Annotated in this window: 53 protein-coding genes, 1 pseudogene and 1 riboswitch; of the genes and pseudogenes, 39 read left to right on the forward strand and 15 right to left on the reverse strand. The window is 39.1% G+C overall.

The window, feature by feature from the left end; all coding sequences use genetic code 11:
• Positions 1–2,191, forward strand: a 2,191-nt coding sequence (locus tag HMPREF2802_RS08345; protein ID WP_141746388.1) for an Ig-like domain-containing protein, incomplete at its 5' end; no start/stop codon positions are given.
• A gap of 197 nt (positions 2,192–2,388) precedes the next feature.
• Here HMPREF2802_RS08345 and panC read toward each other — a convergent pair.
• A complete protein-coding gene (gene panC / locus HMPREF2802_RS08350) occupies positions 2,389–3,231 on the reverse strand; it encodes a pantoate--beta-alanine ligase (RefSeq protein ID WP_070503597.1) in 843 nt (280 codons plus the stop codon).
• Complete coding sequence (gene panB, locus HMPREF2802_RS08355) at positions 3,224–4,042, reverse strand: 3-methyl-2-oxobutanoate hydroxymethyltransferase (protein ID WP_070503599.1); 819 nt, start codon at positions 4,040–4,042, stop codon at positions 3,224–3,226. The genes panC and panB overlap by 8 nt, the downstream gene beginning before the upstream one ends.
• A 70-nt stretch (positions 4,043–4,112) precedes the next feature.
• On the opposite strand from panB, the gene HMPREF2802_RS08360 reads away from it, so the two are divergent.
• The 14 genes from HMPREF2802_RS08360 (at position 4,113) to pcp (ending at position 17,338) form a co-directional block, all read left to right on the forward strand.
• On the forward strand, positions 4,113–4,967 hold the full coding sequence (locus HMPREF2802_RS08360; RefSeq protein ID WP_070503601.1) for an oxidoreductase: 855 nt from the start codon (positions 4,113–4,115) through the stop codon (positions 4,965–4,967).
• Positions 4,968–5,105: 138 nt separating this feature from the next.
• Positions 5,106–5,675, forward strand: coding sequence for a DUF4064 domain-containing protein (locus HMPREF2802_RS08365; protein WP_070503602.1), 570 nt, complete (start codon positions 5,106–5,108; stop codon positions 5,673–5,675).
• 283 nt (positions 5,676–5,958) lie between these two features.
• Complete coding sequence (locus HMPREF2802_RS08370; protein WP_002472657.1) at positions 5,959–6,684, forward strand: phosphoadenylyl-sulfate reductase; 726 nt, start codon at positions 5,959–5,961, stop codon at positions 6,682–6,684.
• Between the two features lie 149 nt (positions 6,685–6,833).
• On the forward strand, positions 6,834–8,693 hold the full coding sequence (locus HMPREF2802_RS08375; protein WP_070503604.1) for an assimilatory sulfite reductase (NADPH) flavoprotein subunit: 1,860 nt from the start codon (positions 6,834–6,836) through the stop codon (positions 8,691–8,693).
• Between the two features lie 17 nt (positions 8,694–8,710).
• On the forward strand, positions 8,711–10,447 hold the full coding sequence (locus HMPREF2802_RS08380) for an NADPH-dependent assimilatory sulfite reductase hemoprotein subunit (protein WP_070503606.1): 1,737 nt from the start codon (positions 8,711–8,713) through the stop codon (positions 10,445–10,447).
• 15 nt (positions 10,448–10,462) lie between these two features.
• On the forward strand, positions 10,463–11,236 hold the full coding sequence (gene cobA, locus HMPREF2802_RS08385) for a uroporphyrinogen-III C-methyltransferase (protein WP_070503608.1): 774 nt from the start codon (positions 10,463–10,465) through the stop codon (positions 11,234–11,236).
• Positions 11,237–11,294: 58 nt separating this feature from the next.
• Positions 11,295–11,909: an NAD(P)-binding protein gene (locus tag HMPREF2802_RS08390; protein ID WP_070503610.1), complete on the forward strand. Its 615-nt coding sequence runs from the start codon at positions 11,295–11,297 to the stop codon at positions 11,907–11,909.
• Positions 11,910–11,933: 24 nt separating this feature from the next.
• A complete protein-coding gene (locus HMPREF2802_RS08395) occupies positions 11,934–12,830 on the forward strand; it encodes a sulfite exporter TauE/SafE family protein (RefSeq protein WP_002472641.1) in 897 nt (298 codons plus the stop codon).
• Between the two features lie 4 nt (positions 12,831–12,834).
• A complete protein-coding gene (gene sat, locus HMPREF2802_RS08400) occupies positions 12,835–14,013 on the forward strand; it encodes a sulfate adenylyltransferase (RefSeq protein WP_002472678.1) in 1,179 nt (392 codons plus the stop codon).
• An 18-nt stretch (positions 14,014–14,031) separates the two neighbouring features.
• Positions 14,032–14,631 carry an adenylyl-sulfate kinase gene (gene cysC / locus HMPREF2802_RS08405; protein WP_049408279.1) on the forward strand — a complete coding sequence of 200 codons (600 nt, stop codon included), beginning with the start codon at positions 14,032–14,034 and terminating at the stop codon, positions 14,629–14,631.
• A 27-nt stretch (positions 14,632–14,658) separates the two neighbouring features.
• Positions 14,659–14,856 (forward strand): hypothetical protein, encoded by a 198-nt coding sequence (locus HMPREF2802_RS08410; protein ID WP_070503612.1) that lies wholly within the window; start codon positions 14,659–14,661, stop codon positions 14,854–14,856.
• Between the two features lie 185 nt (positions 14,857–15,041).
• Entirely contained in the window at positions 15,042–15,752 is a 711-nt protein-coding gene (locus HMPREF2802_RS08415; protein WP_070503614.1) for a DUF969 domain-containing protein, read from the forward strand.
• Complete coding sequence (locus tag HMPREF2802_RS08420) at positions 15,745–16,671, forward strand: DUF979 domain-containing protein (protein WP_070503616.1); 927 nt, start codon at positions 15,745–15,747, stop codon at positions 16,669–16,671. Before HMPREF2802_RS08415 ends, HMPREF2802_RS08420 begins: the two co-directional genes overlap by 8 nt.
• Before the next feature lie 31 nt (positions 16,672–16,702).
• Positions 16,703–17,338 (forward strand): pyroglutamyl-peptidase I, encoded by a 636-nt coding sequence (pcp, locus tag HMPREF2802_RS08425; protein ID WP_070503618.1) that lies wholly within the window; start codon positions 16,703–16,705, stop codon positions 17,336–17,338.
• 274 nt (positions 17,339–17,612) lie between these two features.
• Here the strand turns inward: pcp and HMPREF2802_RS08430 are convergent, their stop codons facing one another.
• Complete coding sequence (locus tag HMPREF2802_RS08430; RefSeq protein ID WP_070503725.1) at positions 17,613–18,566, reverse strand: oxygen-dependent tRNA uridine(34) hydroxylase TrhO; 954 nt, start codon at positions 18,564–18,566, stop codon at positions 17,613–17,615.
• Positions 18,567–19,025: 459 nt separating this feature from the next.
• Between HMPREF2802_RS08430 and xylB the strand changes: the two genes are divergently transcribed.
• From xylB to HMPREF2802_RS08460, 6 genes are all read left to right on the forward strand, one after another.
• Entirely contained in the window at positions 19,026–20,519 is a 1,494-nt protein-coding gene (gene xylB, locus HMPREF2802_RS08435; RefSeq protein ID WP_070503620.1) for a xylulokinase, read from the forward strand.
• Positions 20,520–20,609: 90 nt separating this feature from the next.
• Positions 20,610–20,719, forward strand: a riboswitch (TPP riboswitch).
• A 73-nt stretch (positions 20,720–20,792) separates the two neighbouring features.
• Entirely contained in the window at positions 20,793–21,377 is a 585-nt protein-coding gene (locus tag HMPREF2802_RS08440; RefSeq protein ID WP_070503622.1) for a thiamine phosphate synthase, read from the forward strand.
• Positions 21,370–22,488, forward strand: coding sequence for a glycine oxidase ThiO (gene thiO, locus HMPREF2802_RS08445; RefSeq protein WP_070503624.1), 1,119 nt, complete (start codon positions 21,370–21,372; stop codon positions 22,486–22,488). Before HMPREF2802_RS08440 ends, thiO begins: the two co-directional genes overlap by 8 nt.
• Positions 22,472–22,672 (forward strand): sulfur carrier protein ThiS, encoded by a 201-nt coding sequence (thiS, locus tag HMPREF2802_RS08450; RefSeq protein ID WP_002472636.1) that lies wholly within the window; start codon positions 22,472–22,474, stop codon positions 22,670–22,672. Before thiO ends, thiS begins: the two co-directional genes overlap by 17 nt.
• A 1-nt stretch (position 22,673) precedes the next feature.
• Positions 22,674–23,441 (forward strand): thiazole synthase, encoded by a 768-nt coding sequence (locus HMPREF2802_RS08455; RefSeq protein WP_070503626.1) that lies wholly within the window; start codon positions 22,674–22,676, stop codon positions 23,439–23,441.
• Positions 23,441–24,439 carry a ThiF family adenylyltransferase gene (locus HMPREF2802_RS08460; protein WP_070503628.1) on the forward strand — a complete coding sequence of 333 codons (999 nt, stop codon included), beginning with the start codon at positions 23,441–23,443 and terminating at the stop codon, positions 24,437–24,439. The genes HMPREF2802_RS08455 and HMPREF2802_RS08460 overlap by 1 nt, the downstream gene beginning before the upstream one ends.
• A gap of 388 nt (positions 24,440–24,827) precedes the next feature.
• Here the strand turns inward: HMPREF2802_RS08460 and HMPREF2802_RS08465 are convergent.
• Positions 24,828–25,550, reverse strand: a pseudogene (locus HMPREF2802_RS08465) (M20/M25/M40 family metallo-hydrolase); the annotation flags it as partial.
• A 348-nt stretch (positions 25,551–25,898) separates the two neighbouring features.
• Here HMPREF2802_RS08465 and HMPREF2802_RS08470 point away from each other — a divergent pair.
• From HMPREF2802_RS08470 to HMPREF2802_RS08500, 7 genes are all read left to right on the forward strand, one after another.
• On the forward strand, positions 25,899–27,281 hold the full coding sequence (locus tag HMPREF2802_RS08470; RefSeq protein WP_070503629.1) for a YfcC family protein: 1,383 nt from the start codon (positions 25,899–25,901) through the stop codon (positions 27,279–27,281).
• A gap of 27 nt (positions 27,282–27,308) precedes the next feature.
• Positions 27,309–28,184, forward strand: coding sequence for a succinylglutamate desuccinylase/aspartoacylase family protein (locus HMPREF2802_RS08475; protein ID WP_070503631.1), 876 nt, complete (start codon positions 27,309–27,311; stop codon positions 28,182–28,184).
• Positions 28,185–28,196: 12 nt separating this feature from the next.
• On the forward strand, positions 28,197–29,018 hold the full coding sequence (locus tag HMPREF2802_RS08480; protein ID WP_070503633.1) for a MurR/RpiR family transcriptional regulator: 822 nt from the start codon (positions 28,197–28,199) through the stop codon (positions 29,016–29,018).
• Positions 29,019–29,030: 12 nt separating this feature from the next.
• Positions 29,031–30,158 (forward strand): M20 family metallopeptidase, encoded by a 1,128-nt coding sequence (locus HMPREF2802_RS08485; RefSeq protein ID WP_070503635.1) that lies wholly within the window; start codon positions 29,031–29,033, stop codon positions 30,156–30,158.
• A 464-nt stretch (positions 30,159–30,622) separates the two neighbouring features.
• Positions 30,623–32,230 carry an FMN-binding glutamate synthase family protein gene (locus tag HMPREF2802_RS08490; RefSeq protein WP_070503637.1) on the forward strand — a complete coding sequence of 536 codons (1,608 nt, stop codon included), beginning with the start codon at positions 30,623–30,625 and terminating at the stop codon, positions 32,228–32,230.
• Between the two features lie 66 nt (positions 32,231–32,296).
• Positions 32,297–32,965 carry an MgtC/SapB family protein gene (locus HMPREF2802_RS08495; RefSeq protein ID WP_002472642.1) on the forward strand — a complete coding sequence of 223 codons (669 nt, stop codon included), beginning with the start codon at positions 32,297–32,299 and terminating at the stop codon, positions 32,963–32,965.
• A gap of 271 nt (positions 32,966–33,236) precedes the next feature.
• On the forward strand, positions 33,237–33,599 hold the full coding sequence (locus HMPREF2802_RS08500; RefSeq protein WP_070503639.1) for a YdgA family protein: 363 nt from the start codon (positions 33,237–33,239) through the stop codon (positions 33,597–33,599).
• Between the two features lie 118 nt (positions 33,600–33,717).
• On the opposite strand, the gene HMPREF2802_RS08505 is transcribed toward HMPREF2802_RS08500, so the two are convergent.
• Together HMPREF2802_RS08505 and HMPREF2802_RS08510 are read right to left on the reverse strand one after the other, a co-directional pair.
• A complete protein-coding gene (locus HMPREF2802_RS08505; protein WP_070503640.1) occupies positions 33,718–34,923 on the reverse strand; it encodes a macrolide family glycosyltransferase in 1,206 nt (401 codons plus the stop codon).
• Positions 34,924–35,108: 185 nt separating this feature from the next.
• Positions 35,109–35,339, reverse strand: coding sequence for a hypothetical protein (locus HMPREF2802_RS08510; protein WP_002472653.1), 231 nt, complete (start codon positions 35,337–35,339; stop codon positions 35,109–35,111).
• Between the two features lie 790 nt (positions 35,340–36,129).
• Between HMPREF2802_RS08510 and fmdA the strand changes: the two genes are divergently transcribed.
• Positions 36,130–37,323, forward strand: a complete 1,194-nt coding sequence (gene fmdA / locus HMPREF2802_RS08515) for a formamidase (protein WP_002472640.1) — start codon at positions 36,130–36,132, stop codon at positions 37,321–37,323.
• Positions 37,323–37,589, forward strand: a complete 267-nt coding sequence (locus HMPREF2802_RS08520) for an FmdB family zinc ribbon protein (RefSeq protein ID WP_070503642.1) — start codon at positions 37,323–37,325, stop codon at positions 37,587–37,589. Before fmdA ends, HMPREF2802_RS08520 begins: the two co-directional genes overlap by 1 nt.
• A gap of 139 nt (positions 37,590–37,728) precedes the next feature.
• Here HMPREF2802_RS08520 and HMPREF2802_RS08525 read toward each other — a convergent pair whose 3' ends face one another.
• Complete coding sequence (locus HMPREF2802_RS08525; protein ID WP_002472637.1) at positions 37,729–38,154, reverse strand: pyridoxamine 5'-phosphate oxidase family protein; 426 nt, start codon at positions 38,152–38,154, stop codon at positions 37,729–37,731.
• Positions 38,155–38,282: 128 nt separating this feature from the next.
• Between HMPREF2802_RS08525 and HMPREF2802_RS08530 the strand changes: the two genes are divergently transcribed.
• From HMPREF2802_RS08530 to HMPREF2802_RS12410, 4 genes are all read left to right on the forward strand, one after another.
• On the forward strand, positions 38,283–38,651 hold the full coding sequence (locus HMPREF2802_RS08530) for a YbgA family protein (protein ID WP_040806846.1): 369 nt from the start codon (positions 38,283–38,285) through the stop codon (positions 38,649–38,651).
• 25 nt (positions 38,652–38,676) lie between these two features.
• Positions 38,677–39,726 (forward strand): ABC transporter permease, encoded by a 1,050-nt coding sequence (locus HMPREF2802_RS08535; protein WP_070503644.1) that lies wholly within the window; start codon positions 38,677–38,679, stop codon positions 39,724–39,726.
• Positions 39,727–39,738: 12 nt separating this feature from the next.
• Entirely contained in the window at positions 39,739–40,404 is a 666-nt protein-coding gene (locus HMPREF2802_RS08540; RefSeq protein ID WP_070503645.1) for an ABC transporter ATP-binding protein, read from the forward strand.
• Between the two features lie 222 nt (positions 40,405–40,626).
• Entirely contained in the window at positions 40,627–41,997 is a 1,371-nt protein-coding gene (locus HMPREF2802_RS12410) for a peptidoglycan DD-metalloendopeptidase family protein (protein ID WP_070503647.1), read from the forward strand.
• A gap of 148 nt (positions 41,998–42,145) precedes the next feature.
• On the opposite strand, the gene HMPREF2802_RS08550 is transcribed toward HMPREF2802_RS12410, so the two are convergent.
• From HMPREF2802_RS08550 to HMPREF2802_RS08575, 6 genes are all read right to left on the reverse strand, one after another.
• Positions 42,146–42,430 carry a hypothetical protein gene (locus tag HMPREF2802_RS08550; protein ID WP_070503648.1) on the reverse strand — a complete coding sequence of 95 codons (285 nt, stop codon included), beginning with the start codon at positions 42,428–42,430 and terminating at the stop codon, positions 42,146–42,148.
• Between the two features lie 170 nt (positions 42,431–42,600).
• Positions 42,601–42,897, reverse strand: coding sequence for a hypothetical protein (locus HMPREF2802_RS08555; RefSeq protein ID WP_070503650.1), 297 nt, complete (start codon positions 42,895–42,897; stop codon positions 42,601–42,603).
• 37 nt (positions 42,898–42,934) lie between these two features.
• Positions 42,935–43,672, reverse strand: coding sequence for a hypothetical protein (locus HMPREF2802_RS08560; RefSeq protein WP_070503652.1), 738 nt, complete (start codon positions 43,670–43,672; stop codon positions 42,935–42,937).
• A gap of 19 nt (positions 43,673–43,691) precedes the next feature.
• Positions 43,692–44,663 carry a hypothetical protein gene (locus HMPREF2802_RS08565; RefSeq protein WP_070503655.1) on the reverse strand — a complete coding sequence of 324 codons (972 nt, stop codon included), beginning with the start codon at positions 44,661–44,663 and terminating at the stop codon, positions 43,692–43,694.
• 106 nt (positions 44,664–44,769) lie between these two features.
• Positions 44,770–45,270: an HTH domain-containing protein gene (locus tag HMPREF2802_RS08570; protein ID WP_083307615.1), complete on the reverse strand. Its 501-nt coding sequence runs from the start codon at positions 45,268–45,270 to the stop codon at positions 44,770–44,772.
• A 155-nt stretch (positions 45,271–45,425) separates the two neighbouring features.
• Positions 45,426–45,674: a hypothetical protein gene (locus HMPREF2802_RS08575; protein WP_070503657.1), complete on the reverse strand. Its 249-nt coding sequence runs from the start codon at positions 45,672–45,674 to the stop codon at positions 45,426–45,428.
• Positions 45,675–46,427: 753 nt separating this feature from the next.
• Between HMPREF2802_RS08575 and HMPREF2802_RS08580 the strand changes: the two genes are divergently transcribed.
• On the forward strand, positions 46,428–46,640 hold the full coding sequence (locus HMPREF2802_RS08580; protein WP_049411512.1) for a YozE family protein: 213 nt from the start codon (positions 46,428–46,430) through the stop codon (positions 46,638–46,640).
• A 26-nt stretch (positions 46,641–46,666) separates the two neighbouring features.
• On the opposite strand, the gene HMPREF2802_RS08585 is transcribed toward HMPREF2802_RS08580, so the two are convergent.
• Positions 46,667–46,930 (reverse strand): hypothetical protein, encoded by a 264-nt coding sequence (locus tag HMPREF2802_RS08585; RefSeq protein ID WP_049411509.1) that lies wholly within the window; start codon positions 46,928–46,930, stop codon positions 46,667–46,669.
• Between the two features lie 406 nt (positions 46,931–47,336).
• On the opposite strand from HMPREF2802_RS08585, the gene HMPREF2802_RS08590 reads away from it, so the two are divergent.
• Positions 47,337–48,539, forward strand: coding sequence for an MFS transporter (locus HMPREF2802_RS08590; RefSeq protein ID WP_049411506.1), 1,203 nt, complete (start codon positions 47,337–47,339; stop codon positions 48,537–48,539).
• Positions 48,540–48,721: 182 nt separating this feature from the next.
• Here the strand turns inward: HMPREF2802_RS08590 and HMPREF2802_RS08595 are convergent, their stop codons facing one another.
• Positions 48,722–48,988, reverse strand: coding sequence for a hypothetical protein (locus tag HMPREF2802_RS08595; RefSeq protein WP_070503659.1), 267 nt, complete (start codon positions 48,986–48,988; stop codon positions 48,722–48,724).
• A gap of 247 nt (positions 48,989–49,235) precedes the next feature.
• On the opposite strand from HMPREF2802_RS08595, the gene HMPREF2802_RS08600 reads away from it, so the two are divergent.
• The 3 genes from HMPREF2802_RS08600 to HMPREF2802_RS12480 all read left to right on the forward strand — a co-directional run bounded on the left by HMPREF2802_RS08600 (position 49,236) and on the right by HMPREF2802_RS12480 (position 57,630).
• On the forward strand, positions 49,236–49,709 hold the full coding sequence (locus tag HMPREF2802_RS08600) for a peptide-methionine (S)-S-oxide reductase (RefSeq protein WP_070503661.1): 474 nt from the start codon (positions 49,236–49,238) through the stop codon (positions 49,707–49,709).
• A gap of 95 nt (positions 49,710–49,804) precedes the next feature.
• The gene (locus HMPREF2802_RS08605) at positions 49,805–50,506 is read left to right on the forward strand and encodes a DUF4064 domain-containing protein (protein WP_070503664.1); all 702 of its coding nucleotides are present in this window, start codon (positions 49,805–49,807) and stop codon (positions 50,504–50,506) included.
• 548 nt (positions 50,507–51,054) lie between these two features.
• On the forward strand, positions 51,055–57,630 hold the full coding sequence (locus HMPREF2802_RS12480) for a YPDG domain-containing protein (protein WP_070503667.1): 6,576 nt from the start codon (positions 51,055–51,057) through the stop codon (positions 57,628–57,630).
• Positions 57,631–57,671 lie beyond the last annotated feature (41 nt).

Genomic DNA, 57,671 nt, shown 5'->3' on the forward strand with positions numbered 1-57,671 from the left:
TGGAGAAGAACTTGAAGTAACTGCGACAGACAAAGCAGGCAATACTTCAGATAAAGCAACAACAACTGTAGCTGACAAGACAGCACCAGACGCACCAACAGCTGAAGACGTAAATAGTGAAGATGACGCTATTAAAGGTAAAGCAGAACCTGGCTCAGAAGTCACTGTAAACATTCCAGGTCATGATCCAATCACAGGTAAAGCTGATGATGATGGTAATTACAGCATCGACTTACCGAAAGACTTAGAAGGTGGCGAAGAAATTACTGTTACAGCTAAAGACAAAGACGGCAACGTTTCAGGAGAAACTAAGAAAACAGTAACTGACGCGACAGCACCAAACAAACCATCAGTTAAAGGTGTAAACAGCACAGATAAAGAAGTTACAGGTACAGCCGAACCAGGTTCAACAGTTACAGTTAAATTCCCGGACGGCACAACATCAACAGGAACAGCGGACGACGACGGAAACTACATTGTTAAAATTCCTGACGATGTCGACCTTCAAGGTGGAGAAGAACTCGAAGTAACTGCGAAAGACAAAGCAGGTAATACTTCAGACAAAGCGACAACAACAGTATCAGACAAGACAGCACCAGACGCGCCAACAGCTGATGAGATTACAAGCGAAAGCCCATCAGTTAAAGGTAAGGCAGAACCAGGCTCAACGATTACTGTAAACATTCCAGGTCACGACCCAATCACAGGAACAGCAGACGACAATGGTAATTACGAAATCGACTTACCAAAAGATTTACAGGGCGGCGAAGAAGTAACAATTACAGCTACTGACAAAGATGGCAACGTCTCAGGAGAAACTAAACAAACTGTTAAAGATACAACAGCACCTGACACGCCAACAATTAATGATGTAACTAGTAGCGATAATTCAGTATCTGGTACAGCGGAACCAGGCTCAACAGTGACGGTAACGTTACCTGATGGTACAAAAGTTACAGGAACAGCAGACGACAATGGTAATTACACTATCGAATTACCTCAGACACTTAATGGGGGCGAAGAACTTGAAGTTACTGCAACAGATAAAGCAGGCAACACTTCAGATGCAGCCACAACGACTGTAACTGATACAACAGCACCTACTGAGCCTACGGTTAATGGAGTGAACAGTACTGATAAAGCAATCACAGGAAATGCCGAACCAGGTTCAACAGTCACAGTGACGTTCCCAGACGGCACAACAGCTACTGGAACAGCCGATGATGATGGTAATTACACAATTGAAATTCCAGATAACGTTAAACTTAACGGTGGCGAAACAGTATCAGTGACTGCGACAGATAAAGATGGAAACACTTCTAACCCAACGTCTGTAACCGTTGCAGATACAACAGCACCAACAACTCCGACTATTAATGACATCCATCATGGCGATACACAAATTTCTGGCCATGCAGAACCGGGCTCAACAGTGACTGTGACATTCCCAGATGGCACAACAGCTACTGGTACTGCAGATGATCAAGGAAACTATATTATTGATGTTCCAAGCAATGTGAACTTGAAGCCAGGAGATACAGTAACTGTTACAGCGACAGACAAAGACGGTAACACATCAGATTTAGCTGAAGTAACAGTTCAAGAAGGTAACAATATGGATCCAGGCAATAGTGGCTCAGGTGACCAACCTGCAGATCCATCAACGAATAACGGTGGTAACAATAATGGTTCTAATAACGGCAACCCTTCAGCTGGTAACAATACAGGTCAACCAGCCCATCATAACAACACTGGTTCTAACTCAACGAACGCTAACCAACCAGCAGCACCTGCAGTTAATCCAATAGGTCAACATGATCACGGTATTTCTGGTCAGAATGCTACGCCAGGTAATACAATCATTGCGACGTTCCCAGACGGTTCAACTGCTACGACAACAGTGAATAATGATGGAACTTGGAATATCACTGTACCAGCAAACACGCATTTTAATAACGGTGACACTGTACAAGTGGTTGAACAAGATGCAAGTGGTCATACTTCAAATACAACATCAGTAGTTGTGGGAGATAACCACGTAGCTCAAAGTGACAATCAAGATGAAGTTGATTTACCAGATACAGGTAACAGCGAATCTAACAAAGGTACAATCTTTGGTACATTATTCGCAGCACTTGGCGCGATCTTCTTATTCGGTAGACGTCGTAAAGATAAGAAAGATGAAGAATAAGCCAGAGAGATAATTAAATATCTTACTTGAATTTTTATAACTGTCAGCAGGTCTTCAAAGCTTGCTGGCAGTTTTTTGTTATTTTTAAAATGGCTAAACTAAGGACAGTGAGAAATACTAAAAAGGATTGCAAAGTGATACATAAAGATAGAAAAAATTTCGGCAGAATTCCGAAGCATGGAACCCTGCCTATAGTACTAAATTATAATATTGTCTATTAAGCGGGCTTTCGAGAATTTCACAGCAAGTGAGATAAAGATTTGTCCATTGATTACTTCTTGTTCCTCTAATTCTGGATAACTATAAACGGCCACTTCTTGAACTTCGCCACTTGTATGATCGTGGAGATAATCTGTTACAGCTTTGATGATATGAGCACTTTGTCTTTCGCCATCATCATACATTTCTTTGGCGAGTGCTAGACTTTTGGACAGATGAACAGCTTCTTGACGTTCGTGTTCAGTTAGATAGACGTTTCGAGAACTTTTAGCTAAACCATCGTCTTCACGAACGATATCAATGCCACGAATTTCAATAGGATGATTAAAGTCTTGAACCATCTTCTCTACAATCGCAAGTTGTTGCGCATCCTTTTTGCCGAAATAAGCGTGGTCAGGTTGAATAATATTAAAAAGTTTATTAACAACCGTCACTACACCTTCGAAGTGACCCGGACGTTGTGCACCCTCAAGTACTTCAGCCATGCGACCGACTTTCAAAGTAATTCCTAACGTGTTGGGGTACATTTCGTCGACACTTGGAGCAAAAACGTAATCGACACCGGCGCTACTTGCAGCTTGTGTGTCTTGCTCTATCTGTCTCGGATAAGCTTCGTAATCTTCGTTGGGGCCAAATTGAAGCGGGTTAACGAAGACGCTAATAATTGAGATATCGTTTTCGGCGCTAGAGTGACGCATCATTGTGAGGTGCCCATCATGGAGCGCACCCATAGTAGGAACGAAACCAATAGATTGACCCTCACGTTTAAATTGGGAGGTTAACGACTGCATTTCTTTAACTGTAGTAATACATTTAGTCATGATCTTCTACCTCGCTCATAATTTGTTTCTTATACGTATGCTCATCAGAAGGAAACGCTTGAGATTTCACTTCTTCGCGGTATTGTGTAAGTGCCGGCACACCGATAGAGAAGTCGGCATACGGTTTCACAAATTTAGGTTTGTAATCTGTACCATATTGTAAGATATCGTGATAGACCAACACTTGACCATCAGTATGACGACCAGCACCAATACCTATCACTGGAATGGTTACTGTTTCGCTAATCACTTTAGCCAGATCACTAGGGATTGCTTCAAGTACCAGCATGATTGCACCAGCTTGTTCTACTGCTTGAGTATCTTTAATCAGTTGTTGCGCTGCCTCTTTTGTACCAGCTTGAAGTTTATATCCCGTAACACCGACACTTTGTGGTGTTAAACCGAGATGAGAAACGACAGGAATACCCATACGCGTTACATTTTTAATAAAATCAGTAAGATGTGCACCTTCAGCTTTAATCGCATTGGCATCAGTTTCTCTATATAACTTCACTGCTTGTTGAATATCATAAGATTCACTTACGCCAACTTCTCCAAATGGAATATCGACGACCATAAATGTGTTGGGTGCACCGCGTCGTACGGCACGTGCATGGTGAATCATGTCGGCAAGTGTCACTTGAACCGTACTTTCATATCCTAGAACAGTCATGCCGAGAGAATCACCGACTAATATGGTATCTAACCCAGCTTCTTCTGCTTGTTTCGCACTAGGATAGTCATAGGCCGTAACCATGGTGATTTTCTCTTTTTCTTCTTTCATAGTCATTAAATCTTTTAATCGTTTCAATTTAAGCCCTCCCCATATTTGCTATACTTACCATTAGTATAGGTAATTTTATAAGGAAAGGAAAGTTGAGATGACTCGATACGGAGTAGTAGGACCAGGTGCGGTAGGGACAACAATTGCGTATGAGCTTGCCCAGGCTGATAACGAGGTTCAGTTGCTTGGCCGTTCAGATAAAAGTGTTGAATATGACCCAGGGAATAATCAGCCATGTACTTCACTTGAAGTAACGGATATTAAGAAAGTAGAAGCTCCCTTTGATGTGCTGTTTGTCACAGTAAAAGCGCATCAATTGGATGCTGTAATGCCTGATCTTGCACAACTAATAGATGACAATAGCATCGTTATCTTAGCACAGAACGGTTACCGAGATTTGAATCGTTTACCAATCAAGCATATCTATCAAGCAGTGGTGTATATCAGTGGACAGAAAGATGGTAATACAGTCACGCATTTCCGAGACGAAATACTACATCTACAAAGAGATAAGTCCACCCAACAGTTGAAACGTGAGCTTGATGGAAGTGGATTGCATATAGAACTTGAAGACAATATTGAAACGACTATTTGGTATAAATTATTGGTAAATCTAGGCATCAATTCAGTAACTGCTTTAGGTCACGATACGGCGCGCGTGTTAAAAGTAAATGGGATGCGTGAATTAGTTAGAAATTTAATTAACGATGGTCTTCAAGTTGCACAAGCAGAAGGCATTCAATTTGAAACAACGTTCATTGATGACATAATGCATATTTACGATGGCTATCCTGACGAAATGGGGACAAGCATGTACTACGACATCAAGGATAGAAAGACGCTCGAAGTCGATTACATTCAGGGTTATATCTATGAAAAGGCGCGGGTGCATAACCTCAATACACCGTACTTAGATACGATTTATACATTGTTATTAGCACATCAGGTTTAATGCTAGCATGCTTATGATGTATGCCAGTTATCAAAAAAACTATCAACAAGTATAAAATTCTAAAAGTAATTATTTATAATATTGAAATGGTAATTTTTTATTATAATCTAAGTATGACAGAGTAAAGGAGTGAACGAGATGAATCGGACAACTGTTAGAACTTTAGCATGGATTGGAAATGGTCTGAAAATATTAGCGCTTATTCTTTTGATACTCTTTTGGATATTTATTAATGTCACTTCAATGTATAATGCAAGTGTAATGGATGATGAAGATGCTGCAGGTTTATTAGTTTTTAATTTCTTTTTAGGCATTGGATTTGTCTTCTTTATTATAAGTTTAGTCGTTAGTATGCTTGCTACAGCGTGGATAGGTAAGAAAGATAAGCCAGCTGGAATAATGCTTATTGTTATTGGTGGTTTGGGTTTATTGAGTTCAGCTGTTATTACCGGAGCGCTTTGGCTTATATCAGGTATTCTACTACTTGTTACGATTAACGATGAAAAGAATAATTTATATAACGAACGAACTCAACAGTCGTATGCTGACTCTCAGTATTCAAATACTGTACATGAAAATAGTACTACAAATGAAAAGCAAACGCCTCAATCTAATCAAAATGAAGAAGAAAGTGAAAGTACTTCGACTTTTTCTCCTAAGAAAAGTGAAGAAGATAATCAACAAGAAGATCAACCTTATAAGTTTTAAACTGAATTATATAATAGGTAAGTCTGCGGGTAGTCTAACTCGCAGGCTTTTATATTGAGTAGAAAAAACAACTCGCTTTTATAGGTGTAAAATTCTACAAATTATTTTGAACGGCGATATCGCAATGATTAGAGAAAATAAAAAGACGCTATCTATTAGTAATATTCAGAAAAAAGCTTGACTTACTATTAAAAAATGGTTACCTTATTAACATATAATTCCGACAAAGTTGATAAGAGTTGGATGGAATAGGTCTCGTAATGTTAGGGGGTAACATTATAATATGAGTGAAGAAGTAATTACTTATGATAACTTCACATCTGACCCGTTCAAAGATTTCGAGCCAGATGACGAGACGAAAGGTGCATACCATGTGTTGAAATGGGCATATGACACTTATGGTAATGACATCGTTTATTCATGCAGTTTCGGTGCCGAAAGCATGGTGCTTATAGATTTAATTTACAAAGTTAAACCTAATGCACAAATCGTCTTTCTAGATACAGATTTACACTTTCAAGAAACGTACGATTTAATCGACCGTGTTCAAGAGAAATATCCAGAGTTACGTATCAAGATGAAGAAACCAGAACTCACACTCGAACAACAATCTGAAGAATATGGCGCTGCATTATGGAAGAAAGATCCTAACCAATGTTGCTATATCCGTAAGATTAAGCCACTCGAAGAAGAACTTTCAGGTGCAGTAGCATGGATTTCTGGTTTGCGTCGTGCGCAATCACCTACACGTGCAAATACTGACTTCGTAAATAAAGATGAACGTTTTAAATCTATCAAAGTGTGCCCATTGATTTATTGGGAAGAAGACGAAGTGTGGGATTATATTAAATCGAAAGATCTTCCTTACAATGAGCTACATGATCATAATTATCCAAGTATTGGCTGCATACCTTGTACGTCTCAAGTATTTAATTCTGACGACCCACGTGCAGGTAGATGGTCCAACTTTGGTAAGACAGAATGTGGTTTACACACAACCAAACCTTAATAGGGTAAGATTTTTTAACCACAATCCCTAGTTTAGCGATAGGAATATATTGCTTTCTAGAAATGGAAGGCAGTATTCCTATCCTACATAAATTACGAACTTAAATTGTAATAATTTTACTACAAATAGCAGATAAGAGGTGTCATTGAGTGAACTTAAATGTGACGAACAGTCCGTTAACTGAAGAACAAGCAGCGAAAGCCAATGAATTACTTGCATCTTTAACACCAGAACAGAAGATGTGGTTCAGCGGGTACATTACTGCAACGCAACACATAAGCGGATCAACGACTGGTGAAGCGATGGATGGTGCTACATCAAATGACAGCGCCGCAAATCTTCCATCAGGCTCAGCGCAAAGTAATGTTGCGCAACCGAAAGCACGAGATATCACTGTTCTCTATGGTTCAGAGACAGGAAACGCGCAAGGTGTAGCTGAAATGTTTGGCGAACGTCTACAAGGGCTAGGTCATACCGTGGAAGTCAAAGGTATGGATGAAATCAAGCCACGTAATATTAAAAAGGTTGAAGACTTATTTATTGTGACAGCTACACATGGTGAAGGGGATCCACCAGACAATGCGATTGAACTTCATGAATTCTTACATGGACGCAAAGCGCCGAAACTCGAAGGTGTAAGATTCTCAGTGCTTGCGTTAGGGGATCAATCGTACGATCATTTCTGTCAAACTGGTAAAGACTTCGATGCGAAACTTGAAGAATTAGGTGCAGAAAGACTTTATGAACGTATCGACTGTGACGTTGATTATGACGAAGATGCTGAGAAATGGATTGCGAAAGTTATAGACGCGCTAAACGAAGAAACGGGGAGCACGGCTCAAGCTGAAGAAGTCGTGAGTGAAACTATTCAATCTGAGAAGCAACAAAAACATTCTAAAGCCAATCCTTTCTATGCAGAAGTATTAGAGAATATTAATCTCAATGGACGCGGTTCAGCGAAAGAAACAAGACATATTGAATTATTGTTAGAAGATTTCAACGAAGAATACGAACCAGGCGATTGCTTAGTCGTACTTCCTGAGAATGATCCTAAACTCGTTAAGCAACTCATTGAAACGCTAGAATGGGATCCAGAACAAGACATCGTGATTAATGAAGACGAAGATAAGATGACATTACAAGATGCTTTAACACGTCATTTCGAAATCACAAGATTAACTAAACCGTTAGTTCAGAAAGCAGCTACACTCTTCAATAACGATGAACTTGCCAAGAAAGAGACAGACTCTGACTGGATTAAATCTTATATTGATGGTCGAGATTTAATCGATTTAATTCAAGACTTTAAACCTGACGGACTCAAGCCAGATGATTTATATGGTATGTTACGTAAATTGCCGCCACGTGAGTATTCTATCGCTAGCAGTTATCAAGCTGCACCAGATGAAGTGCATATTACTGTTGGCGCAGTTCGTTACCAAGCACACGGACGTGATCGTTCAGGTGTATGTTCTATACAACTTGCTGAGCGTATAGAACCAGGTGATACAGTACCGATTTATCTCAAACATAATCCTAATTTTAAGTTTCCTAAAGATGAAGAGACGCCAGTCATTATGATTGGACCAGGGACAGGTGTTGCACCGTTTAGATCCTATATGCAAGAAAGAGAAGAACTTGAATTAGAAGGCAACACATGGTTGTTCTTCGGTAATCAGCACTTTAGAACAGACTTCTTGTATCAAACAGAGTGGCAATCTTGGCTTGAAGATGGTTATTTAGAACGTATGGATGTCGCTTTCTCAAGAGATACTGACGATAAGGTGTACGTGCAACATAAGATTAAAGAGAACGCGAAGTTATTTAATGAATGGTTAGAACGTGGCGCTTCTATTTATGTCTGTGGCGACGAGAAATATATGGCTAAAGATGTACATGAAGCGATTAAACAAGTCATCAGTCAAGAGCGTCAGATTTCCGAAGATGACTCAGAAGAATTCTTAAAACAACTCAAACGCGATAAGAAATATCAACGGGACATATACTAAAGGAAAGGATAGATTTCATGGTTAAGACTAAAGCTGAAGTAGGGGAAGAGAACTTTGAAGTTCTACATCCCAATGAAAAGCTTAAATATGACAGTAACTTTCTACGTGGAACCATTGTAGAAGGTCTTAATGATCCTTTAACTGGTTCCATATCTAAAGATGATACTCAGCTCACGAAATTCCATGGTACTTACCAACAAGATGATCGTGATTTACGTGATGAACGTCGTAAACAAAAGCTTGAACCCGCTTATATGTTTATGATTCGTGTTCGTCTCCCAGGAGGCACAGCGACAACAGATCAATGGTTAGCCATGGACGAAATTGCTGACAACTATGCGAACGGGACTTTGAAACTTACAACAAGACAAACATTCCAATTCCATGGTGTGTTAAAGCATAATTTGAAAAACTCAATGCAAGGCTTAAATAAAGCATGTCTCGATTCGATTGCGGCGTGTGGGGACGTCAATCGTAACGTGATGTGTAACTCTAATCCAAATCAGTCTGATGTTCATGAAGAAGTGAACCAACTCGCAAATGATATCAGTAATCACATGACACCTAAAACAGGTGCGTATCACGAAATTTGGTTAGATGGCGAGAAAGTTGCCAATTCTAAAGATGAAAGTGAAGAGGTAGAACCGATTTATGGTAAGACGTATTTACCTCGTAAATTTAAAATTGGTATCGCTGTACCACCGTCTAATGATATTGATGTGTACTCACAAGATATTGGACTCATCGCTATCGTTGAGAACGAACAACTCGTCGGATTCAACGTGCTTATTGGCGGCGGAATGGGTATGACACACGGTGAAGAACATACGTATCCTCAAATTGGTAAACTCGTTGGTTACGTGCCTAAAGAAGAAATCATCGATGTCTGCGAAAAGATTGTCACAGTACAACGTGATTATGGTGATCGTGAAGATCGTAAACAAGCACGTTTTAAATATACTATCGACCGTTTAGGTGTCGACATTGTTGTAGACATGATTAACGAACGTCTTGGTTGGAACATGGAAGAACCAAGAGACTTCGAATTTGAAGACAACGGAGATCAACTTGGATGGGTTGAAGGTAAAGGAATGTACCACTATACCTTATTTATCCTCAGTGGTCGTGTGAAAGATACAGAAGATTACAAGTTAAAGACTGCAATCAAAGAAATTGCGCATAAACACAAAGGTTATTTCAGACTTACACCTAACCAGAACTTAGTGATTTCTGACGTTAAGCCAGAAGATAAAGATACGATTCAAGAAATTATTGATAAATATGGTCTGACTGATGGCAAGCATTATTCTGGTTTAAGACGTAACGCGATGTCATGTGTAGCCTTCCCAACATGTGGCTTAGCGATGGCTGAGTCTGAGCGTTACCTTCCATCATTACTAGATAAAATGGAAGACTTACTCGATGAAGCGAATATCGACGACGAAGAAATTACAATCCGTATTACAGGTTGTCCAAATGGATGTGCAAGACCAGCCTTAGCTGAAATCGGTTTAGTAGGTAAAGCGCCAGGTAAGTATAACTTATATCTTGGTGGTGGCTTTAAAGGTGATCGACTCAGCAAATTGTTTAAAGAGAATATTAATGAGAAAGAAATTCTCGACAGCCTTCGACCTATTCTTGTTGATTACGGTAAAGAGAAGATGGAAGGTGAACACTTCGGCGATTACGTTATCCGTGCAGGTATCGTTGAGAAGACTGAAGATGGTACAGACTTCCATAAAAATATTAAATAGAAAAGTGGTGAGACGATGGGCAAAGTGTTTCTTGTAGGTGCTGGACCTGGAGATCCTGACTTATTAACGATTAAAGCTTTAAAAGCAATTCAACAATCTGATGTCATTCTTTATGACCGATTAGTAAATAGAGAAATTCTCGAGTATGCTAAACCGAATACGAAGTTTCTCTACTGTGGTAAAGATCCTAATCGACATTCTTTACCACAATCTGAAACGAACAAGACGATGGTTGCTTTAGCGAAAAAAGATCATACGATTACACGCTTAAAAGGCGGCGATCCTTTCGTCTTTGGTCGTGGAGGAGAAGAAGCGGAAGTGTTAGCACAGAACAATATCGATTTCGAAATTGTACCAGGCATTACTTCAGGTATCGCAGCACCAGCTTATGCTGGTATACCAGTTACCCATCGTGACTATAGTTCTTCTGTCGCTTTCGTTACAGCAGTGACTAAGGATGATATCGAGGAGAATATCCACTGGGAACATCTCGCTCAAGGACCTGAAACGTTATGTGTCTATATGGGAGTTAGAAAGTTATCCTATATTTGTCAGATGTTGGTCAACAACGGACGTGCTGCTGACACACCAGTCGCTCTCGTTCGTTTAGGTACCACATCACAACAAGAGACTGTGGTAGGGACTTTAACTGATATCGTAACTAAAGCGCAAGACATTCAGAATCCTGCGATGATTATCGTAGGTGAAGTAGTGAACTTACGAGACAAGATCAGTTGGTTTAAGGAGATGTCATTAGCTAAAAACATACCATCTGTTACGTTAAATTAGTACACTAGTAGTAAATACAAAGTGAACTAATGTAGAACAATAAAGAGAGGTATAAAAGATGACATCTCACATGCCAATTATGGTTGATTTGCATAATAAAGACGTAGTTGTAATCGGAGGCGGAAAGGTGGCTGCACGACGCATTAACGTCGTAGTACGCTATACCCATAACATTACTGTTATCACTCCAGAGGTACATGAAGATATTCGCGCTTTGATAGAACAGGGAACGATTCATTGGCAGGCGCGCCGCTACCGAAGCAATGATATACAAAATGCAGATTTCATCATCATTGCTACAGATAATTCCGAGTTAAACGATTCGATTAGTCGTGAAGCGTCAAGCTCTGCTTTAGTGAATGTAGCGAGTAATGCAGAAGCGGGCAATGCTACGTTTCCAAGTATCATTCACAGAGGCAAGTTGACGTTAAGCGTCTCAACAAACGGAGCAAGTCCACAATTAACGAAACAGATAAAGAAAGAATTAGAGACGAAGTATGACGAATCATATGAAAGTTATATAGACTTTCTTAACCAGTGTCGAATCAAAGTGAAACATACTTCGCTCAGCGCTTCAGAAAAGCAAAGTTTATTGAAATCTCTGCTTTCAGAAGAATATTTCTCACAGATGCAACAACAAGAAATGCTTCATTATCTTGATAGATTAACTTAATTAAGAACTGGGGGCGGAAAGGATATGCGGAAATTACTAATATTTGCCTTAGCGGGCTTCGTAGCACAATTGATTGATGGCTCCTTAGGCATGGGGTTCGGTGCTTCCTCATCCTCTATATTATTAACGTTTGGTATAACTCCAGCCATCGTCTCAGCAACCGTACACTTTTCAGAAATAGCTACGACAGCAGCATCCGGAACGTCTCATCTAAAATTTAAGAACGTCCATAAACCGACGATGATTAAACTCGCGGTTCCAGGAGCGATTGCCGCGTTTCTAGGTGCAGCCTTTCTCACACATATTAAAGGCGATAACATCAAGCCCTTTATTGCGACATTCTTGCTCTTGATGGGATTCTATATCTTGTACCAATTCTTATTTAAAAGAAATCACCCATCCGAAGGACACAAAGTCGGAAAGATAAACAGTTTCTTAATTATTCCGCAAGGCTTAATTGCAGGAATATTAGATTCGATAGGTGGTGGCGGTTGGGGTCCCGTCAATACACCACTACTTCTCTCAAGTAAGAAACTGGAACCACGTTATGCGATTGGAACGGTTTCTGCGAGTGAGTTTTTCGTCACAATTTCCGCCTCATTAAGCTTTATTATCTTTTTAGGCGTGAGCCAAATTAATTGGGGCTTAGTCATCGCATTAAGTGTGGGTGGCATGATTGCTGCTCCTATTTCAGCTTTTCTCGTACGTATACTTCCTGTCAATGTATTGGCGGTATGCGTAGGAGGACTGATTATCTTTACGAATAGCAACGCGTTGTTACAGTATCTCGTTTCTAATGCAGCGCTTGCGAATACGATTAAAGGTATTATTGTCTTTCTATTCGTAATTCTCATTCTTTATGTGGTGAATCGAAACCGGTCTTTTAAGAGAACTAAAAATAAAAAGAAAGTTGAGGTATAAACACATGGCAGTTTCAAATGACATTATCAATAATACAATCAAACCGCATGGAGGCGAGCTGATTAATCGTGCTCTAGAAGGTCAAGAGCGTGAAACACTTATCCAACAAGCTCAAGACTTTCCAAGTGTAACGCTCAATCCATGGAGTCTTTCTGATCTTGAATTAATTGGTATTGGTGGATTCAGTCCACTCACTGGTTTCATGGGTGAAGCAGATTACAACAAGGTAGTAGAAGACACACACTTAGCTAATGGCTTAGTATGGAGTATTCCAATCACACTACCAGTAGATGAAGCGAAAGCAGATGAGCTTAATGTGGGCGATCGTGTCGCATTGTATGGCGAAGATGGCGAACTTTACGGCGTCTTAGACTTAGAAGAGAAATTCAGTTATGACAAAGAGAAAGAAGCACGTGAAGTATACGGCACTACTGACGACAATCATCCAGGTGTTAAAAAAGTTTATGAAAAAGGCTCAATTTATCTCGGTGGTCCAGTTTATTTATTAAACCGTCCAAAACACGATGAATTCTCTGATTATCACTATGATCCAGCGGAAACACGTCAAATGTTCGCTGACTTAGGTTGGAAAACAGTTGTAGGTTTCCAAACACGTAACCCAGTGCATCGCGCACATGAATATATTCAAAAATCAGCTTTAGAAATTGTAGATGGCTTACTTTTAAACCCACTCGTAGGGGAAACGAAATCAGATGACATCCCTGCAGATGTGCGTATGGAAAGCTATCAAGCAATACTCAAAAATTATTTCCCAGAAAATAGAACACGTTTAGTGATCTATCCAGCAGCAATGCGTTACGCAGGACCTAAGGAAGCAATTCTGCATGCGACTGTACGTAAAAACTATGGTTGTACACACTTCATCGTAGGTCGTGACCACGCAGGTGTCGGCGATTACTACGGAACTTACGAAGCGCAAGAGCTCATTTCACAATATGAAGATGAATTAGGTATTCAAATATTAAAATTTGAGCACGCTTTCTACTGCGAAGTATGTGGCAACATGGCAACAGCGAAGACTTGCCCACATGACAGTTCTAAACATCTTCATTTAAGTGGTACGAAAGTACGCGAAAAACTACGTAACGGTGAACCATTACCTAAAGAATTCTCTCGTCCAGAGGTTGCTGAAGTCTTAATCAAAGGACTTAAAGAAAACTAATATTTGAGGAGTGAAATGATGGGTGAATCAACAAATATTACTTGGCATGACTCAGAAGTAACGAAACAAGATCGTCAACAATTGCATGGTCATAAGAGCGCTACACTATGGTTTACTGGTTTATCAGGATCCGGCAAATCAACGATTTCAGTAGAGTTAGAGAAAGCTTTATTTGAACGTAAAAAACATGCCTTTCGTTTAGACGGCGATAACGTTCGTCATGGATTAAATAAGAATCTAGGCTTTAGTCCTGAAGATCGTCAAGAGAATATTCGTCGGATTGGCGAAGTAAGTAAACTAATGGTAGATGCAGGGCTCATCACTATCACTGCATTTATTTCTCCTTATCGTGAAGATAGAGATAATGTGAGAGCGATGTTAGATGACGACGAATTTATCGAAATCTATACCCAATGTAGTGTTGAAGAGTGTGAACGACGCGATCCTAAAGGACTTTATAAGAAAGCTAGAACAGGTGAAATCCCAGAATTTACTGGAATTAGTGCACCTTACGAAGAACCACGTAATCCTGAAATCACAATTGATACTGAGCAATTAGATGTTAAAGACGCTGTTACACAAATTCTAAATTATTTAGAAGAGCATCAATATATTTAATGGATTGTCTATAAAGGAGGAGACCTCATGAACTTAGTAGGAATTATCATTTTAATATTATTTATCATCTTTATTGCGAGTGTTACAATTAACGCGATATTACTAGCAAAAGGCACAGAGCGTCGTCGATTTTTCTTTGAAACGAATTTACTTTCTAAGTTCATGGTAGGATCTTTCATCCTATTGGGCATTATTTTAGTGGTGCTCGGACATTATCATCATTAAGCATGTAATAATTGAATCTATCTAAGTAAACCCTTTGAGTAGTATGGTTGGAGTATCTGTCCTCTAACCGTACTACTCTTTTTCAATGTGCAGTAAATTAACAAGAAGGACTATTATTAAATTCTGAATTATGATAATCTTTAATGCAATTAGCTTTTCATTTTAAACAAAGGGGAGTTGAAACTATGGAATGGCTTAAATTAATAGGCATTGTGATTATCATTGTTGGCTTTTTAGTCAAGATAGATACGATTGCAGTTATCTTAATCGCTGCGATAGCGACTGGGTTAGTATCAGGGATGGACTTTACTCAAATATTAGCTACTTTAGGAAAAGCGTTCGTAGATCAGCGCTTAGTCACATTATTCGTCTTAACCTTACCAATGGTTGGACTCATTGAACGCTTTGGACTAAAGAAACAAGCATCTAATTTGATTGGTAAAGTACAAAAAGTCACGAGTGGAAGATTGATGACCTTGTATTTAATTCTAAGAAAAGTCGCAGGGTTAGCTTCTATTCGTATCAATGGACACCCGCAATTTGTGCGCCCACTCATTAATCCTATGACGCAAAGTACATTGCGCACACGTTATAACTTAAATCAAAAAGAAGTAGATCCAAAAGATATTGATAAAATCAAAGCACAAACTTCTGCTATGGAGAATTACGGTAACTTCTTTGGACAAAATTTATTTATTGGTTCTGCAGGAGTACTATTGATGGCTGGAACGTTTAAGTCGTTACATATTAACGTAAATGCAGTTGATCTTGTCTTAGCTTCACTACCTATCGCTGGGGTGACGATAGTTATCGTCTGGCTCAATAATATCTTGTTCGACCGTTATTTAGATAAAAAGTATGGACGAACTCACAAAGGGGTGCGTAATGATGAGTGAGACAGTAATTAATCGCATTCTAGAATGCTTCTATATTCTAGCGGGTTTACAATTCATCTACACAGCTTATCGTGCTTTGAAAGCGCCTGACAAAGGTAAACGAGTAGGAACTGCACTTTTCTGGCTAATACTTGCAATATTATTTATTGCAGGTCCATATTTGCCTAACGTCATAAATGGTTTACTTATCGTTCTAATGGGCGTACTCACGCTCTTCAAACAAGTTACGATTAAAAATATCATTGATGTAAATGAGAGTGAAGTAGAGCAAGGTGCACGTCGTTACGGAAACAAACTATTCATACCTGCATTAGTTTTAGCAGTCGTAGCAGTCATCGTTTCGAATTGGACACCTTTAGGCGGTGCAATTGGCTTAGGTGTATCTTCAGTTGTAGGTTTAATCGCAGCATTACTCGTTATTAAACCTAAAGCGAAATACATACTTTATGATAGCGACAGGTTGACACAACAGGTCGGTGCTGTAGGTATTCTACCGCAATTTCTAGCTGCTTTAGGTGTTCTTTTTACAGCGAGTGGCGTAGGGAAAGTAATTTCTCATGGTATATCTTCATTTCTACCTGAAGGAAGTCATCTCGTTGGCTCTATCGCTTATATATTAGGAATGGTGCTGTTTACGATGTTGATGGGGAATGCGTTTGCGGCTTTCACTGTTATTACTGCAAGTATAGGAATTCCTTTCGTTATTGCACAAGGTGGAGACCCAGTTATTGCTGGCGCCTTAGCTATGACAGGTGGTTTCTGTGGCACACTCATTACCCCTATGGCAGCTAACTTTAATACGTTGCCAGTAGCATTGTTAGAAATGAAAGACGAGTTCGGAGTGATTAAGGCACAATTACCTGTAGCACTACTGCTTATCGTTGCTCACATTGCTTTAATGTACTTTTGGGCATTTTAATTTAACTAATCAATAATAGGAGGACTTGCTTATGAACATACTAGTCGCAGCATTTGATCCGTTTGGTGGAGAGAAGATTAATCCAGCTCTTGAAGCGGTGAAGTCTTTGGATGACACGATTGGTGAACATCAAATTACAAAGTTGGAGATTCCCACAGTATTCCATAAATCAAAACAGGTTATTGAACAAGAACTTGAACAACATAACTATGATGCAGTGCTAGTGATAGGACAAGCTGGAGGTAGATTTGAACTCACGCCTGAACGTATCGGAATTAACTTAGATGATGCACGTATTCCAGATAATAAGAAGAATCAACCTATTGATCAGAGTATTCAAGCAGAAGGTGATGCTGCTTACTTCTCTAATATGCCTGTTAAAAGGATGGTCGAGGCTATCAAAGAAGCGGGCGTACCAGCGCGATTGTCTAACACCGCCGGAACTTTCGTGTGTAACCATATTCTATATCAATTAGGCTATATACAAGCGACACGTTTCTCAAATATACGATTTGGTTTCATTCATGTACCTTACGTACCTGAACAAGTAACAGATAAACCTAATCAACCATCTATGTCTCTTGAAACGGTGGTTAAAGGTTTAACTGCCGCAATTCGAGTGATTGATCAGCAAGATGAAAAAATTGCATTAGGAGAAACGCATTAAATTGAACTTAAATTTTTCGATTGGAATGAGTGACGTTTGATGGACTTATCATATATTGGTGGGCAACACTAAAGCAAATTGCAGTTATTCAATTTTTGGACGGAGGGGAGTAACAGAATTTCAGCCTCACCGAAAATTTTCTTAAAAATGAATTAGGGGACGCTCGCAAAAAATCAAATAACGCAAAAATGAGATTACTTTTACACTCTGCGAAATCACTAACTAAAAAAGCTACTTCCACTGCACGAGGGAAGTAGCTTTATTGCGTCAAAAATTATTGTTTAGCGAGTTCTTTAAAGTTCTCAAGACGACGTTGTTTCTCTTCGTCGCTAATGTTATGGCGTTTCACATAACGGTTGCGCTCGTCTGCCGCACAATCGTAACTGCATGCGCCTAAGTAGCGTTCTTCGTTCTCTTCTGAAACGAGAATTTGTTTGTTACATTCTGGGTTACTACAGTTGATGTAGCGTTCGCATGGTGTACCGTCGAACCACTCTTTACCAACAACTGTCTTGTTCACGTGGTTCACGTCGACGCTGATACGTTCATCAAATACGTACATTTTACCATCCCAGTATTCACCTTGAGTCTCAGGATCTTTACCGTAAGTCGCGATACCGCCTTCAAGTTGACCTACGTCTTCGAAACCTTCACGTTTCAGCCAACCTGAGAATTTCTCACAACGGATACCACCTGTGCAATAAGTGACAATCTTCTTACCTGAAAGCTCATCTTTGTGATTTCTGATCCAGTCAGGTAAATCTCTGAAGCGAGTGATATCAGGACGAACTGCGCCACGGAAGTGACCTAAGTCATACTCATAGTCGTTACGTGCATCTAGGATGATTGTGTCATCTGATAGTAACGCTTCTTTAAATTCGCTTGGTGAATAATATTTACCTGTGAGTTCTTTCGGGTTTACATCTTCATCTAAATCAAATGCGACGATCTCTTTTCGAGGGCGCACGTGCATCTTCTTGAATGCGTGTTCTTCAGCTTTATCTTCTTTAAATACGATATCTTTGAAACGCTCATCTGAACGGACATGTTCTTTATATTTTTCTGTCGCTTCAACTGGACCTGATAACGTTCCGTTGAGTCCCTCTGTTGAGACTAGGATGCGTCCTTTCAAGCCGAGTGATTTACAGAAATCTAAATGTTCTTGCGCAAATGTTTCTGGATCATCGATAGTTACGTATTTGTAATATAGTAAGACTCTATAATCCATACTCATACTTACCTTCTCCTTTATATTATGATTACTTTATATGTTAACGATAACTCCAACGCTTTGAAGTGAATAATTGAAATAGTTGCTAAGCGATAATACTACTCATTAAGGGGAATTAAACTGTTTAACAGTAATATTCTAACATGTATGTCAAACCTATATGAGCGAGTTGCCTATAAAGATTTACGAGTAGTTACGACCTCCTTAACACTCTCTTATTATGCCTTAAGAAAGTAGGGTAGGGACACTATTTTGTTTCAGTAGCAACTTTGCCATATAAATATCACTTTTTAGACATCGGGCAGACTGCTCACCCTGTTAAAGCGCATGGTTGTCCCATTTTCAACTCAACCGCCTAGCCTTATTTAGGAGTTGTTTTTCTAGAAAAGGTGTGATAAATCTTAAAGATAATAAGAGAGCTAGAAAAAATTCTGAAGTAAAGGACGAGTGTGAACAGTGAAAGAAGTAGTGTTGGGCATTGATATTGGTACAAGTTCAGTGAAAGCGATTGCGGTCGACAAGCAAGGTGCAGTCGTAGCTGTAGCGAAAGAAGATTTGAATATTTATCATGATTATCCAGGTTACAGCGAGCAAGATCCTGATGAATGGTTTGAAGCAGCGACTTCTTGTGTGAAGCAACTTCGCCAAGACGAAGCGATGGCTCATTACGTCATCAAAGGCTTGTCATTCTCAGGGCAAATGCATGGTTTAGTGCTATTGAACAAGGATTTGAAACCACTCCGTAGAGCAATACTCTGGAATGATACACGTTCTTCAGAGCAGTGTAAACAGATTATTAATCAATTAGGGAATTACGTGCTTGGAAATCCAGTTCTGGAAGGCTTTACGTTAACAAAATTATTGTGGGTAAAAGCGCACGAACCTGAGAATTGGGAACAAGCTCATGTCTTTATGTTGCCGAAAGATTATGTGCGCTTTAAATTTACAAATCAGATCAACATGGAATACTCTGACGGTTCAAGTACGTTGCTCTTAGATCCTGTAACGAATGCATGGTCGAAAGAAACAGGCGAACGTTTCGGCATGAAAGACATTTACCCTGAGTTGGTTCCTTCGACGGCGAAAGTGGGTCATATCACGACATCGCTTGCACAAGAACTCGGCTTAGAAGATGATGTTGCAGTCTTCGCTGGTGGAGGAGATAACGCATGTGGTGCTGTAGGCGCTGGTGTGATGAACGCGAACGAAACGCTATGCAGTATTGGTACGTCAGGTGTTGTCTTATCGTGTGAGACAGAAAAAGATAAGACGATGTATCACAATATTCACATGTTTAAGCACGCGAAGATGCACATGTCGTACGCGATGGGCGTCACGTTAGCAGCTGGCGATAGCTTGAGTTGGCTGAAACGTATCGTCTTTCCTAATTTGGACTTTTCAGAGATTGTAGATTTGGCTGCGCAATCGCAACCTGGTAGCAATGGTTTGCTCTTCGCCCCTTATCTATCAGGGGAACGCACGCCGCATGGTGACGCGAATATCCGAGGCAGTTTCATAGGTCTTAGCGGGATGCATACGGAAGCAGATATAGCACGTGCTGTCCTAGAAGGTATTACTTTCTCGCTCTATGATTCAATTGCTTATTTGCGCGAAACTGGTAAAAATATTTCAGAAATCGTAGCAATTGGCGGCGGTGCACAAAGTGAATTCTGGCTTCAACTACAAGCAGATATCTTTAATGCTGATATTAAAATTTTACGTAACGCGGAAGGTCCGAGTATGGGTGCGGCAATGATTGCGGCTTACGGTTTAGGTTGGTTTGAATCGTTAGAAGATTGTGTAGAACAATTTATTGAATACGGTGCAGTGTATCATCCTGATGCTAAGCGTCACCAACGTTATCAGCAGTTTTACAATTTGTATCAACAAGTTTATCCGCAAACGAAAGACATTACAAAAGGTCTGTTAGAGTTAACGCGTAAGCAGTAAGGTTTCTAATTACACTCTTGAATCCGCTTGCAAGATAGCTCGGCTTGCGTTAATATAAAAATTGAATTACGAACTGAATAGAAATGAGTAGTGAACCACTGGAAGTGCTTTTGTTAAAGGCTGAGATTAAAGTATCGACTTTAGAATTCCTAGAACCTGATCCAGTTCATACTGGCGTAGGAAAGTGGCGTTCAACGAGTTGATAAAGCAAGATGCGTAGACGTTATTTTTCTAGCCGGAAAAATAACGTCTTTTTTATTTGGGGTGACGACTTTGTTTATTGCAATCACACCGTATCGAAACTTAACAGTACAAGATTTAGAACACTATCGTGAACTTGCCACTGACATCGACGGTCTAATACTACGTACGCCTATGCCGATGGATCAACTCGAACAATGGATTGAACAGATAGTACGACAAGGCTTTCCAAAGGATAAATTGATTGCGCACAATGACATTCAGCTATTGGAACGCCAACACTTAAGTGCGATTCATTTTAAAGAAAGTGCTGAAGAACTAGAATCATTTGTCGACACACACCCTAATATTCGCGTTAGTCAGTCTACGCATTCGGCAGCCACAATCCAAAGGGCAGCAAATTTAGACCTTGACTTTGTGTTGTATGGACACATTTTTCCTACAAAGTCTAAGCCAGGGTTAGCGCCGAGGACAGTCGAAGAAATAAAAGAGGCAGTCGCTCAGCCCATACCAGTGGTCGCGTTGGGAGGAATTACGCTCACGAATATTTCACAATTGCCGAAAGGATTTGCAGGTATCGCAGCTATTTCGCTATTTGAAAATGTCACGACGTCAGAGATGAAGGCGTTGAGAAAGGAATGGTCCGATTATGTATGATGTCATCATCATAGGATCTGGAGTCATGGGAATGTCTATCGCACGAGAGTTGAGTGCGAAACAATTGAACGTTGCGGTGTTGGATCGCGATGTACCAGGTAAGCATGCATCGTATAAAGCAGGCGGCATGTTAGGTGCGCAGAATGAGTTCACGTATTATAGCCCGCTATACGAATTAGCGAGAGAATCGCAGAAACGCTTTGAAGGGTTGAGTGAGCGCCTCAAAGAAGAGGTCGGTATCGATATCGAGTTTAAACAAACTGGGCTTATCAAATTAGCAGCGCAGTCTGAAGACAACGACTTTGTCGAAGCCCAATCACAATTCTTAAGCAAGTATAATCCGCTCGTTCGTGATTTAAATCGTGAAGCATTAAAGCGCCATACAAATGGTGAGATTGATGTCACTGGGTTAGCCGCTACGCTCATTCCGGACGACCATCAAATCAATGCGAATAAGTATACGAAAGCATTGCTCAAGTCATTGAATAAGCGCAATGTACATCGCTGGTACCAGACTGAGGCGCAAGCGATTGAACATACATCTTCAGGTTATGTGGTGCACACGGATCGCGAAAGTTTAACGGCCGAACAAGTCATCGTTGCAGGTGGCGCTTGGAGTGCAGATTTACTTGAAGATGAGGCGTTGAAACGACAAGTTACAGGTGTGAAAGGTGAGGTGCTGCTCGTTGAGAATCCTGACCTCAAACTTGAAACAACGGTCTTTATGACGAATGGCTGTTATATAGTACCGAAGAATAAATCGCGGTTTCTCATTGGGGCGACGAGCTTGAGAGACGATTATTCAGTCGGTGTTTCTGAAGCAGGTAAAAAATGGCTATTTGACGAAGCATGTGCCAAGATACCTGGTTTGCGTAACAGTAAAGTATTAAAGCACTGGTCAGGTGTCCGTCCATATACACGTGGTGAACAGCCGATTATGGACGAAATTGAAGAAGGTCTGTTCGTCATCACCGGACATTACCGTAACGGTATTCTGTTATCACCTGTTATCGGGGAACTGATGACAGAATGGCTCGTTGACGGTCAGAAACCTGGCGCCTTAAATGACTTTGCATATGTAAGAGGTGAATTAAATGAAGTGTGTGATTAATGGCGATACGTTCACTTTCGATAGTGAATTGTCCGTACATGATGTGATTCAACAGCTTGAGTTAGATGAGAAGCGCGTCATTGTTGAGCACAACGAAGATTTGCTCAAGCGAGATCAATATGAGCAAGCCATCGTGAAAGAAGCGGATAAATTAGAATTGTTAGAAGTCGTAGGAGGCGGTTAATATGTTTAAAATTGGAAATTTCGAGTTCAAATCAAGATTATTTTTAGGAACAGGAAAGTTTGAAGATGAAGAGACACAAACGAAAGCGATCGAAGCGTCTGAAACAGAAGTACTCACATTCGCAGTACGTCGTATGAATTTATACGACAAGTCTTTACCGAATCCATTAGCGAATGTGGATATGAGTCAATTCACTACTTTTCCAAACACAGCAGGAGCTAAGACAGCTAAAGAAGCGATTCGCATAGCCGAAATTGCGAACCATGCAGGTGTGTGTGACATGATCAAGGTAGAAGTGATAGGGGACGACGAAACGTTGCTACCTGATCCATTTGAGACATACGAAGCATGTAAAGTGTTGTTAGACAAAGGGTACACAGTTTGCCCATACATTTCAAATGACCTCGTGCTAGCGAAACGTCTCGAAGAGTTAGGTGTACATGCAGTGATGCCACTCGCTTCACCAATTGGTACAGGACGCGGTATCAACAACCAGTTAAACTTGCGTTATATTATCGAGCAAGCTAATGTGCCGGTCATCGTGGACGCAGGTATCGGCTCTCCGAAAGATGTGGCTCAAGCGATGGAACTAGGTGCTGACGGTATCTTGTTAAATACTGCAATTTCTAGTGCGAAAGATCCAGTTAAAATGGCTGAAGCAATGAAACTAGGCATTCATGCAGGCCGTCTAGGATACGAAGCTGGTCGCATTCCTGTGAAATATACTGCGCAAGCTTCTAGCCCAACTGAAGGATTAGGCTATTTATAATGACACGCTATGCACGACAAGCGCGCTTTAGTCCATTCGGTGAACAAGGACAATCTCAACTAGAAGCGCTCCATGTTCTGATTATTGGCGCGGGTGCTTTAGGAAGTCATACGGCTGAAATGCTTGTGCGCATGGGGGTAGGACAACTGACCATTGCTGATATGGATATTGTGGAAACGTCCAACTTACATCGACAAGCTGTATATGATGAGCAGGATGTAGCTGAAATGTTGCCTAAAGTGGAAGCGTTGAAACACAAATTAGCTACTGTGAATTCTCAGGTTCCGATTTCTACATTATATATGGAAGTCACACCAACGAATATTAGTCAGCTCATTCGTGATACGCAACCTGATGTCATCATTGACGGTATGGATAACTTTAAAATGCGTTACTTGATTAATGAAGCGGCTTGCGATGCGCAAATTCCGTGGATTTACGGAGCAGTGGTCGGCAGTAAAGGAAGTGTGTACGCTTTTGACTTTACTGGCCCTTGTTTAAAATGCTTATTCGGCGAGATGCCTGAAACGGCTGAGAGTTGCGCAATTAATGGCATCTTGCCACCTGTAGTGCAACAGGTGGCAAGTATGCAAGTGTCAGAGTTATTACGATACGCCAGTGGTAACGGTTTTTCAAAAAAACTTGTGACGATCGATACCTTCCAAGTCAAGTATCAAACGATGAATGTTGACGCTTTGAAAGATACTGACTGTCGTGTGTGCAGCCAACACGATTACCAGTTATTGAATCATAACGAACACCATCCGATAGAAGATTTGTGTGGCAATGCCATTCGATTTCGTTTTAAGCCTCAAGTCTTCGACCATGCTGAATTACTTCCAGGAACGATTGTGAAAAGAAATAACTTTGCTACCATTATCCATTATCAAGATTATACCCTTACGTTATTTAAAGATGGACGTATGAATGTGCATGGTCTGACAGAAGACACAGATGTTAAGACACTCTTTAATACTATCAATAAAAGTTTCAAATGATTTCGCGTCATAACAAACTTATGGGAGAACGATAAATATAAGATACATGAAGGAAGTGTGGCAAGTCACTTCGCTACGTTACGACTAGGGTATTATTATGAACAAATCTGATACTTATTAATGTATAAAGACGCAAGCACAACGAGAGAACAATGAGAAGTTCTCTTATTCCCATTCCTATAACCGTATAATATAAAGAGGTCGGAGCCCGTTTCCGACCTCTTTATTTATTTGGGAGGTAGGAGTGGAAAGTTTCATATCACGAGATGCATAGAGTATATGCATTTTTTACTATGCCGGACGTCTTAATTCTGTCATTTCGACTTACAATCGCTACTTTTATTAACCTTTTTGCGGTGATGCATACCAAGATTTTAAAAATCCCTCAAGAACCTGCAGGCATATCTGGATAAGATTTCGTCACAGCCCAATGTCGCTCGAGTTCATTTAACGCTTGAATAACCTTGGACATCTTCTCAATCGCACTGGCACCGTACAGACCGCCCCCTGCATGAATCATTTGGTGACGCGCACCATCGTGTACGGTCTTAGCGCTTTTAACGGTAATCCAACCTGTAATGACACCACCTTGACCTTGGGCAACTTGTTCACTTGTATCGAGGACCAATCCTAAATCCGCTTGAGGTGCATGTTCGCAGGCTGTCTTCGTGCCAGCTTCTCCGACTTCCTCGCCAACTACAGACTGCACAATAATGTCACCTTGAGGTTGGATATGCTCATGATGTAACTTTTCTAATACATATAATAAGGAAGCGACGCCACCTTTCATATCTGCGACGCCGCGACCGTATAAGTAATCATCTACTTGCGTCAGTTCGAAAGGTGGATAGGTCCAATCTGAGCTGTCTCCAACATGTGCGACATCGACGTGTCCATTAAGGATGAGTTTAGGTGCTGTAGGATCGCTTCCCTTCAACGTCGCATTAATCACACTATCGTTCTCATAAAGGGGGTAACGGTCGACTTCGAAGCCTAGTGCTTCAAGGAAATGTTGAATCTCATCTTGAAGCGGGTCTGTATTACGTGCGGGTGGACTTTCTGTTTGATACTTAACTAACAATTCAAGTATGTGAAATAATCTCTCATTCATCGTACATCTCCCTTTCATCGTATTTAGTTAAAGTGTATCAAAGTAGGGGAGATAAGCAACGAAAGTTATAGAGGTGGAGGTGGGCGCTGGTGGAGAATAAGGATACTTCATTCAATCTTAGTGAATATTCTCATTAGCACTTTTTACTTAATATTAGTGATGAATTCGAAGAAATTATATCAAGTCTATCTTTGCGATAAAACTTCTTTTTAGTATAAAGATATCTTATTTTCTAGAATTTTAAGAGTAAATGTGGTAATTTGTAGTAAATACTTCATTTAATATATTATTTGAAGTATTTACTTTATAATTTTATGTAAGCGCTTACTAAATAAAGGGGACGGTTAAATGAAAAAGAAATTTAAAATGCCGAACACTTTTGTGATTTTATTTAGTTTGCTCACGATTGTTTGGATATTGAGTTTTATTATTCCATCAGGTGAATTTGCTACAAAGGGGAGTAGTAATACAGTTATACCAGGGAGCTTTAAATACGTAGATAGTGGTTTGTTGAATATACTTGATTTATTTAAAGCAATTCCTAAAGGACTTATTGACACAGCAGATCTTATTTTCTTAGTTCTTATAATGGGAGGAGCAGTTGCAGTTATAGAAGGTGAAGGAACTTTTAATGCTGCAGTTCAAAAATTAGTTGATAAAACAAGTGGCAATAAATATCTACTTATAATATTAATAGGTATTACTTTCGGTTTGATTCATGGTTTTGGAGTTAGTGCTAATGCAGTTATTGCTTTTATTCCATTGGGTGTTATATTGGCTCGGAAACTTAATTTAGATGCGATTGTCGGTGTAGGGATAATATATTTTTCTTATTACGTAGGTGCGGTCTCACCTATTTTTGATCCTATTGCATTAGGCGTAGCTCAAAAAATAGCTAAACTGCCTATATTTTCAGGTACTGTTTTTCGAGCTATTACTTTCTGTATATTTATGATTTCTACTATTTCTTATTTAATTTATTATGTGCAAAAAATCTCTAAAGATCCATCTAAAAGTATAATGGGAGAAAAACGATTTTCTGATAGTGTAAGTAAAGAAGAAAACAATAAGAAAATAAAATTCACATGGAAACATAAGTTAATCATTATTCTATTCTTTTTAACTATACTTCTCTTTGTTTATGGATCTTTACAAAAAGGTTGGAACGTAAATGAATTATCAGCGTTATTTATAATTGACGGTGTGTTAACTGCCATAGTCGCACGTATTAAACCTAACGACTTTATTCATACGTTTATTGGTGGAGCCAAGAATATTCTATTTGGGGCTTTAATTATTGAAGTTGCTCGTTCTATAACAATATTAATGGAGGAAGGAAAAATTCTAGATACACTCGTTCATAGTGTATTTATTCCTTTAAGTCATATGCCTACAGTTATAGGTGGAGTGATGATGTTTCTTTTTAATTTGGTATTCAATTTACTTGTGCCATCTGGGAGTGGTCAAGCAGCAGTAGTTATGCCATTAATGACACCGCTTTCTGACGTATTGCATATCACCCGTCAAACGGCTGTTATAGCTTTTAAGATGGGCGATGGAATAACAAATATGATTACACCTGTTTCAGGAACGTTAATGGCAGTACTTGCAATTGGTGGTGTACCTTTTTCTAAATGGGTACGTTTCGCATTACCTCTAGTGATTATTTGGTCAATATTAGCTATTGTATTTGTAATAGTCGCAATCTTAATACAATATGGGCCAGCATAAATTTCAAATAAGGAAGGGAGAACATATATGGAAAGCATCACTTATCATGAACCAAGTCTTTCGAATTTTGATCTTTATACTTTTGGCGAAGGTAAGGGCCCTGAACTTATCATTACTGCAGGAATACATGGAGTTGAACAAACAGCAATTTACACAGCATATCAATTCATTGATTATTTTAATCAACACCCTCCTAAAGGTACGGTAAAGATTATACCTATAGTTAACAAGCCAGCTTACTTCAATCGCTCTCGTGTTTCACCATATGATCAAGTAGATTTAAATCGTATTTTTCCTGGGAAGACTAGTGGTACGCAAACTGAACAACTCGCTCACAAAGTATGGGAAGTGACCAGAAATGCCGATTATATCATTGATTTACACTGCTGTGGTGAGCATGGTTCTACTTATGTCATGTCATTGTATAGTGAATACGATCATCAATATACCTTAGCGCGTAAACTTGGTATTGAAAATGTTGTTCATACTGGAGGAGCACGAGGACAGTTATTTCTTGAAGCTTGCCATGAGGGTCAACAAGCGATGTTGATTGAAATGAAAGGTGGGCAGCCAGACGGTGTAGTGGATTTGCCCTCTGCTGGTTCAACTTTTAAAAAGCTTAAAGACCTTTTTCGTTATACAGGAAATATTCCAAGTAAAGAGCGTGTCGAAGATAAGTATGTTCAGTTTCATCATAAGATGACGACTATGAAATCGAATAGACACGCATTCTTTCGCCCTTACATGAGTGCTGGTATGCATTGTAAAAAAGGTGATATCCTAGGTATGTTGAATAATGAAAAAGTACAAGCCCCTTTTGACGGCTATATTGCAGCAATTAATCGCCCACGCTATTGTTTTTCGGGAGAGCGTATGGTAAGGATATCAGAAAATAATATGTAAGGAGATTAAGTAATGGCGAAGAACGTTATAGAAAAGATTGAATCTGAATTCACAACATTAACTACAGGTAAGAAGAAAGTTGCTAACTATATTCTGAATCATTCACGTGAAGCAAGTTATCTGACCTTAGCTAAATTACAACAGGTAACCGAGGTTAGTGAAGCTACAATTATACGTTTCGCTTATACGATTGGTTATAGTGGCTATACTGAGATGCAAAACGCGATCAGAGAGTATGTGTTTGACGTCAAAAATAAAACAACTTCTACTTCTAAAAGTTATGTAGAAACTATGGAACGTGATAGAGAACTAATTCAAGATATGGCTCATACATTAGATGTTAAACAAGTAGATGATGTAGTAACAATACTTCATCAAACTCGAACAATATATATTATTGGGAACAATACAGCGTACGGTGCAGCTTATTGGTTCAGTCATGTATTCGCTAATTATAAACCTAATGTGATAATTGTAAATCGCGATCAAGTAAATAGATTTTTAATGGATGTTTCAGAAGAAGATTGTGTAGTAGCTATTTCTTTTCCACGTTATCACAAAGACACAGTTCATTTTATTAAAAATGCTCAAAAGCGACAGGCTTGTATTATCGGAATTACTGATAGTCTACTCTCACCGATTTATGATATTTCGGATAAAATCTTTCTGGCAAAAACAAACCGTGATGTGAGTGGTTATAACGAAATCGCACCAGTAATTAGTTTATTAAATGTTTTAGTTACAAGATATAGAGAGCGGTATAAAGATGCAGTAAAATCAAGAATCCAAAATTTAGAAAAATTAAATGATAGTTCTGATGATTTAATCGAATAAGGAGGAGATATGATGTCTGACATCCAACATTATATAGAGATGCACAAGGATGAAATTATTAGTGATATCAAACAGTTAGTTCAACTTGAATCACCTACCTCAGACAAAAATGCAGTTGATCAAGCAGGGGAGTGGATTCAAAATGCTATCAAAAGATACTTGGGAATCACACCGAATATTATTAAACAAAATGAAACAGGGAATCATATAACCTTTGAAACAGGGGAAGGTAAAGAACAAATTTTACTTAGTGGACATTTTGATACAGTTTGGGATAAAGGAGATTTGGAACTAATTGAAGAAGATAACATAATATATGGGCCGGGAGTTATTGATATGAAGACAGGTGTAGTTCAAATTCTCTGGAGTTTACGTGCGTTAAAGGAGAATAATAAAGCATTGAATAAACGAGTGAAAGTCTTGTTCAATGGAGACCACGAAGGTATCGCTTCTCCGACATCCCGACCGTATATCGAGGAAGCTGCTCGTCAAAGCAAATATGGTTTAGTGGCGGAAGCTGCTACCGGAGAACAAGGCGCGCTCAAGACATTTAGAAAAGGTATCTATCGTTATAAAATCCAATTTCATGGTAAAAATTCGCATGCAGGAAATGACCATGAGAAGGGTGAAAGTGCAATTCTTGAAGCAGCAATATTTACTCAGAAATTAGAAAGTTTAACTGATTATGAAGAAGGCACTACAGTGAACGTTGGCTTAATTAGTGGCGGAACAGGTATTAATGTACGACCGGATTTCGCTGAAATTAAAGTAGATGTAAGAGTCGTCGAGAATGAAATAGGTCAACAAATTGATGGAAAAATAAAGAATTTATCATCAAGTAATGAAAAAATAAAAATAGAAATCGAAGGCGGAGAAGTTCGACCTGTTATGGAAAGAACTAAACAAACAGCAATACTTTTTAATAAGGCGCGGAGTTATGCTAATGAATTAGGCTTTGAACTTGAAGAAGTAGCTGTAGGCGGCGGTAGTGATGGTAGTTTTATTGCAGCCCAAGGAACACCTACATTAGATGGCCTAGGTGGTGTAGGTGGGGGTCCTCATGCCCGTAATGAACATATAAATGTCAGATATGTCTCAGATAGAACTGCTTTATTAGCAACGCTAATTGAGAAGTTATAACTGATGTAAAAGTTGTTATTATTAATAGCTATTATTTCTTTTTCATACTAAATAAATTCAACTCTAAGCCTCCACATATTCTTAATGAGTGTGGAGGCTTATTTAAGTCTAAATCCCATAAATTTGTCGTACTATTTTTGATTTTTCACTTTTTACAAAATCCCGTTGTTACGCCTTGAAAAACAAATGAAAATGTAGAATAATACAATGTTGAATAGGTTTAATTTTTTGAGTTCGTTTTAATTTAAAACGATAACATAACGATTGATAACCAAATATTGTAAGTTACTTATTGACTACACGAACTGTCTAGGGTACACAACATTTAAAGCAGTCAGAGGGCGATGATTGCTTTTTTGTTATATCACTTAATAAAGCGCTTACAATATCCTTGGATGAGCACGGGGGAGCTTACACGGTGTCTCAGTATAATCGATGAAACTCACATATTGGGGGATATAGTCATGACATTTCTTACGATACTACAACTAATCATCAACGTATTAGTTGTAGGAGTTCTACTTTTCGGCATTATTACTGCCATTGCTTTCTACTTTAAAGACAAGACGCAGAAACATCACAGTGTGTTAAGAAACTATCCATTACTTGCGCGTGTCCGTTATTTCTTAGAGAAGATTGGTCCTGAGATGCGTCAATACTTGTTCTCTGAAGATACGCAAGGGAAACCTTTCTCACGTAGCGATTATAAAAACATCGTTATCGCTGGGAAGTATAATTCACGTATGTCCAGTTACGGTACGTTGTATCCATATGAAGATGGCTTCTTCATACAGAATGCCATGTATCCGAAGCAAGAATCTGAGCTTAACGTCGATCAATCTCGTATGATTTCGACTTTTATCTACAAGATCAAGAACGAACGTCTCTTCAACCGTGATGAGAAGATTCATAAGACTGAAATTGATCCGTTCTATCTCGCGGACGATGATGCGATCGTCTTAGGCAGTCATCTTCAACATCCTTTTACGATTAAAAGGCTCGTGGGTCAGTCAGGTATGAGTTATGGTGCCCTTGGTGGACGTGCAATTACAGCATTATCAATGGGACTTGGTCAAGCTGGAACTTGGATGAATACAGGTGAAGGTGGTCTTTCTAAATACCATCTCGAAGGTGGCGCAGATATCATCTTCCAAATCGGACCAGGTATGTTCGGTGTCCGCAATAAAGAAGGTGACTTCGATTTAGACATGTTCTTGAAACAAGCGCGTCGTGAAAAGGTCCGTGCCTTTGAAGTGAAACTCGCTCAAGGTGCGAAGACGCGTGGCGGTCACATGGAAGGTAATAAAGTAACAGAAGAAATCGCAGAAATTCGTAATGTGGAACCTTGGAAGACGATTAACTCTCCAAACCGTTTCGCACATATCAATAATAATAAAGAACTATTAAGTTGGGTGAAGAAACTCGAAACGCACGGCCAGAAGCCAGTTGGTTTCAAGATTGTAGTAAGCCGTGTACATGAAATCGAGGCGCTCGTGAAGACGATGGTTGAAACGGATACGTACCCAAGCTTTATCACTGTCGATGGCGGTGAAGGTGGTACGGGTGCGACGTTCCAAGAATTACAAGATGGCGTGGGTCTTCCACTCTTCACAGCACTTCCAATCGTTTCAGGTATGTTGGAAAAATACGGCGTGCGTGACAAAGTGAAGATCTTCGCGTCAGGTAAACTCGTAACGCCAGATAAGATTGCGATTGCGCTCGGTCTTGGCGCAGATTTAATCAATGTTGCACGTGGTATGATGATCAGCGTAGGTTGTATCATGAGTCAACAATGTCATATGAATACATGTCCTGTTGGCGTTGCGACAACGGATCCTAAACGTGAACGTGCGCTGATTGTTGATGAGAAGAAATATCGCGTGACGAACTATATCACTAGTTTACATGAAGGTCTGTTTACGATTGCGGCTGCAGTAGGGGTTTCAAGTCCTACACAAATCACACGCGACCACATTATCTTGAAGCGTAAAGACGGTTCGCTTCAAACGATTCATGACTATAAATTGAAACTCACAGAGACCGCATTGAAAGGTCAATCTGATTCTGCTTAAATTGAAATTATAGTAGAATAAGTACGAGGAAGTTGAAATCATGCATGGCGTGAAAGAAGGGATAATATGTTATTTCAATTAGACCTCTTTCTAAGAATCTTCGTCGCAGCAGTTTGTGGTTCGGTGATGGGTTACGAACGTGCACAGCGGATGAAAGCTGCGGGTGTACGTACGCATATTCTCGTCAGTGCAGCTTCAGCACTCTTTATCATCATTTCGAAATACAGTTTCGATGATTTGTTGGGTCAGACGAACATTGCGCTCGATCCATCACGTGTCGCTGCTCAAGTTGTTAGCGGTATCAGCTTTATCGGTGCCGGCACGATTCTGATTCGTAACTCGAACATCAATGGTTTAACGACAGCAGCAGGATTATGGATCATGTCAGGTATTGGTATGGCGCTCGGTGCTGGCATGTACTTTATCGGTATCGTTACGACGATTCTCATTGTGATTATCCAATACTTTATGCGTGCGCGTTTTCTTCATGAGATTATTATTCGTAAAGAGACGATTAAATTTACGATCGAAGCTTCTTATACACCTCAGTTGAAACGCGAGATTGTAGAGTTGTTGGAGTCACATGGAATCGAACGTATTTCTTTCTATATCTTCAAGATAGACCGAGATATGATTTATCTGAACGTGACAGGTAAAGTGGCAGCGAAAGGTTACGACAACAATGCGATGATTGAGAACTTAGTTAATTTAGATGATATCAAAGCTGTAGGTTAATATAGAACGCTCATAGGAGTCTCAAGTTGACTTCTGTGAGCGTTTTTTGATGATAAAAGGAAAGTTGGAAATGGTGGTCCGTTTGGTGGCGAGTAGATCTGTTTAACTTATATTTCACTCAAAGGGCTTTAAAACTGGATATATATTGGGTTATAAAATCTCTTAAGCATGTTGAATCATTTCTGAAAATAAATTCACACTTTAGGGGGAGGAAAGGTGAAATTACTTATGTTATATTAAAATATAAATTTGAAATATTAGGAGTTTCAAAGTGAAGAAAATATTTTATGTTATAGGTGTTCTTATTATTTTAGCGATAGCTTATATTGTTGCGAACTTTTTCTTATTTGATGCCTGGGCGACACATTCAGGTGAGAAACAATTAAATCAGTATATCAAACAGGGCGATACTAAGAAGTTGAAGAAAGTGTCTAAAGATAATAGTACATATCATTTTTTAAAGAGCCAAAAGCATATTTCTGTTGATAAAAAGGCTGATAATCAAGGAAGTGGACATATAGGTTATTATCGCGTAGAAGTGAATGGTCAACCGGCTGGGTTAAAAATGGAGATTCAGTACGGCTTTCTTCCTGAAATTCCAAAAATAAAATCAGTACAGTTGGATAATGAGTGACATTAACAATATATAAAGTTGCGTTAATATCAAAGAACGCCAAATTTACATCAAATTAAAATGAAGACGACTCGAACAAATGTGAGTCGCCTTCATTTATTTTATCTTAACTAGATTATTAGGATTGTCGCCCGAACGCCATTATTTTATCTGCAGCTACGATATAACCTGGTTCCTCATAAGGCTGATCTTCTGCTACTTTACGCACATTGGCTTGATACGTGTCGAGATGTTCGAGAATGTGTGTAGCTTCTCTTTTAATATCCTCAGCTGAAATATGCGCCGTATCCATTTGCGTGCCAATATTGAGCTCTGCGATACGCTTCGCCACAAACGGTTGATCTGCGCCTTGAGGAAACGCAATCAATGGTACGTGATAATAAATCCCTTCGTTAGTGCTGTTCATGCCACCATGAGTGAGGAAGAGATCTGCACGTTTCAACACTTCAAGCTGTGGCACGTAAGATTTCACGATAAAGTTGTCAGGGAAATCGTTGAGCGTATCCAGCACATCTGGGTTATTGATTGACATGAGCACTGTCGCATCAATATCACTAAATGCTTCGACGCATTGTTCGAAGAAACGCTGATTACTGTTAAATACGGTTCCAAGCGAAATGTAAATAAGTGGACGTGAACTATCAATGTTCTCAAGAAATTCAGTGTCTTGTTCGACGTGACGTAGTGAAGGTCCAGCATAAATAAACTGGTCATCTGGTATGAGATCCTTGTTAGATTGGAAACCTTTCATAACGAAAGTGATATTGAGGTCAGCAGGGTTCTGCATTACCACGTAGCGAGAAGGGATGTCGACGTCGTATTTCTGTTCCAAATGGTGTTTCAAGTCGTTGAAGATGTCATCAGCTTTCGCAACTTCGTCGTCACTTAGGGCATGCGCCATACCATCTAATTTTTGGTCGAAAGTCGTTTTGTTTTCAGCGAAAGAGGCGTAGAGTGAGATGGACGGGATGTCGAGATGTTGCGCGATGCAGTAGCCCATACTAAACATGGAGTCGTAGATGAGATAGTCGTAATGTTCACCTTCAATACCATTTAACACTTCAGGAATCACAACATCGCCCATCCGCAACAGACCGTTAATGACATTAAAGAGGTTATCGTTACCATAATGTCGGAATTCAGTCATGAGCGCCTCTGTTGAAATCGGTCGAATTTCCGCACCGGTTTGTTTGAGTTTGTCAGCGAAGTTGTCTGAGGCGTAGTAAACGACGTGTTCGCCTTGTTCAACGAGTCGCTGTACGATTGAAATCGTCGGATTGATATGACCTTCTGAGCCGACGTTAACCATCAAGACGTTACTCATAGGGGATTCCTCCTTATTGTGATTTAATGCAAAGTCATTTTATCACTTTTAGCTTTTTAAAATGTAATAAAAACTATTGCTAATACAAAATAATGCAACGCAGTAAAAAAGGATGGAACTGAAATCACTCGATTTCGCGTCCCATCCTGAAATAAATCATCTTTGTTGAGGTGTCAGACTTAGGTTTAATCTTTCTTCAACGCATAAATTAATGCGCCGATTAAGCCAAATGTCGCTGCGGCAAACACAACGTTCATAATCACGAGTGTTTCAATGATAACTGAGTCTTTGCCTAAGCGTTCAAATGCATTCTGTTGCATTTCTTGTTCAGAATTCCAATCGCCTTCGCCCTCAGCTTCTGCACGTGACGGCTTGTCTTCAATATCTTTCGCCATACGTTCATCAATCATACTCATTCAATATCACTCCTTGTCTGTTTCATTATTTCATTTCCCGTTTGTAGTTAAACCAATCATACGTTAAGAAAGAGGTGAGTTAGGGTGTTTCACTTTGAGCCGATCTGAGTGCGTAAGTGTATGAAATTCTGCCTAACTGTCTTTTTAGATAAATTAATTGAAATAAGATCTTTTTAAGAACTAACTCAATTAACAGAGAAGTTTGAAGTTCATTTATTGATATTGATTATCAATTTCATAAAAATATAGTAAGTACTCAGTGAAAATGAAACAAAAATAGGTAGGTATTCTGCCTAACTGTTCAAAAACTATGCCTATCTGTTAAATCGGAATACTTAAGTGTTTAAAATGTTTCATTTTAAGCAAACAGAGAAGTCTGACATAAAAGACGAAATGAAGAATTGATTACACTTAGGAACGGTTAAATATGAAACAATACCGTATTTTGAAACAACAAATTTGTTAAAAATTTGCCTAGATGTTCAGATACTATGCCTATCTGTAATGTAGGGGTAGGATAATGAAACAATATTCTATGATTAGAACGACGGAACCGGTGCCTAAGTGTCTGGGTAACGCAAAAATCTTAAAACACGAACAACTACTTACGTATAAATGAAAAACAGTACCTCAAATTTAAGACTCCCTTCCTACTCAAAAAGAGAAAATAATAAACTTTTACCGCAAAATGTGTTAACGTTTACATAACTTCAATTTCAGTCAGAAAACTTTGACATTTTAATCTTCAATGTCGTGCAGAAACGAAAAAATGATAAATGGGGGAATTATCATGCCGAAGAAATTATTTCACGTAGATTTAAACAAAAAGATGGACCAACAAGATCATCCAGGACATAACCGATGGCATCCAGACATCCCAGCTGCATTCTCAGTAGATCCAGGGGAATCTTTCCGTATGGAATGTTTAGACTGGACAGATGGCCAAGTTGGTAACAACGATGATCCAAGTGATATCAAGTACGCGAACCTCAACCGTGTACACGTACTCAGTGGTCCAGTTCATGTTAATGGCGTTGAGCCGGGAGACTTACTTGTGGTAGATATTTTAGACATTGGTGCTTTTCCAGAACATGAATGGGGCTTCAATGGTATTTTCGATAAAACGAATGGCGGCAGTTTCTTAGTTGATCATTATCCAGATGCGCAGAAATCCATTTGGGACTTTAATGGTGTTTATGCGACGAGTCGTCACGTGCCAGGTGTTGAATTTGCAGGGGTCATCCATCCTGGACTAATTGGTGTAGCGCCTTCTCAAGAAATGTTAGATGAATGGAACCGTCGTGAGAAGAAACTCGTAGAACAAGATCCCGATCGCGAGCCACCATTCGCATACTTACCGGATACGGACCAAGTCGTTGCCGGAACGTTGAAAGGTAAAGACTTTGACAAAGTAGCTAAAGAAGGTGCTCGTACAGTACCTCCACGTGAAAACGGTGGTAACTGTGATATCAAGAACCTATCTCGTGGTTCACGCGTTTATTTCCCAGTTCATGTTGACGGTGCGAAACTGTCTATCGGTGACTTACACTTCTCACAAGGTGATGGTGAAATCACATTCTGTGGTGGAATTGAAATGCCAGGTTGGGTCGACTTACGCGTTAATGTGATTAAAGGCGGTATGGACAAATATCAAATCAAGAAGAATCCGGCATTCAAACCAAGTCCATTGCTACCGAACTACAATGACTACATCGTCTTCGAAGGTATTTCAGTAGATGAATTTAGCGGCGAACAAACATACTTAAACGCGAATACAGCTTATCGTAATGCATGTCTCAATGCGATTGAGTTCTTGAAGACACGTGGTTTTACAGGTGAACAAGCCTTCATGTTACTTGGTTCAGCTCCCGTTCAAGGCACAGTTGCAGGTATTGTCGACGTTCCAAACTCTTGCTGTACGATTGCCTTACCACGAGAAATCTTCAAAGGCGATATCATGCCGAAATTGGATCCTGAAGACTAATGCCAAACTATACTTACAAATGTCCTGACTGTGCAGAGTTCACGATTAGACAGTCGATGAACGCCAATCACGACGAGGCCGAGTGTCCCAAGTGTGGGCAACGCTCTACACGTGTCTTTAGCGCACCTCAGACAGGACGTATGGATTCGAAATTGAAGAAACGGATTGAACGCGGACAGGAACCACGTCTGGTAAAAGGCAAAGACTTGCCGAAACAACAGAAGAAACCGAATAAGAATGCTCGTCCTTGGATGACAGGGCATTAATCTCATAATTGGCCACTTCTTGAAGAGGTTGAAAGTATCAGCTTGCAAGAAGTGGCTTTTGAGTGCCATAAAAAAGCACTACGGTGAGAGGCGTTTCCGTCACCGTAGTGCGTTATTGATGAGTTGTGATCTACTTGAATTAATCCATTTCAATCGTACGTGGAGAATCCACATTGTCATCATTCATCACTTTCACCTGTTTAGGAGTGGCTTTGATGACACATAAATCTGGGTCGTCTTTAGAATCGAAGTAGGATTTATCTTGTTTTTGCCATAACCAGTCAATCGTTTCTTGATCTTTCAAGATTTCAACTTCAGCATCAATTTCTAAGAAACTGCGGTTGTTTGTATCGTCGAAACCGAGTAAGATGTGTGCGCGAGGATTGTCTTTGAATTCTTGTATTTTTTCGGATTCGATGCTCGTTTTAGTATAAAGTGTGAAATCATCGTTATAGAAAATCATATATCTACTGTTTGGCACGTTGTTATGAGCAGTAGATAGGACACCTACTTTAGATTGTTCAAGAATCTTCTCAATTTCTGTCTTAACTTGTTCTTTACTCATAGCATTATCACCTCACTCATTATTTACCCGATAGCCATTTATACTACACTTGAATGTCCGATAGTAGTAATAATTCGTAGTCAAAACGGGAATATGTAAAGATAAAGACGTAGTAAGGAGATGACATGATGAAAGAGCGCGGTCGTATTGAGTTATTGTGGCGGACAGAGAAGTACCGTGTGTTATGGTACAGTCACCGTACCTATGATGAAATTAGAGAGCGTTTGAAAGGAGATCCCTCGTACAAAGAAATCGAGAAGCTCATCATTCAAGCGTTGAAATATGAGCCGAAGAAGAACAATATCATTAATTCTGCAGATCATATGTGGGGTTATTTTAAAAATGAAGCGACTTCCGATGAGAAAAAGCATTACAAGAAGTTAAAGCAGGAATTCAAAAGTGGCACGCGCCCTGCATCAGACTTGCGTGACTACTTGAGGGAGTTAGCGCAACGTTATGAATCAGAGTATTTATTAGAAAGTCGCATATTACAATAAAATGCGCAGATGATGGAGGAAAACAATGTTTCTAGCATGGAATGAAATTAAGAGAAATAAACTCAAATTTAGTCTAATTATTTGTATCTTGATACTCATCAGTTATTTATTATTTTTACTCTCTGGGTTAGCAAAAGGGCTAATTAACATGAATACAGAAGGCATTAAAAAGTGGAATGCGGACGCGATTGTCATGAACAAAGATGCCAATCAAACGGTGGCGCAATCTATCGTGTACAAGGATAAAGTGGACGGCAAGTATAAGAAACAAGCGACACTTAAACAAACGGGCGTCATCGCTTCGAACGGTAACGACGAAGAGAATGCGCTCATGTTCGGCACAGAACAGCCTTCGTTCCTCGTATCGAAGATTGTCAAAGGTCACAAAGTCCATAAAGATAAAGAAGTGATGATTGACCAATCACTAGCAAATAAAGGATTTAAGGTGGGCGATCAGCTCAGTTTGTCACAATCTGACGTGAAATTGAAAGTCGTCGGCGTGACAGAAAGTGCGAAATACAACGCTTCACCTGTCATTTTCGCAAACAATCAAACGGTTGCGAAAGTCAATCCACAGCTACAGGGTGACAAAGTGAACGCTGTCGTAGTGAAGGACAAGAATTGGAAAGACAAATCACTCGACAGCAAGCTTGAAGCGGTGAGCATGGATAACTTTATCGAACAACTTCCTGGCTATAAACCGCAGAATCTGACTTTAAACTTCATGATTACGTTCTTATTTATCATATCTGCGACAGTTATCGGCGTCTTCTTGTACGTGATGACTTTACAGAAGAAACAACTCTTTGGCGTCTTAAAGGCACAGGGCTTTACGAATGGCTATCTCAGCAAAGTGGTTCTATCACAAACCTTCATTCTCGCATTGATAGGTACAGTCATTGGCTTTGGACTGACGTTGTTGACGAGCGCATTCTTGCCAGATGCGGTGCCGATTAAGCTGGATTTACTCACACTACTGCTCTTTGGCGTGGCACTTATCGTGATTTCGCTACTAGGCAGTGTGTTCTCAATACTCAGCATCCGTAAGATAGATCCGTTGAAAGCGATAGGTTAGGAGGCAGTTAAAGTGATTGAATTTGATCAAGTGACGAAAGACTTTCGAGATGGCGACCAGACGATTGAGGCTGTGAAACCTACCACTTTGAAGCTTGGTAAAGGTGAGATTGTCGCTATTGTTGGGCCTTCCGGTTCAGGTAAAAGTACCTTATTGACTATGGCAGGTGCACTACAAACACCCACATCAGGTCGAATTGTGATTAATGAACAAGATATTACGCAATTATCTCAAAAGCAGTTATCAAATATTCGCATGAATGAAATCGGCTTTATATTACAAACCTCAAACTTGGTTCCTTTTCTCACAGTTAAGCAACAATTTGAATTATTGAGAAAGGAAAAGAAAGATGTCATGTCAGATGAGGTGTTGCAGAACATGTTGGAACGCCTAGGTTTAAGCAAAGTTGTCAACAAACTGCCTGAACAAGTGTCTGGCGGTCAGAAACAACGTGTGGCGATTCTTAAAGCGCTATATACCAATCCATCGCTAATCTTAGCGGATGAGCCGACCGCCTCGTTAGATACTGAAAATGCGATGGAAGTCATGCGTATTCTACGAGATATGAGTAAAGAACAGGAAAAAACGTGCATTATAGTAACGCACGATGAACGTTTGACCGATTATTGCGACCAAGTCTTTAAATTAGTGGACGGTCGTTTAACGAAACAGAAATAATTAAAGAAACGTTTGTATGCTTAGAGGTGTGAGAGACTTAACAACCTTTGAGGGTGCAAACGTTTTTTGTATGTCGTTAGCTATAATAGACACAATTATGATTATTTTCTTTAAAATTATATATTACATTTATGTAATGTAAATGATATTTGAATTTAATGGCTTTTTACTATAAGGCGTGAAACAATGGGAACAGCAATTAATTTGAGGAGTGTTACATAGATGAAACGGAATCAATCATCGCGCCAACGATTCGGAATTCGCAAGCTCACTGTAGGTGTCGGATCACTGATAGTGGGAACATGTTTATGGATACATATGGGCGATAGTGACGTCGCTGAAGCAGCAGAAACAGACAATGCAGAACAAGTGGAACAAACGGCTGATACTCAAGGAGAGGAACAGGCAGAGGGACCACAAGATGGAGTTAAAAATAATGAAGCAGCTGATACAACTGGTAGCCAACAAGAAGAAGCGATGAAGACTCAAGCAGAGCCACGACAAATCGAAACTGATAGTGGTGAAGGTAAACAAGATCTTTCAGAAACGTCAGCGTCAGACGAGCAAAATGTAGAGGCAGAAGCAGAAACAAAGGCTAATACAAATAACACGTCTTCAGAAAATGAAATTTCTACATACCAACAAGATGGAGGACGACAAGGTACAGAAGACAGCGCGCAGTCTAACCAAGAGAACGAGGAAGTAACACCAACAGAAGAAGAGAAATCAAATGAAGATATCAACGTTGAAGGTTCTGATCAAGCAGCAACCCAAGCCACACAACCTCAAGACGAAGTTACAGAAAATGAGACAAATACTCAAGAAAGCACATCAGAAACAACATTCTTCGCGATGCCAAGTTATGGTTCAGCAGAATGGTTGAACGCGTATAACGTATCATACGGCTTTGGTAGTTACCCTCTACCGAATAATAATGGTATGCACTATGGCGTGGATTTACCGATGCCACAAGGTACACCAGTGCGTGCGATTACTGGAGGTACAGTTAAGTATGCAGGTTGGGACCAAATGGGTGGCGGTAACACGATTACTGTCCAAGAACCAGACGGACAACATTCTCAATTCTACATGCATCTTAGTGGTTTCAACGTAGCAGCAGGTCAAACAATTCAGACAGGTCAAATTATCGGTTATTCAGGTAATACAGGCGCGTCTACGGGGCCACATTTACACTTCCAACGTATGAATGGCTATCCAAGTAACGAAACAGCTGAGAATCCATTACCGTTCTTACAATCATTAGGTTATGGTAACGGAGGTCAGAGTGGCGGTAGCTCTAGTGCTTCCCATCCTGGTTTCCAAGAAAATCAATATGGAACGTTGTATAAAGAAGAACATGCGTCATTTACCCCAAATACTTCTATTATTACACGTAAAACAGGCCCATTTATTAATATGCCACGTGGTGGAACTTTAGAAGCAGGTCAAACAATTCATTACGATGAGGTTATGAAACAAGATGGTTACGTATGGCTAGGTTACGATTCTAATGGTGGTCGTCGCTACTTACCAATTCGCACATGGAATCGCACTACTGACCAAATGGGAAGTATGTGGGGAACAATTTCATAAGTTAAGAGACAGCCGGGCGTCTTATTTTTAGGAATGTGCTGGATACGTTTTTTAAATGTGATATTTATGTATAAGTCAAAAAGAGAGGCTCCTTCATAACGAGAGTAAGTTATGAAAGAGCCTCTAATTTTAAGTGTTTTTCATTTTGTTAGTACGTCATATTATCTCCATATTTTGTAGTGAGTACATCTTTGTTGTCTGGATCTAAGTCTTTGAGCTTTTTCACGTTTTTAGGTAGCACAACGTTGTAAATAGTATAACTTCTTTCTTTTATATCGAAATCCTTGTATATCTCATCTTCATCTTTGTTTAAAATTTTTGCTTTTGTTTTAATTTCCTTATCAGGTCTCATACTAAAGGAACCAATGTTAACCTTTTTCTTATCTGATTCTTGATGTGTTTCTACATTCGTAAATTCATATTGGAATATCATATTGAACTCATTATTTATTGGTCCTTTAGTGCCTTCATTTTCAAAAGATTTTTTCGTTATTTTTTTAGAAAATAAGGTAGTTGTTACTGGGTTTCCATCTGGATCAACTACTCTCCCATAAGATTTAACTTTAGTCCAGTTTTTATATCTTTGAGCACCATCTTCCTTTTTTATATCAAACTTTTTTCAATATCTTTAGGTTTAGTTTTTATAACTTCAGATGTTTCTATAGGATGGTCAAAGTATAGACGTTTTATCTTACCATTTTTAGTTAAATATCCATAGTCTGTTTGATCACTATGATTATGAGCGTGAGTAACGTATATAAAATGCATTTCTTTATCCTCAATTATATCTTTAATAGATACTTCATCTTTGTGTTTTACATTTTTTTCGCAACCACTCATTATACTTATAAGTAAAGTGAAAGCAATAAGGAGTGATATATTTTCAACTAACTTTTTCATATAAAAACTCCTTAATCAGTAGATAATAATTGTTGTCTTATTCCAAGAATCCGTGCTCAAATTCAGACGTGACAACATCTTTGTCATCAGACTTTACATTTTTGATTTTCTTCACTTTTTCAGGCAATACAACATGATAATTCAACCCGAAATCCTCGTTATCTCTCCGAATAACCTCTTCGTGTCCACCAGTAATTTGTGCTCTTGCTTGTACCATTTTTTCAAAACTAGCATCAAATTTACCTAAAGTTAAATTTGTTGTTTTAGCACCTTGAGGAGACAAAGCTTTTTGCGAAGAGTAGTAAAATAAACAATCGCTGCTAGCAAGATTAGGATATAAAGAACCATCTTTAAAACTCTTTTCAGTTCTTTTTGAGCTAAATACACATGTCATGAGTGGGTTACCTTGTTTATCAACGATTTCGCCATAAGATTTAACTTTTTGCCATTTATTATTATTATCTTCTTTAGATGAATCTAACTTGAATTTCTTCTCAATATCTTTTCCTTTAGTTTGAGACAGTTTAGATATTTCAACAGGATGTTTAAATGTAATATGCTTAACTTTACCATTCTTAGTTAAATAATCTTCGTTAGATTCATGAACCCCGTCTTTGGGTTCTGTTGCATATAGGAAATGAGTCTCAGAATCATTAATAATATCCCTGATTGTCACTTCCTTTTTATTTTTGATGCTTTTCCCACACCCACTTAACATGGTCACAAATAAAGCAAAAGCTATGAAAAGCGATAAATTTTTAGCTAATTTTTTCATATAGATGTTCCCCCCTTTATTAAATATTATCTAAGTCACGCTCTTCTTTGTCTTTTTTCTCTTTTGCTTCTCTAGAACCATCATCGCTTTTTCTGTAGTCTAGAACGGTCGTATTTTTATCTTTATGGTCTTTATTTACGACTATTTTTGTATTTTTCGGCACTTCAGTAATGAGCACTTCAGGTATTGCTTGCTGCTTATCAACGCCGTTGTCCAGTTCAGTCCCCTCAGCTAAACCTGCATACATCTTCCCTTTGTATTCAAAAGGTTTGATGGCCATGTTATATGATGGTCTATAATTTTTTTGAGCGTCTTTTTTATACTGTTCTAGATCTTTATCTGTGGTGTGAGTTTCCATCCATTTTTTAGGCTCATCAATATCAAATTCATCTTTCTTTTTAAGGTCGTGTTTTGAAAATAGATATGAAACGCCATCAAATTTACCATCTTTAACGTAATTGAAGCGATAGAAAGGCGACAAATCAGCATGATAGTTAACTTTACCCTTATCTTCATTAAGTAGTCGGTCATTTAATTGACGTTTCTCAAGTTTTTCTATTTTAGATTTCTGCGTATCTGTATCGTATTTAGTGAAGTTTTTAAAAGTATAGGAATCATCTTTATTGAAATCAACGTTATATTCAAGACCTTTGTTATCTTTAACGTAGTACATATGTTCTAAGCTATTATTTTCTTCTTCAATATTGTCAAAGTCTACTGACTCATTGACGTGATAAGACTTTGCTTTGATATCGTATAGCATATGACCTTTACCATCTTTGAATAAATCTTCGAATGTAACTTCTTTCATCTTTTTATCTTTGGATTTTGATTTGTCTTCAGATGACTTTTTATTATCAGAAGATGAAGTAGATTTACTACTAGATGTTTGTTTCTGATCCTTTGAGTCATCCTCATGCTTGTCGTGTCCTTGGCACCCTGCGAGTAGTAGGGCAGTGATACTGAGTGTTGAAATTATTCTCTTTTTCATATTTGTTCTAACTCCTTTTTTGTAAATGTTGAGGCATCTAAGATAGTTATAATAGAAGAAGGACGACACTGAACCTCTAATTCAGTGTTCATCCTTCCAACATTTATTAAATTTTGTGTTTTAAGTAAATCATCTCAAGCTTGATGAGCTCTGTGATGAATTGGGCATAAAGTGGTTCTGGAGCAATCAACCTTAAAGACTTACGATATTGAAAGCAGAGATTGATCGCTTCAATCGTTGAAAGTTGCATTTCAACCTTGATATATTGCGCATCTTGATGGATGACTTGTGTTCGATAGGTCTGCTTAATCTTCTTATATGTTTGGTGTGTCATTTCATAACTGACAGTTTCTAAACTATTTAGTGAGCGGTCAGTCTTATTTGTGATGAAATAACTATTTTCACTAAAGTTAAAATGTATTTCATAATCGAGTTCGTTGATAAGACTTTTCTCGTAAAAGTAATGTTTAATATTGCTGATATCACGTTGAATAGTACGGCGATCAACTTTAAATTCTTCAGCAAGCAGTGCCGTATTTACTGTGTCGCGGTTGAGTAATTTTGTATAAATTTCAAGTAAACGGTATGCCTGTTCGATGATAACCACCTCTTAACCTCTATAAATTCATTATAAAAAACGACCTTAGACAGTTAAGGTCGTTTAGAATAAAGTCTGAAAACAATAAAATATTAAAACGTTAGGCTTGACGTTTGTTTGTAGAAATTTAGATCTCCTTGTAACGACGATATATGTCGCATGCGTTAGAATACATCGTAATAATAGTGTTGAATGACAAACCATTCGAGTAGCTCTTGTGGTGTAGAGGCTACAAATGTGAGCTCGTCTACTGCTGAGTTATGCAACTCTGCATAAATTTGTTGAAAAAGCATATCTAGTTTACGCATTTCACATGAAACGATATTATCTTGGTGTTGCTCATAAACCTCTACAATAGTTTGAATAGATTGTTGCTTTCTGAGAAGAATGTTCTTAATTTGTGAATACATCATCTCTCTATACCTCCTTCCTTTTTCGTTCGTCTCTAGATGTCGACTGCTTTAGCAGGAGACATCAATATTTAGCTCTTTAAATTGAAAGAGTTATAAAGATTAGAAAGATATAAAAAAGGACATGAAAAATGCGCTCGCTTCAAATTTCAAAAATTTGAAGCGAGCGCGCTGAATTTTAAGAAATTGTAAATTCCAAATTTATATTTTGAATTCGTCACTGCTTTATGAAAGGATAGAGAGAAGTTTAATCAGAAAAAGGGTTTAAAGAGGCAGTTCAAGATTTTTTCTTCATTAATATAGATAAATTGAATGAAGTTAGATATTAGAATCACATCGCGAGAGAAGCTATAAAAAGTATTAATAAAGGGGCATACCGCAACATCCATACGAAAGTTGAAAATGTATTACATAGGAGAGAAAAGTATTTTAATAAAATTATGAAACTAGGTATAAAAACAACTCTTTTTAATGTTACACTAGTAGATGATGCAATAAGAATAAGCATAAACCATTTTTGGACATACAATTTAGTTAAAGTCAATAGACTTTACACGATTTTTTTAATAAACTATAAAAATCTGTCGTACAATAAAATGTAACAATGTCACTATTAACAATACAATTAGTTGTCTGTTAAAATGGAAATAAGGAATTACAAGCGGAAACGAATTCCGAGTTTGGCGAAAGGAATAATAAACTTTATCTTCGCAACAGGATTCGAATTTGACAGCTGTAAGATTTTGAGGTGAAGTCATGAGTTTTTACGAATTTTTACAAAGTTTCGTGGGAGATGACACGCCATTAGGAAAGCTTGTAGACTACGTAGAACAAGATGTTAATTTTCCCAAAGAAGAAACCGTACCGGAACATATATTAGAGTACTTTAACGAGCAACCTTTAGTGAAAGAACAATACATCGAGACAGTGAAACGCTCTTTATCAGTGTTTCAAGATTTATTTCAATAATTAAAAAGGGAGAAGTTATGGACAAATTAGTCCATAACTTCTTTATTATCAGCTACGGATTGTTGTTCCATAGCTTGATAAACAGTCGCCTTAAACACATCTTGTGTGTAGAATTGGCGCTGATTATCGACTGAGAAAGGCTCAAGGATGTTGTTGTCGACCCAATGAGCGATAAGCTCAAGTGGGTAGCCAGCTTCTAACATCTCTTGTTCGTCAGTTATCAGCTGACTCCAATCCAAATCAATCTCTTTTGGATCAATTTGGATGTCATTTTCTTCAAATTTTGCCAATGTATCAGCCTCCTCACTAATAAATTAGCGGAGAGGCTTGCCCCGGAGAGACTCGCTAAAAAACAAGCCTCTCCACAGAGCAAACAATCCTAAGATTGATCTTCTACATTGTCGTTAATTAAGGAATGAAGAAAGGTGAGCCTTTTTCATTAGTAACTATTGCTCAATTGTGTGGGTTTTAAACATAATTTCAAATCAAACTTCTATTATTCTTCTTAAATCTACTCTCTTTTTAAATAACAATGAATTCGTTTTTGCCAACAAAGATAATAAAATATCTCACAGTACTAATCTATACTTCAAACATTAAGTAGCACGGCACGTTTTAACTTAATCAAATAGTATAAATAACATGTGTGAATCAATTTAAAGTACACAACGATTAACTCATAGTGAGGTGAAAGATATGGCTCATAAATCTCAAGTACAAGAGCCTTTATGGACGCGTGACTTTATCAACGTCACTGTTGTGAACTTTCTCATGTATATGGTTCACTTCGCGTTATTCGTAACGGTGACATCCTATACGATACATGCGTTCCATACGAGTGAAAGTCTTGGTGGACTAGCAGCAGGAATCTTTATCATTGGCATGCTCTTTGGTCGGCTAGTTGCCGGACGTTTCATCGATTCAATTCAACTGAAATACATGTTGCTCTTTGGTGTAGTCTTCTCGTTCGTTGCTGTGGCACTCTACTACATCGCAGCGACACTCGTCATACTTTATATCGTGCGTTTCATCCATGGCCTCGCATTCGGTATCGGATCTAACGCAACAAGTTCTATGGCATCTAAAGTTGTGCCTGCCTCTCGTAAAGGGGAAGGTATTGGTTATTACTCATTAAGTAACATTCTCGCATCAGCTATCGGACCATTTGTAGGGATACTCATCTCTCAACAAGCAAGTTTCCAACATATCTTCCTATTTGGTCTCATCTTTATCGTTATTGCATTTATCCTATCCTTATTTATTAAACGCATCCCAGTTGTGCGTTCAAACGATAAACAGAATCAGCCTAAAGGTTGGAAAGCTTTCCTTCAACCAGAAGCATTACCGATTTCAATCGTTATCTTTATTATAGGTATCTGTTACTCAAGTATTCTTTCCTATATTAAAAGCTTTGCGGAGACGATGGATCTCGTCACTGCATCTAGTTTATTCTTTATCTTCTACGCGGTGATTTCATTCATTTCTCGTCCATTCACTGGTAAAATATTCGACCACAAAGGGGCTAATTTCATCATGTTCCCAACATTTATCCTCTTTGCGCTTGGACTCATTACGCTAGCAGGTTCAGTGAATACGTGGTTGATTATTCTCGCTTCTATCTTTGTCGGACTAGGTTACGGTACGCTCGTTCCTAGCAGTCAGACGATTGCGATTCAACAATCACCAGCAGATAAGATGGGCTTAGCAACATCGACATTCTTTATTTGTTTAGACTTAGGCTCAGGTATCGGACCATTCGTCTTAGGTTTCGTTATTTCAGCCATTGGATATCGTTGGCTCTATATTGCGATCGCTATCGTCGTACTCTTAGCTATGTGTCTCTACTATTATGTACAAAGACGTTATCGTTATACGAACCCAAATACTCATACATCTTAAAGGTTAATTAAGTTCCTATACGAAGTGATTTCGTGTAGGAGCTTTTTTATATTGTATAGGGAAGTTGATGAGGAAATTTTATTTTCTGCGCCAGGAACGACTTTAGAGGGTAAGCCGTCTTATTTTTGTAAAAATAAATATGCGGGGTGTCTTATAAATAAGAAAGATGGACTAGCCAAAGACTAGTCCATTACTTTCTTATCATCGTCCTGAGCTTTTTGGCTCATGACATGATAAACAGTCGCCTTAAACACTTCTTTAGTGTAGAAATGGCGTTTACTGTTTTCAACAGAGAAAGGTGCAATGATATTGTTCTCGATCCAATTGACGAGTAAGGCCAGAGGGTAACCTGCTTCGAGTAACTCCTCTTTATCAACTGTGGCCTTATCCCAGTCAATGTTGAGTTCTTTAGGATCGAGGGCTATGTCGAAATGCTCTTGTTCAGACATGCGTTATCAATCCTCCCAATAAGTATTGGGACCGCCAGTAATTGTGCCTATTCACGCAGCCTTTCTCTACCGTAAGTATAACGAGTTTTTTATTAAAAATACAAAAATTTTACTTGTGTAGACTTATAATTTGTTCACTACTCCATTTGCTTTTGCAAATAACTCATATACCTTTGACAATAAAAATGATAATGGTAAGCTTTGACTAACTATTCTAGATACTAGAAATATAAGGGGAGGAGATAAGATGGAAACAGCATATTTAGCAGGCGGCTGTTTATGGGGCGTCCAAGCTTTCATGAAAGTTGTCCCGGGAGTTAAAGATACAGAAGCGGGACGGGTGAACGGAACGACTTCCACGCTCGACGGTGAGTACGATGGTTATGCTGAAGCGGTGAAAGTTACTTTCGATCCTAATGAGGTGACTGTGACACAGTTAATGGAATATCTATTTGAAATCATCGACCCTTATAGCGTGAATCAGCAAGGTGAAGATGTAGGATTGAAATATCGCACAGGTTTCTATAGTGAATCGAAAGCACACCTTAGTGAGGCACAAGACTTTATTGATCAGTTTGAAGATCATCATCTGATTGCGACAGAAGTCTTACCGTTAACGAATTATATTCCGAGTGCTGAAGAGCATCAAGACTACTTAGATCGTCATCCTAACGACTATTGTCACATTCCACAACATATATTTGATAAATATAAAAATTAATCTAATGACAACAACAAATATTTTATTAATATTTGAAATTAGAGATTAATTACTTTTAAATAGGGGATAGAGATAGAAAAGGAGGTTACATATTTATGAAAAGAACAGCAGAAAAAGTCCTTTCATGGATAGGTATTGTATTTGGAATACTTGGTATTATATTATTTGCAGCTTCAAAACCACTCTTTAATCCTGACAAAGTGGATACTGATGCTCTGAAATCAGATCAAAGCCCTGAACAAGCACGACAAGGCGCTGAACATATGGGGGCGATGATGACTACAGGTATAGTAGTTTCAATTATTATAACTATCTTAGCCCTAATTGCAGTCTTCTTGATTAAGAAGCATCGTATTGCTGCAGGCGTATTACTCATTATTGCAGGTATTATTGCATTCTTCTCAAATTGGATTTGTACTATTCTCTTCTTAATTGCAGGTATCATGCTTTTAGTGAGAAAGCCGAAGAACCATCACCAAGATGATATGCATAGAGAGAACCAAGATAGTGTCTATCATGAAGAAGCAGGTAAACAATATAGTGGTCACGATGATCATCAACATGATGGACGCCCCGATTTCACAGAAGCTAATGAAGAACAGAAAGAACCAACACAGTTTGGAACTACGAAATCAGAAGGTAACTCTTCAGAACGTACTGGAACTGGATTTACTGAAGCCAATAGTAACGAACATCAAGAAGCACGTTTCGGTAAAGAACATACAAGTGAGGATATGAAAGAAGACTTGCAAGAGAAAGGTGACGATTTACACGTCAAAGATCCTCGCGATAAATAATATTTTTGTAATGGACCCACAATTCTGACTGATGGTTAGGATTGTGGGTTTTTGCTATGCCAAAAGCTTGTTAAAGTGCATTTGTGAAAAATTTACGAAAATTTTTTACGAGACATTTTAGGAACAATATAGAAGTATTAAGGATCACAAGTTCGTTGCTCCTATAATAAAACAGTTTATCAATAATTATTATTAAAATAAGTTCCCATTCGTTTGTTAAAGCACAAGATATGCTTTATTTCTTTATGCGCATTTTCTCAATAAACATGCGTATAATCGGTGAAATTCTCAATTGGGCTACATAATTATGATTATTAATTGCTAGTTACGATTAAAGTTAATTCTACTCTAATTAAGATTACATTAAAGTAAAATAAATGTTTATGCACCTTGTATATAAGCAACAAAGTATTAAAAATATATAAATAACTAAAAAAATTAATCAAAATAAAATTGACTAGTGTCAACTATAGTTGTGTGGTATAGTTAAGGCGTCAGATAATGACTTCAAGAAATAACACATTTTATACTATAGGGAGGATCATTCTTTGAGAAACAAGAAGAGAAAAGGGAGATTAGATTTCCTACCGAATAGACAGAACAAATACTCTATTCGTCGTTTCACTGTAGGGACTGCATCAATCTTAATTGGTGCCACTCTTATCTTTGGTGCAAACAGTGACGCCAAAGCTGCTGAAGATACTGAAGCGAACAGCAGTCATTCAGTAGGTAATAATGATAAGGGTGAAGGTTCTGTTAAGGAATCAACTGAGGCTGAAGCGGTATCTAACCCTGAAACAACTGATACAACGTCACACGACACGCAAGCAACAGAAACAGAAGCACCTCAAGCGAGTGATGAAACATCCTCAACTGAGCAATCAGTTCAAGATGATCAAACTCAAGAAGAAGCGACTGATGTTCAAGCTGAACAACCTTCTAAACATGAAACGAAAGCATCTAACGATGATACTTCTTCATCTCAAGTAGACCCATCTACACAACAGAAAGAAGATCTATCTACAGAAGAAACTTCTAATGAAACAGATCAAGTTCAAACAGAAGAGACAGATCAATCTGTTGAGAGTAATAAAGAAATAACACAATCTTCTAACAATAAAGTAGAAACTCAAGATACACATGCTGATATCAATAAAGTTGAAGACCGTACTTCAGCTGTAGATTACTATGTGAAGACTACGGGTGTATCAAGCGAGGAAGCAGAACAAGCTATTGATGCGTTGAACATCGATACTACAAAAGCGTCTGCGGAAGAAATTAAGCAAGCTGTGTTATTTGAAGCACTTAAAAAATATAGTGATGAGCAAAATCAAAATCCAGTAGCTGTACGTGGTTATACTGGGTTCAGAGAAGCTGACGGCGCTCCAGATGTAAGAACTAGCAAAACTATTAAAGGTTTAGATGGCGCATATACTCAGTTAGGCTCACCTGCTTACAATGATTACTATGTTGGTGGCGGAGAAAGAGTAAATACTTATGAAATGGCAAACAGAAGAGGCGCTAAGTCAGGTTTCTTATTAAAGGACAAAGTCAGCTTTGCTAAAGACTTCACTTTCTCTTATGATATTGCTAATAATGAGCAACGAACTTCTACTAATGGAGACGGTTGGGGCTTTATGTTCGCAGGAGATAACATCAATAAATTCACTCAATACGGTGGTATCACTTCTGTAAAAGGTTTACCAAATGCAGTTGGATTTAAAATTGATACTCACTTTAATCCTGGTGAAAGAGGTTATGTACAACCTGAACATGAAATGGAGGGCTATGCTTCATTCGTTAAGAATGATGACGAAGGAACTTCTCATAATGTTGGTCCTCATAGCACATTAAAATATGCTGACCGTGTTCATAGACAAATAGGTGTAGGACAAAATATTGATGGAGCTAATTTAAATAAGATCACGCTTAGCTATAAAGCTTCAACTGGTGTATTAACAGCTAATTACTTAAATCAATCTTGGTCTATTAACGTAAGTGAATTAGGTCTAGATAAAAATAAAGAATATAACTACGCAGTTACAAGTACGAACGATTCTAATGTAGTTGGTAATACACATTATAATATTGCAATTGATTCAGCATTATCTCAGTACGGCGTAGCTACACCAGCACGTGATTATCATCCTGGTTATGATAAGGTAGAAGTAAATCTTGGTGGAACTGTGAAATCGCCACAGATTCACGACAAAGATTTACCTCCTGGAACTAAATTTGTAATCTATCCAAATGAAGTTCCTACTGGTTGGACAGCAACTGTTAATGAAAATACTGGTGAAGTAACAGCAACACCACCAGCAAATGCAAAAAGAAGTGAAGATGTACATATTCCTGTGCATATAATCTATCCTAAAAATTATAGTGGAGCTTTGAGAGCTGCACCAGATGATGTAGTGGTCGATGCTCCTATTCATCTGAATGTAACAGATGCTGAAACTTACTCTCCAGCATATCATGATGAGACGACATTCCCAGCTGTGACAGTTAAGCTCCCACAAATCGGTGATTCAACTGTACCTTCTGGTAGTCGTTATGAGTTAGCAGGCGACTTCCCAGTTATGCCAGGCTGGACAGTAATAGTAGATGCGAATTCGGGAGAAATAAGTGTTACTCCTCCAGAAGATGCACTTCCTGGAACTGATCAAGAAATACGAGTTAGAGTAACTTATCCAGATGGTTCATCTGAAAAGATACCTGCTAAAGTATCAGTAGTAGCAAGTGATGCTTATAGATATAACCCTGGATATGATCATAAAGTTATAAGACCTGGTGAAACGATTCAAGATCCTCAAACACAAGAGCGCAATATACCAGCTAACACTAGATTTGGTATTGATTCATCATTCTCAAATGATGCTATTTGGACGGTTTCAATCAACGAAACTACTGGTGAATTAACTGTAAAAACTAGTGAGAATGCTAAACCTGGTGAAGAAATTGACGTACCTGTAAGAGTGTATTACCCAGATGGTACAGTTGATAAAGCAAAAGCAAATATTAGAATCGTTGCTGACGATGCTTATAATAACTCTCCTGGATATGACGAAGGCGAAGTAAGACCTGGAGGTACAATTGGACTTCCTCAGAATAAAGATACTGATATGCCAGCTAATACACATTATTCTTTAGATAAAAGTTTTAATGAAGGTGGATGGACAGTAGAAGTTAATAGAAATACAGGTGAAATTACTGCAACATCTCCAGAAGATGCACTTCCTGGTAATGTGGTCAATGTACCTGTATTGGTAGAGTATCCGGATGGATCAAGAGAAATCGCGTCAGCTAAAATCACTGTTATTGAAGATCAAGCATCTCAATACGACCCGTATTATGACGATGCTACTACTAGACCAGGTGTTCCAGTTGATGTGCCTCAAGTAGGGGAAACAGATCTTCCAGAAGGAACTACTTATAGAATTACTAATACGGATGAAATTCCAAATGATTGGACAGTTTCTATTGATGCAACTACAGGTGTAATCACAGCAACACCTCCTATTACTGCTCATCGTGGACAAGGTATTACTGTACCGGTAACTGTTGTTTATCCAGATGGTTCAACAACTGATACAAATGCTAACATTGATATAATTAGCTCTAATGCTGATGATCATAATCCTAGCTATGAACCTAAAACTACTACACCAGGTAAAGCTGTAGAAGTACCACAGACTGGTGACAAATCAATCCCTAGAGGCACACAATTTGAAGGCCCTAAAGATGTACCAACAGGCTGGACGGTAGATGTAGATCCAAATACAGGAACAGTAACAGCGACACCACCAGCGGATGCAGATCCAAACACAAGTGTCGACATTCCAGTAACAGTGAAATATCCAGATGGCTCAACTGAGACAACAAATGCGAAAGTGACAGTTACGCCAAACGATGCACAACAAAATGAGCCAGGTTATAATCCTAAAACAACAAAACCAGGTCAACCAGTGGAAGTACCACAAACGAAAGATCCAGATTTACCAACAGGCACACAATTTGAAGGCCCTAAAGATGTACCAACAGGCTGGACGGTAGATGTAGATCCAAATACAGGAACAGTAACAGCGACACCACCAGCGGATGCAGATCCAAACACAAGTGTCGACATTCCAGTAACAGTGAAATATCCAGATGGCTCAACTGAGACAACAAATGCGAAAGTGACAGTTACGCCAAACGATGCACAGGACAACGACCCAGGCTACGAAGATAAATCAACTAAGCCAGGTCAACCAGTCGATGTACCACAAACAAAAGATAAAGACTTACCACCGGGCACACAATTCGAAGGACCGAAAGATATTCCTGATGGTTGGACTGTGAATGTAGATCCGAATACAGGAACAGTAACAGTAACGCCACCTAAAGATGCTAAACCTGGTACTAAAGTTGGTATCCCAGTAACAGTGAAGTATCCAGATGGTTCAACTGATACAACAAACGCTAATGTCACTGTATTAACGCCGGACGCTCAAGAGCACGACCCTGGTTACGAAGATAAAACAACGAAACCAGGACAACCGGTAGAAGTACCACAAACAAAAGACTCAGATTTACCACCAGGTACACAATTTGAAGGACCGAAAGATGTACCACCAGGTTGGACAGTAGACGTGGATCCAAACACAGGAATAGTAACAGTAACGCCACCTGCTGATGCAAATCCAGGTACTGAAATTAACATTCCAGTTACAGTTAAATATCCAGATGGCTCAACTGATGATGCGAATGCCAAAGTAACTGTGATTCCTAAGGATCCAAGTGAAACGGACGCAGGTCAAAATAACCCAGGTTATAATGATGCACATACAAAACCAGGACAACCTGTTACTGTACCACAAACAGGAGATACAGATTTACCACCTGATACTACATTCGAAGGCCCTAAAGATGTTCCAGAAGGCTGGACTATAACTGTAGATCCTAATACGGGTGAAGTAACAGTAACGCCACCTGAAGATGTTCAACCAGGTACTGAAATTGAAATTCCTGTAACTGTACATTATCCAGATGGTTCAACAGATGAAGTTAATGCGAAAGTTATTGTAGATGAACCTGAAGAATCAGATGCGGATGCTGATAGCGATGCAGATTCCGATAGCGACGCAGATTCGGATAGTGATGCAGATTCAGATAGCGACTCAGATTCAGACAGCGATTCCGACTCAGACAGCGACTCTGATTCAGATAGTGATTCCGACTCAGGCAGTGACTCAGATTCCGATAGTGACTCAGATTCCGATAGTGATTCAGATTCAGACAGTGACTCAGATTCCGATAGTGATTCAGATTCAGACAGTGACTCAGACTCAGATTCCGATAGCGATTCCGACTCAGATAGTGATTCAGACTCGGACAGCGACTCAGATAGCGATTCAGATTCAGACAGTGACTCAGATTCTGATAGTGACTCCGACTCAGACAGCGATTCTGACAGTGACTCAGATTCCGATAGCGATTCCGACTCAGACAGCGACTCAGATAGTGACTCAGACTCCGACAGTGATTCAGACTCAGACAGCGACTCAGACTCCGACAGTGACTCTGATTCCGACAGTGACTCAGATTCCGATAGCGATTCAGACTCCGATAGTGATTCTGACTCGGACAGCGACTCAGACTCCGATAGTGATTCTGACTCAGATTCAGATAGCGACTCCGACTCTGACAGTGATTCAGACTCAGACAGCGACTCTGACTCAGACAGTGACTCAGATTCAGACAGTGACTCAGACTCAGATAGCGACTCAGATTCAGACAGTGACTCAGATAGTGACTCTGATGCAGATGCTGATACTGATCACCATGATCCAGGTTATGAAGATGCGAAGACACAACCAGGTAAACCAGTAGAAGTACCACAAACTAAGGATAAAAACATCCCACCAGGTACAGAGTTTGAAGGTCCTAAGGACGTACCGTCAGGCTGGACAGTAGATGTGGATCCAAATACTGGTAAAGTAACAGTAACGCCACCAGCGGATGCGACACCAGGTACTGAAGTGAACATTCCAGTAACAGTACACTATCCAGACGGCTCAACAGAAACAACGAACGCGAAAGTGACAGTAACGCCTAAGGATCCAAGTGAAACAGACGCTGGTCAGCACGACCCAGGTTATGAAGACGCGAAGACACAACCAGGTAAACCAGTAGAAGTACCACAAACTAAGGATAAAAATATTCCACCAGGTACAGAATTCGAAGGACCGAAAGACGTACCGTCAGGCTGGACAGTAGATGTGGATCCAAATACTGGTAAAGTAACAGTAACGCCACCAGCGGATGCGACACCAGGTACTGAAGTGAACATTCCAGTAACAGTACACTATCCAGACGGCTCAACAGAAACAACGAACGCGAAAGTAACAGTAACGCCTAAAGATCCAAGTGAAACTGACGCTGGTCACCACGACCCAGGTTATGAAGATGCGAAGACACAACCAGGTAAACCAGTAGAAGTACCACAAACTAAGGATAAAAACATACCACCAGGTACAGAGTTCGAAGGACCGAAAGACGTACCGTCAGGTTGGACTGTTGAGGTAGATCCGAATACTGGTAAGGTGACAGTAACACCGCCAGCTGATGCAACACCAGGAACAGAAGTGAATATTCCAGTAACAGTACATTATCCAGACGGCTCAACAGAAACAACAAATGTGAAAGTGACAGTAGATCAACCAGAAAGACCATCTACTCACAACGAAGGTAAACAACCAACTCAACCTAAGCCAACAATGGATAATAATTGTCCAACAGGTGATGTAGAACATCCATCTACTGAAGGAGAGAAAGCGCCAACTTCACCATCTGCTCAAACAGAAGGTCATACTGAAGTTCCAGCTCAAACTCCATCTACAACTCACAACACAATGAACAACGGTGCTGAAACTGCAGGTCAAGAGCAACATGCAACGCAAGATACTATGAGTTCATATGACAAAGTACAACCAACTCATGCAACTACTCATAGCGATGCGAAAGCATTACCAGAAACTGGTGAAAGTGATACAGCTCGTACTACTGCATTCGGTAGCTTGTTCGCAGGACTAGGTGCTTTACTCCTATTCCGTCGTCGTAAGAACTCTAAAGACGAGCAATAATCTTTAAATGAAGTGGCTAAGTCGTAATGACTTAGTCGCTT

The organism is Staphylococcus sp. HMSC071G07 (genome assembly GCF_001811435.1).
Lineage (GTDB): Bacteria > Bacillota > Bacilli > Staphylococcales > Staphylococcaceae > Staphylococcus > Staphylococcus pettenkoferi.

Bases quoted from the DNA above. Each gene is read 5' to 3' on its own strand.
- panC (WP_070503597.1), bottom strand. From the start codon at position 3,231: ATGACTAAATGTATTACTACAGTTAAAGAAATGCAGTCGTTAACCTCC.
- HMPREF2802_RS08360 (WP_070503601.1), top strand. From the start codon at position 4,113: ATGACTCGATACGGAGTAGTAGGACCAGGTGCGGTAGGGACAACAATT.
- HMPREF2802_RS08365 (WP_070503602.1), top strand. From the start codon at position 5,106: ATGAATCGGACAACTGTTAGAACTTTAGCATGGATTGGAAATGGTCTG.
- HMPREF2802_RS08370 (WP_002472657.1), top strand. From the start codon at position 5,959: ATGAGTGAAGAAGTAATTACTTATGATAACTTCACATCTGACCCGTTC.
- HMPREF2802_RS08380 (WP_070503606.1), top strand. From the start codon at position 8,711: ATGGTTAAGACTAAAGCTGAAGTAGGGGAAGAGAACTTTGAAGTTCTA.
- cobA (WP_070503608.1), top strand. From the start codon at position 10,463: ATGGGCAAAGTGTTTCTTGTAGGTGCTGGACCTGGAGATCCTGACTTA.
- HMPREF2802_RS08390 (WP_070503610.1), top strand. From the start codon at position 11,295: ATGACATCTCACATGCCAATTATGGTTGATTTGCATAATAAAGACGTA.
- HMPREF2802_RS08395 (WP_002472641.1), top strand. From the start codon at position 11,934: ATGCGGAAATTACTAATATTTGCCTTAGCGGGCTTCGTAGCACAATTG.
- sat (WP_002472678.1), top strand. From the start codon at position 12,835: ATGGCAGTTTCAAATGACATTATCAATAATACAATCAAACCGCATGGA.
- cysC (WP_049408279.1), top strand. From the start codon at position 14,032: ATGGGTGAATCAACAAATATTACTTGGCATGACTCAGAAGTAACGAAA.
- HMPREF2802_RS08410 (WP_070503612.1), top strand. From the start codon at position 14,659: ATGAACTTAGTAGGAATTATCATTTTAATATTATTTATCATCTTTATT.
- HMPREF2802_RS08415 (WP_070503614.1), top strand. From the start codon at position 15,042: ATGGAATGGCTTAAATTAATAGGCATTGTGATTATCATTGTTGGCTTT.
- HMPREF2802_RS08420 (WP_070503616.1), top strand. From the start codon at position 15,745: ATGAGTGAGACAGTAATTAATCGCATTCTAGAATGCTTCTATATTCTA.
- pcp (WP_070503618.1), top strand. From the start codon at position 16,703: ATGAACATACTAGTCGCAGCATTTGATCCGTTTGGTGGAGAGAAGATT.
- HMPREF2802_RS08430 (WP_070503725.1), bottom strand. From the start codon at position 18,566: ATGGATTATAGAGTCTTACTATATTACAAATACGTAACTATCGATGAT.
- thiO (WP_070503624.1), top strand. From the start codon at position 21,370: ATGTATGATGTCATCATCATAGGATCTGGAGTCATGGGAATGTCTATC.
- thiS (WP_002472636.1), top strand. From the start codon at position 22,472: ATGAAGTGTGTGATTAATGGCGATACGTTCACTTTCGATAGTGAATTG.
- HMPREF2802_RS08455 (WP_070503626.1), top strand. From the start codon at position 22,674: ATGTTTAAAATTGGAAATTTCGAGTTCAAATCAAGATTATTTTTAGGA.
- HMPREF2802_RS08460 (WP_070503628.1), top strand. From the start codon at position 23,441: ATGACACGCTATGCACGACAAGCGCGCTTTAGTCCATTCGGTGAACAA.
- HMPREF2802_RS08470 (WP_070503629.1), top strand. From the start codon at position 25,899: ATGAAAAAGAAATTTAAAATGCCGAACACTTTTGTGATTTTATTTAGT.
- HMPREF2802_RS08475 (WP_070503631.1), top strand. From the start codon at position 27,309: ATGGAAAGCATCACTTATCATGAACCAAGTCTTTCGAATTTTGATCTT.
- HMPREF2802_RS08480 (WP_070503633.1), top strand. From the start codon at position 28,197: ATGGCGAAGAACGTTATAGAAAAGATTGAATCTGAATTCACAACATTA.
- HMPREF2802_RS08485 (WP_070503635.1), top strand. From the start codon at position 29,031: ATGTCTGACATCCAACATTATATAGAGATGCACAAGGATGAAATTATT.
- HMPREF2802_RS08490 (WP_070503637.1), top strand. From the start codon at position 30,623: ATGACATTTCTTACGATACTACAACTAATCATCAACGTATTAGTTGTA.
- HMPREF2802_RS08495 (WP_002472642.1), top strand. From the start codon at position 32,297: ATGTTATTTCAATTAGACCTCTTTCTAAGAATCTTCGTCGCAGCAGTT.
- HMPREF2802_RS08505 (WP_070503640.1), bottom strand. From the start codon at position 34,923: ATGAGTAACGTCTTGATGGTTAACGTCGGCTCAGAAGGTCATATCAAT.
- HMPREF2802_RS08510 (WP_002472653.1), bottom strand. From the start codon at position 35,339: ATGAGTATGATTGATGAACGTATGGCGAAAGATATTGAAGACAAGCCG.
- fmdA (WP_002472640.1), top strand. From the start codon at position 36,130: ATGCCGAAGAAATTATTTCACGTAGATTTAAACAAAAAGATGGACCAA.
- HMPREF2802_RS08520 (WP_070503642.1), top strand. From the start codon at position 37,323: ATGCCAAACTATACTTACAAATGTCCTGACTGTGCAGAGTTCACGATT.
- HMPREF2802_RS08525 (WP_002472637.1), bottom strand. From the start codon at position 38,154: ATGAGTAAAGAACAAGTTAAGACAGAAATTGAGAAGATTCTTGAACAA.
- HMPREF2802_RS08530 (WP_040806846.1), top strand. From the start codon at position 38,283: ATGAAAGAGCGCGGTCGTATTGAGTTATTGTGGCGGACAGAGAAGTAC.
- HMPREF2802_RS08535 (WP_070503644.1), top strand. From the start codon at position 38,677: ATGTTTCTAGCATGGAATGAAATTAAGAGAAATAAACTCAAATTTAGT.
- HMPREF2802_RS12410 (WP_070503647.1), top strand. From the start codon at position 40,627: ATGAAACGGAATCAATCATCGCGCCAACGATTCGGAATTCGCAAGCTC.
- HMPREF2802_RS08550 (WP_070503648.1), bottom strand. From the start codon at position 42,430: ATGATATTCCAATATGAATTTACGAATGTAGAAACACATCAAGAATCA.
- HMPREF2802_RS08555 (WP_070503650.1), bottom strand. From the start codon at position 42,897: ATGAAAAAGTTAGTTGAAAATATATCACTCCTTATTGCTTTCACTTTA.
- HMPREF2802_RS08560 (WP_070503652.1), bottom strand. From the start codon at position 43,672: ATGAAAAAATTAGCTAAAAATTTATCGCTTTTCATAGCTTTTGCTTTA.
- HMPREF2802_RS08565 (WP_070503655.1), bottom strand. From the start codon at position 44,663: ATGAAAAAGAGAATAATTTCAACACTCAGTATCACTGCCCTACTACTC.
- HMPREF2802_RS08575 (WP_070503657.1), bottom strand. From the start codon at position 45,674: ATGATGTATTCACAAATTAAGAACATTCTTCTCAGAAAGCAACAATCT.
- HMPREF2802_RS08580 (WP_049411512.1), top strand. From the start codon at position 46,428: ATGAGTTTTTACGAATTTTTACAAAGTTTCGTGGGAGATGACACGCCA.
- HMPREF2802_RS08590 (WP_049411506.1), top strand. From the start codon at position 47,337: ATGGCTCATAAATCTCAAGTACAAGAGCCTTTATGGACGCGTGACTTT.
- HMPREF2802_RS08595 (WP_070503659.1), bottom strand. From the start codon at position 48,988: ATGTCTGAACAAGAGCATTTCGACATAGCCCTCGATCCTAAAGAACTC.
- HMPREF2802_RS08600 (WP_070503661.1), top strand. From the start codon at position 49,236: ATGGAAACAGCATATTTAGCAGGCGGCTGTTTATGGGGCGTCCAAGCT.
- HMPREF2802_RS08605 (WP_070503664.1), top strand. From the start codon at position 49,805: ATGAAAAGAACAGCAGAAAAAGTCCTTTCATGGATAGGTATTGTATTT.